Below are 56,645 nucleotides of genomic sequence, written 5' to 3' on the forward strand. Positions count from 1 at the left end.
GCCGGTCACCCGCAAGGTCGCCTACCGCAACCTCGGAGCCACCGACGTCACCCTCGACCTGTCGGTGTCCGCCCTGGGCCCGAACGGCGAGCCCGCGCCGGCCGGATTCTTCACGCTCGGCGCACCGAAGGTGACCGTGCCCGCCGGCGGCCGGGCCGAGGTCGACCTCGTCGCGGACACCAGGATCGGCGACGCCGACGGCGTCTACTCGGGTCACGTCACCGCCACCGGCGCGGGCCAGTCGGTCCGCCTGGCCGCGGTGGCCGAGCGGGAGGCGGAGTCGTACGACCTCACACTGAGGACCGTCGGCCGTGACGGCGCCGACGCCGCGACCTTCTCCACCACGCTGACCGGCGTCTCCGGCCCGGCCGCCGGGTTCTCGGCCCGCGTGGACAACGAACCGGGGAGCCACACGATCCGTGTCCCCAAGGGCTCGTACACCGTGAACACGGCCGTCTACCAGGACCCGTCGGACTTCACCAAGGGCACCGACTGGATCGCCCAGCCGCGGCTGGACGTCACCGGCGACACCACGGTCGTCGCCGACGCGCGCACCACGAAGCCGGTGGACCTCACCGTTCCCGGCCTCGACCGGGCGGACTACGGGGGCACGTACTACGAGATCGCCACCGAGGAGATGGGTCGCGTCGGCAACGGCTGGGTCCTCAGGGGCTTCACCGGCTTCCGCACCGCCCACATGGGTCCGACCGTCACCGACGGCTCGCTCCTGCAGACCTGGGACGCGCACTTCCTCAAGGACGCCACCACCCAGTACTCCGTGGCCTTCGGCGGCAGGACGGACAGGGTCACCACCGGTTACACCAAGCATGTGAAGGCCGACGAGCTGGCCACGCTCAAGGTCGGTCTCGGTGCCTCCGCGCCCGGGAAGACCGCTCTCGCCTCCCCGTTCGCCCACATCCCGGGCACGCCGGAGGGCAACGGCTTCTCCGCCCCGCAGGCGGCGCCGGGCACGCGCACCTTCCTCGTCTCCACCGCCGACGGCGTCGAGTGGCTCACCAGGTTCGACCAGCTCGGCAAGCCGGACGAATGGGGCTACCCGGCCTGGGAGGGGCGCTGGGAGATGGTCCGGCCGAAGCGCTACGAGGCGGGCGGGACGTACCGGGAGACGTTCGCGACGGGCGTCTTCGGTCCCCTCCTGGGCGAGCGGACCGGTGTCTTCCGTACCGCTCCCGACCCGGCGACCGGCGAGCAGCAGATCATCGGCGCCGTGCCCCTGTTCGCCGACGGCGCGGGCCACTCGGGGTCCACGCCGTACACCTCGGCCACGACGACGCTGTACCGCGACGGCGTCAGGGTCGGCGAGCACGACGACCCGCTGAGCGGTTCGCGGCCCTTCACGGTCGACGCCGCCGACGCCGAGTACCGGCTGGTGACCTCGGTGGAGCGGGCGGCGGAGACCGCCTCGGCATCGACCCGCGTCGACACCGGGTTCACGTTCCGCTCGAAGCAGGTGGCGGCCACCACAGCGCTGCCGGTGTCCACGGTCCGCTTCGCGGCACCCGTCGACCTCGCCTCTCGCGCCCCGCAGCACGCACGGGTCGTGGTCCCCGTGACCGTGCAGGGCTCGGCGGCCGGGAAGAACCTCGCGTCGCTTCAGGTGTCGGTGAGTTACGACGGCGGGAGCACCTGGCGGCCCGTGCGGGTCCACAACGGCGGGATCTCCGTGACGAACCCGGCGAAGGACAAGGGGATCTCGCTCTCCGCCGTGGTCACGGACAAGCAGGGCAACACGTCGACGCTGAGCATCCACAACGCGTGGTACGGCAAGTGACACCGCGCCGACGCCCGCTCTAGGGGGTCGACGGCGTCACCACCAGGGGGTGGTGGCGCCGTCGGCCCCGCCCGTCGTTCCGGGGCCACCGGAGCCGCCCCGGTCACCGTCTCCCCTCTCCCGATTCCCGCGGTCGACGTCCAGCGGTGCTTGACCAGTGGACCTGCGGCGTCGTAGCTTCGAGCGCACCCGGATCGTGAGCTCATGGAAGGAGGCGCATTCGGATGTCGACCCTCTCCGAAGCGCATCGCCTCGCTCACGAGACCGCCTGGGCCCCCGGCCGTGTGGCACACGGCTGCTGAACAGCCCCTGACCGGTGTGCCCGTTCGTGGCCCCGGCACCTTCCAGATCTCTTTCACCGGCTCCGGCATGCCCTCGCGTGCCGGTCTACCCGCCGGGTTCTCGAGCTGCGCCACCGAAACAGAAGGCTCCCGAAATGGCGACTTGGACAATTGGATCGACCGCGCTCCGAAATGAGGATGTGCCATGGTAGCGGCGCGGATCACGGTCAACGGGGAGGAAACCCCGCTCGCACCGGCCACACCCCACACCACCGTCCTGGACTTCCTGCGCGAGCGCGGGCTCACGGGCACCAAGGAGGGCTGCGCCGAGGGTGAGTGCGGCGCCTGTTCGGTCCTGGTGGCCCGACCCGGTGTGGACAAGCCCACGGACTGGGTCGCGGTCAACGCCTGTCTGGTGCCCGCCGCGGCTCTCGACGGCCAGGAGATCGTCACCTCCGAGGGTCTCGCCACCTCGTCCGGACCCGGCCTGGCGCCCGTACTGCACCCCGTCCAGGAGGAGATGGCCGTCCGCGGCGGATCCCAATGCGGTTACTGCACACCGGGGTTCGTCTGCAGCATGGCGGCCGAGTACTACCGGCCGGACCGCTGCGCGCACACCGGCTCCGCCGAGGACTCCGACTCCGAGCACGGTCCGAACGGCTTCGATCTGCATGCGCTGAGCGGGAACCTCTGCCGCTGCACCGGTTACCGCCCCATCCGCGACGCCGCCTTCGCCGTCGGTACGCCCGCCGAGGGCGACCCCTTGGCACAGCGGCGCGAGCAGTCCCCGCCGGAGCCGGTCGCCACCGCGTACGTCAAGGACGGCAGCTCCTTCCTGCGACCGAGCAGCCTGGCCGAGGTGCTGCGGCTGCTGCGCGAGCGGACCGACGCGGTGGTGGTCGCCGGCAGCACCGACTGGGGTGTGGAGGTGAACATCCGCTCCCGCAGGGCCGGTTGTGTGATCGCCGTCGACCGGCTGCCCGAGATGCGCGAGTTCAGGGTGGCATCGGACCACATCGAGATCGGGGCGGCGCAGACGCTCACCGAGATCGAACGGCGCCTCGACGGCAGGATTCCCCTGCTGGCGGAGCTGTTCCCGCAGTTCGCCTCACGGCTCATCCGCAACAGCGCCACGCTCGGCGGCAATCTGGGGACCGGCTCGCCCATCGGCGACAGTCCGCCGGTGCTGCTGGCGCTCGACGCGTCCGTGGTGCTGGCCGACGCCGACGGCGAACGGGAGGTCCCCCTGGCGGACTACTTCACCGGCTACCGGCAGAGCGTGCGCCGGCCCGGGGAACTGATCCGCGCGGTACGCATCCCGCTGCCGTTGTCGCCCGTCTCCGCCTTCCACAAGATCGCCAAGCGGCGCTTCGACGACATCTCCAGCGTGGCGGTCGCCTTCGCGCTCGACATCGAGGACGGCATCGTCCGCACGGCGCGCATCGGCCTGGGCGGCGTGGCGGCCACTCCGATCCGTGCCTTCGCCGCCGAGGCCGCGCTGGAGGGCCGGCCATGGACGGTGGAGACCGTCGAGGCGGCGGCCGGGGTGCTGCGAGCCCAGGGCACGCCCATGGACGATCACCGTGCCAGCGCCGGCTACCGCTCCGCGATGCTCGGCCAGAGCCTGTTGAAGCTGTACGCGAACTCCACCGAGGCGGTCTCGTCATGAGCCATCTGTCCGAGCGTCCCGAACGGCCCGTCGTCGGTTTGTCGATGCCGCACGAGAGCGCCGGTCTGCATGTCACCGGCACCGCGCTCTACACCGACGACCTGGTCCACCGGACCAAGGACGTCCTGCACGCCTACCCGGTGCAGGTCATGAAGGCCCACGGCAGGATCACGGCGCTGCGCACCGAGCCCGCGCTCGCCGTGCCCGGGGTGGTGCGCGTCCTGACCGGTGCCGACGTGCCGGGTGTCAACGACGCCGGCATGAAGCACGACGAGCCCCTCTTCCCCGACGAGGTCATGTTCCACGGCCACGCGGTCGCCTGGGTGCTCGGCGAGTCGCTGGAGGCCGCCAGGCTCGGCGCCGAGGCGGTCGAGGTCGAACTCGATGAGCTCCCCTCCCTGATCACCCTGGGGGACGCGATCGCGGCCGACAGCTTCCACGGCGCGCGGCCGGTGATGGCGACGGGCGACGTCGACGCGGGCTTCGCCGACTCCGCGCACGTGTTCACCGGCGAGTTCCACTTCTCCGACCAGGAGCACTTCTATCTGGAGACCCATGCGGCGCTCGCGCTGGTCGACGAGGGCGGGCAGGTGTTCGTGCAGAGCAGCACGCAACACCCGTCGGAGACCCAGGAGATCGTCGCGCACGTGCTGGGCCTGCACAGTCACGAGGTGACCGTGCAGTGCCTGCGGATGGGTGGCGGCTTCGGCGGCAAGGAGATGCAGCCGCACGGCTTCGCCGCCGTCGCCGCGCTCGGCGCCAGACTGACCGGCCGGCCCGTCCGGCTGCGGCTCAACCGGACCCAGGACCTGACGATGTCCGGCAAGCGCCACGGGTTCCACGCCGCCTGGCGGATCGGCTTCGACGCCGACGGCCGTATCCAGGCCCTGGACGCCACCCTGACCGCGGACGGCGGCTGGAGCCTGGACCTGTCCGAGCCGGTGGTGGCCCGCGCGCTGTGTCACATCGACAACACCTACTGGATTCCCCACGCGCGCGTCGTCGGACGCATCGCGAGGACCAACAAGGTCTCCAACACCGCCTTCCGCGGCTTCGGCGGCCCGCAGGGCATGCTGGTGATCGAGGACATCCTGGGTCGCTGCGCTCCCCTGCTCGGACTGGATCCCATGGAGCTGCGGGAGCGGAACTTCTACCGGCAGGGGCAGGGGCAGACGACGCCGTACGGACAGCCCGTCACCCACGCGGAACGGATCTCCGCCCTCTGGAAGCAGGTGCAGGACGACGGCGGCGTCGCCGATCGCCGCCGCGACATCGCGGCGTTCAACGCCACGCACCCGCACACCAAGCGGGCGCTGGCCGTCACCGGCATCAAGTTCGGGATCTCGTTCAACCTCACCGCCTTCAACCAGGGCGGCGCGCTGGTGCTGATCTACAAGGACGGCTCGGTCCTCATCAACCACGGCGGCACCGAGATGGGGCAGGGTCTGCACACCAAGATGCTGCAGGTCGCGGCGACCACCCTGGGCATCCCGCCGCACAAGGTGCGGCTGGCTCCGACGCGGACCGACAAGGTGCCCAACACCTCGGCCACCGCCGCCAGTTCGGGTGCGGATCTCAACGGCGCTGCGGTGAAGAACGCCTGCGAGCAGTTGCGCGACCGACTGCTGGGGGTCGCCGGCACCCGGCTGGGGGCGAACGCCTCGGACGTGCGCATCGTCGACGGTGTCGCGCGTGTCCTCGGCGGTGACGCGGAGCTGGCCTGGGACGATCTGGTGCGGACCGCGTACTTCCAGCGGGTTCAGCTGTCGGCGGCGGGGTTCTACCGGACCGAGGGACTGCACTGGGACGTGAAGTCGTTCAAGGGCTCGCCGTTCAAGTACTTCTCCTACGGCGCCGCCGCGACCGAGGTGGAGGTGGACGGCTTCACCGGCGCGTACCGCATCCGGCGCGTGGACATCGTGCACGATGTCGGCGACAGTCTGTCCCCGATGATCGACATCGGCCAGGTCGAGGGCGGTTTCGTGCAGGGCGCGGGCTGGCTGACGCTCGAGGACCTGCGCTGGGACACCGGTGAGGGGCCGAACCGCGGCCGGCTGCTGACCCAGGCCGCGAGTACGTACAAGCTGCCGAGCTTCTCGGAGATGCCCGAGGAGTTCCATGTGCGGCTGATGGAGAACGCGACCGAGGAGGGCGCGGTCTACGGCTCCAAGGCCGTGGGTGAGCCTCCGCTGATGCTGGCGTTCTCGGTGCGGGAGGCGCTGCGGCAGGCCGCCGCGGCGTTCGGACCGGCGGGTGTCAGCGTGGAACTCGCCTCCCCCGCGACACCGGAGGCGGTGTACTGGGCCGTCGAGGCGGCCCGCGGGAGCGCCGGGAACGGCCGCGTTCGCGGCGACGGCGAGGTCCCCACCGGCACGAGTGCTCTGAGTCATGCCTGACATGACCTGGGTCACCGCGGTCGCGCGGTTGCGGGCTCGCCGGGAACCCGGCGTGCTCGTGACCGTCGCGACAGTGCGCGGCCACGCGCCCCGTCGGGCCGGCGCCAAGCTCGTCGTGGGCCGGACCGAGACCTGGGGATCGATCGGCGGCGGCAACATCGAGGCCGTCGCGATCGACCGGGCGCGCGAGCTGATCGGTTCGCCCGGCCCGGAGTCCGAGCTGATCGAGTTCGCTCTGAACGACAAGGTCACCGGCCGGCACGGCGTGCAGTGCTGTGGCGGAGCGGTCGGCGTGCTGCTCGAACCGCTCCCGGTGGTCCAGGCGGTGGCGGTCTTCGGGGTCGGGCACGTGGGGCTGGAGCTGGCCCGCATCCTCGCCCGGCACGACCTCGACCTGCATCTGGTCGACACCCGCCCGGACGTGCTCACCGAGGAACGGCTCGCGGTGCTGGCGGACGCGGTGGCACGGGTCCACGTGCATCACGTACCGCTGCTGCCCGAGGAGGTGCTCGCGGAGCTGCCGCCGGGCACCCACGCCCTGATCATGACCCACGACCACGCCGAGGACGCCGCGTTGTGCGACGCCGCGCTGCGCACCCCCGGCCTGGGCTCGATCGGACTGATCGGTTCGGCGGCCAAGTGGGCGCGTTTCCGGCACCGCCTGGCCACCGAGGGCGGCCACGACGACGCCGTGATCGACCGGATCAAGACCCCGATCGGCATCGCCGGGATCACCGGCAAGGAACCGGCGACGATCGCGGTGAGCGTGGCGGCGGATCTGCTCCGAACCTTCGAGGAGGAGGCGCGGCGGGCGAGGCCGGACGCGGCCGATGCCGGGCCGACGCCGGTCGATGGCGGGCCGCATGCGGTCGATGCCGGGCCGGACGCGGCCGGCGCCGGCCCGGCATCGGCCGGTGCCGCGCCGACCGTCGTCGCCGCCGCCGGATAGCGGGCCGTCCGAGGCGGGACTCCGGCCCGGGAGGCCGGAGGCCGTACCTCCGGCCTCCCGGGCCCCCGGGGGTCACTCCGATGGCCGACCCGTGGTGCGCGTGGCCCCTCCCCTGCGAAGACTGGCGGCACCCGAGTCGCCCGTGCGGGAGGATCTATGAGTTCGATGGACGTACCGGCGGACACGCCCAGGCCGGTGGCCCGTGAGAGCACGAGGACCGCGACGGCTCCGACGATGACGTGGGTGACGCTGGCCCTGATGACGACGGCGTCCGTGGCGAGTCTGCGTGCCGCCCCCACCATGGCCGTGTACGGACTGGCCTGTGTCTTCCTCTACCTCGTCCCGGCCATCGTGTTCCTGCTGCCGACCGCCCTGGTCTCCGCCGAGCTCGCGTCCGGCTGGACCGGCGGCGTGTACCGCTGGGTGAGCGAGGGGCTGTCGAAGCCGCTCGGCTTCCTCGCGGTCTGGTGCCAGTTCGCGATGACGATCTTCTACTATCCGAGCCTGCTGGCCTTCGTCGCCTCCACGATCGCGTACATCATCGACCCCGCCCTCGCCTCCAACGGCGTCTACACCGCCATCGTCATCATGGTGCTGTACTGGACCGGCGTCTGGGTCTCCTCACGCGGCACGAAGGCCCTGGCGGGACTGGCCAGTTGGGGGCTGGTCATCGGGACGCTGATCCCCGGCACCATCCTCGTCGTCCTCGGCATGGTCTTCCTGGGCCAGGGCAACCCCTCGGCCGCGCCGATGAACGCCGACCACCTGCTCCCCCAGTGGACGGGCCTGGCCAGCCTCGTGCTCATCGTCAACAACTTCCTGTCGTACTCGGGCATGGAGATGAACGCGGTCCACGTCTCCTCGCTGAAGGACCCGGCGAAGGAGTACCCGAAGTCGATGTTCCTCGCGGTCATCCTGGTGTTGCTGATCTTCATCCTCCCGGCGCTCGCGATCAGCTGGGTGGTGCCGGCGGACCAGCTCAGCCTCACGGCCGGTGTGATGCAGGCGTTCGAGGCGTTCTTCTCCTACTTCGACGTCGGCTGGATGACCCCGATCGCCGCCGTCATGCTGATCTCCGCTTCCCTCGCGGGGATGCTCACCTGGCTGGCCGGACCGTCCAAGGGCCTGCTCGAGATCTCGCGCAGCGAGGGCTACCTGCCGCCGTTCCTGCAGAAGCTCAACAGGTACGGAGTCCAGCAGAACATCCTCGTCACCCAGGGCGTCGTCACCTCGGTGATCGCGCTGATGTACGCCCTCATCCCGAACGTGTCGAGCGTCTACTGGATCTTCTCGACGATCACCACGCAGGTCTATCTGATCGTCTACCTGCTGATGTTCGTCGCGGCGGTCCGGCTGCGGAAGACGCAGCCCGACCACCCCCGCGGATACCGCGCGCCCGCGCTCGGACTGATCTGCACCGTCGGCCTGCTGGCGTCGCTCGCGGCGCTCGCGATCGGGTTCATCCCGCCCTCGCAGTTCGGCGGCAGCAGCGTCTGGTCGTACGTCCTCTTCATCGGCTGCGGCCTGGGCGTCCTCGGGCTGCTCATCCCCTGGCTGTTCCTCAGGTTCCGCAAGCCCGAATGGCGCACGGACGCCGCGAAGGAGGAGGTGTCGTGAGCCCCACCCGGTTCGCCTCCGAGCACAAGTGGATCTACATCGGCGCGATCGTGGTCCTCGTCGGTCTCGTGATCGTCGGACTCGTCCAGTACAGCGCCGTCCGGAAGAACAACCAGACGGCGGAGAAGGCCAACGAGCTGAGCGAGAAGCTCGTCGCGGCGGGCTATCCCGCGCCGGACACGGACATCACCGAGAGCATCCTCGGGACGGACGGCGGTCCGGTCTGCGAGGACCCGGGCGCCGCTCTCAGGAACGCCCTGTGGAAGGTCCAGCAGCTCTCCAACGGCGCCACCGGCCCGGGCACGCGCCCGGTCATCGCCGACACCAAGGCGGTCGCGATCGAGCGGATCGTGCTGGAGGTGTACTGCCCCGACCAGCTCGACGACTTCGACGAGGGCCTGGACGACCTGAAGACCGACGACACCGTACGGAGAAGCTGAGCATGGCGGACGACGGCCTCGCGGCGCGGATCTCGGACCTCATGGCCCGGGCGAAGGCGGACCTCACCGAGCTGGTGGGCATCCCCTCGGTCGCCGACCCCCGCCAGTACCCGCCCGAGGAGTGCCGCAGGGCGGCCCGGTGGGTGGCGGACGCCTTCGCCGCGGCCGGGCTGAGCGACGTACGCCTGGTGGAGACCCCCGACGGGAGCCAGGCGGTCCTCGGGCACCGCCCACCGCCTCCCGGCGCGCCCACCGTGCTGCTCTACTGCCACTACGACGTCCAGCCCCCGCTCGACGACGCCGCGTGGACGACACCGCCCTTCACCCTCACCGAGCGCGACGGCCGCTGGTACGGGCGCGGCACGGCGGACTGCAAGGGCAACATCGTCATGCACCTCACCGCGCTGCGGGCGCTGGGCGACGACATCCCCGTCGGGCTGAGGTTCGTGGCCGAGGGCTCGGAGGAGCAGGGGACGGGTGGACTGGAACGGTACGTGACCGAGCACCCGGAGGAGTTCGCCGCGGACGCGCTCCTCGTCTGCGACACCGGCAACGCCGAGGTCGGCGTCGGCACCGCGACGACCACGCTGCGGGGCCTCGCCAACGTCGTCGTGACGGTGGAGACCCTGCGGGGCGAGGTGCACTCCGGGATGTTCGGCGGCCCGGCACCGGACGCGCTCGCCGCCCTCGTCCAGATGCTCTCGACGCTCCGGGACCCGCTGACCGGGGCCACCAGGATCGAGGGCCTCGACTGCGAAGGCGTCTGGGACGGAGTCGGCTACGACGAGCAGCGGTTCCGGGAGGACGCCGGCGTCCTCGACGGGGTCGGTCTGACCGGAACGGGCTCGGTGGCCGACCGGCTCTGGGCACGCCCCGCCGTCACCGTGCTCGGCATCGACTGCCCGCCCGTCGTCGGGTCGGCCGCCGCCGTCCCCGCCACCGCGCGGGCCCGCGTGAGCCTGCGGATCCCGCCCGGCATGTCCGCGCCCGTCGCATCCGCCGCGCTCGCCAGGCACCTCGACGACGCGGCGCCGTGGGGCGTCCAGGTGTCGATCGAGTCGGAGAGCTCGGGAGCCCCGTTCCGGGCCGCGACCGACGGGCCGGCCTACGCGGCCCTCGGCGAGGCGATGAGCGAGGTCTACGGCAAGCCCCTCGCCTTCCTCGGGCAGGGCGGCTCCATCCCGCTGTGCAACATCCTCGCCGAGCAGTACCCGCGGGCGGAGATCATTCTGATGGGGGTGGAGGAGCCGCGGTGCCTCATCCACGCGCCGAACGAGAGCGTCGACCCCTCGGAGATCGAGCACATGGCCCGGGTCGAGGCGCTCTTCCTCCGCAACTACGCCGCCGCTCACGGCGGCTGAGGCGGGCACGGCGCGGAGGCGTGCGTCTGACGATCCGGTGAAGGAAACGGTCGCGACAGGGCGCACGACGGCGTGAGTCCGGCGAGAATCGACCGGGGGCGCCCGGCACGGCCCGGCGCTCCCCCGTTTCGGCCGACCGACCGTGGAGCCGCTCATGACCACAGCACGGGACCTTGCCATCGTCGCTCTGGCGGTGACGCCCGACCGCCCCGTGGAGCGGGGCGACCTGTCACTGGCGTTGGCCGGAGCCGAGGTGGTGGACCTCGTCGAAGCCGAGGCCCTGGTCGTGGACGGCGACCGCATCCTGCCGGGGGCCCAGGCTCCCACCGGGGACGGGCTGCTGGACGAAGCCGTCGTGGCGCTCAGGCGCCAGGAGCCGTACGAGTCGGTCGAGGACTGGCTGTGGCGCAGGGGCCGCGGGCTCTGTTCGGCCTACGCGGACGACCTGGCGCGGGCGGGCCTGACGCCCCCGCCACGCCGCCGGAACCCGCTGAGGGCCGGGGCGGCGCAGCCGGTCGACGCGTCGGCACGGCGCCGGGCCGAGGAGCGCTGGTCGGCGGGCGAACCCGTGCTCGCCGCCCTGGCGGCCGTGCTCGGCATGCGCGACGCACCGGCTGAGGACACCCCGGAGCTCGCGGGTGACGCGGTCGCCACGGTGCTGGCCGCCGTCGGGGACGCGGTCCAGGAGCTGGGGGCCGTGCGACAGCGCAGGGCGATCGAGGACTCGGCGTTCGACAACATCTGGCGCGGCTACTGACGGCACGGTCGTACCGCTACATGTGCGGCTGGCCGTAGTACCGGGCGAACTGCTCGAGGTAGCCGGGATTCTCCGCGTGCTTCATCTCGTCGAACTCGGGGGCGTCCTTGATCTGTTCCTTCGTCCGGGCCACGTGGACCGTCTCGGTGGCGGTGTCGATCTGCTTGATCGTGCCGGCCGGCAGCAGAACGTGTCGTCCGAAGATCCACACACCCGTGTCGACCACGAGATGGGCCGAGCCCACCTCGTCCGCATGCTTGCTGACCTTCCCGATGCCGCCGTCGGTCGCCTCGACCTTGTAACCGACGAGGTCGATCCCTCGCTGGTGCCCCGAGGCGGGATGGTAGACCCAGATGTCGTTGTCGCTCACGGCCTTGCCTTTCAGGGTGTGTGGCGGAACGCCGACAATCGGCCGGGCCCACCTGCGGTGGAACGGATGAGCCGAAGTCCCGCTCGGCTGCCTCGCCGTGTCTCCGGGCGTCCCGGGGCCACGGCCGCTCGGTCGGTCCCTGGACGCGAGGGGCGCAGTCCCTGGGCAGGAGGGGCGACGCTCGCGGCTCTTCCACGGGCATGCGACGGGTGCCCGGCCGGTGAGCCGGTCACCTGCTTGCGACGCGGCTACCCACATCACGCTGCCGTATGTGTCGGAGCGTTCGACCCGGATGCCGCGGACGTGGCGGCGCATCAGGGCCTCGGCGCCATCGGCCCCCGCCGCCGCGGCCTACGCCCGCCGCCTCGGCTCAGCGGAAGCGACGGCCTCCCCCACTCGTCCCGCCGTGACCGCAGCCGTGGCAGGGCTTGGCCGGATCAGACCCGCGAGGCACCCGTGCGCGCCGCCGACCCTGCGTCGATAATGCGACCAGCCGGCTCAGTGGCTCGCCTGCCGATCTCGCCAGGAGGTACCCATGAGGATGCTGATCAATGTTCCGGAGACCGTCGTCGCCGACGCGCTGAGGGGGATGGCCGCCGCGCATCCCGAACTCACCGTCGACGTCGAGCATCGCGTCGTGCTCCGTCGTGACGTTCCCGTGGACGGCAAGGTGGGGCTGGTGTCCGGGGGCGGGTCCGGGCATGAGCCCCTGCACGGGGGGTTCGTGGGGCCGGGGATGCTGTCGGCCGCATGCGCCGGAGAGATCTTCACGTCGCCGGTGCCCGACCAGATGGTGCGTGCCGCCGCCGCGGTCGACAGCGGGGCCGGGGTGCTGTTCGTCGTCAAGAACTACACCGGGGACGTCCTCAACTTCGAGATGGCCGCCGAGCTCGCCGAGGACGAGGGCGTCCAGATCGCCAGGGTGCTCGTCGACGACGACGTGGCGGTGACCGACAGTCTGTACACGGCCGGGCGGCGCGGGACCGGGGCCACGCTCTTCGTGGAGAAGATCGCCGGGGCCGCCGCCGAGGAGGGCGCGCCGCTGGAGCGGGTGGAGGCGATCGCCCGGCGCGTGAACGAACGGTCGCGGAGTTTCGGGGTGGCCCTGAGCGCCTGCACCACCCCGGCCAAGGGCAGTCCGACCTTCGAACTACCGCCCGGTGAGTTGGAGTTGGGCATCGGGATCCATGGCGAGCCGGGGCGTGAGCGGCGGTCGATGATGACCTCTCGGGAGATCGCGGACGTCGCCGTCGATGCCGTACTGGAGGATCTGCGGCCGTCGGGACCCGTCCTCGCCCTGGTCAACGGCATGGGCGCCACTCCCCTGCTCGAACTCTACGGCTTCAACGCCGAGGTCCAGCGCGTCCTGACCGAGCGAGCGGTGCCGGTCGCCCGGACCCTGGTGGGGAACTACGTCACCTCGCTCGACATGGCCGGCTGTTCCGTCACGTTGTGCGAGGCCGACGAGGAGATCCTGCGGCTGTGGGACGCGCCCGTGCAGACGCCCGCGCTGCGTTGGGGCCGGTGAGCCGGGTGTCCGGGACGAACGAGCTCGACGCCGCGTTCTTCCTTCGCTGGCTGTCCGTCGCCGCGGCCGCCGTCGACCGCGAGGCCGACCGTCTCACCGAGCTCGACTCGGCGATCGGCGACGCCGACCACGGGGCCAATCTGAGGCGCGGTTTCGCCGCCGTGACGGACACGCTGGGGAAGGAGCCGCCCGCGACGCCGGGGGCCGTACTCGTCGCCGCCGGGCGGCAGTTGATCTCGACCGTGGGCGGCGCGTCCGGTCCGCTGTACGGGACGCTGCTGCGGCGGACGGGGAAGGCCCTCGGCGACGCGCCGAGCGTGACGCGGGAGGAGCTGGCCGCGGCGCTGACCGCGGGGGTCGCCGCCGTCGGACAGCTCGGCGGGGCGCGCGTCGGGGACAAGACGATGCTGGACGCGCTCGTTCCGGCGGCCGAGGGGCTCGGCGAGTCCTTCGCGGCCGCCCGGGAGGCGGCAGAGCGGGGGGCCCTCGCGACCGTGCCGCTCCGGGCGCGCAAGGGGAGGGCGAGCTATCTCGGCGAGCGTTCCGTCGGACACCAGGACCCGGGGGCCACCTCGTCCGCGCTGCTGGTCGACGCCCTCGCCGAGGCCGCCGCATGACCGCGCCGGTCGGGATCGTCCTCGTGTCGCACAGCGCGGAGGTGGCCGCCGCCGTCGCCTCGCTGGCCCGGGGTCTCGCGGGCGGCGGGGCGACCGCGCCGATCGCCCCCGCGGGCGGCACACCGGACGGCGCTCTCGGCACCAGCTCCGACCTGATCGCCGCGGCGGCGCACGAGGTCGACCGGGGCGCCGGTGTGGCGCTGCTCGTCGACCTCGGCAGCGCCGTGCTGACGGTCAAGGCTCTCCTCGCCGAGGAGGACGAGCTGCCGAAGGGCGCCCGGCTCGTGGACGCGCCGTTCGTCGAGGGCGCTGTCGCCGCCCTCGTGACGGCGAGCGCGGGCGGGGATCTGGCCGCCGTGACGGCCGCCGCGTCGGAGGCGTACACGTATCGAAAGGAGTGAGGGGGGCGCGCGCGAGATCTGTCACACACCGTCCCACGACGCCTCCGTGTTGTGATGCGCCTGGTCAACCCACTACTGTCACACCGCCTTGGTGTACGGGAAACCGGTGTGGAACCGGTGCGGCCCTCGCCACTGTGATCGGGAAGTCCGGCTCCATCCCTCCGGGGAAGCCACTGGACCACCGCGGGAGACCGCGGCGGTGTGGGAAGGCGGAGCCGCGACGGCATGACCCGTCAGCCAGGAGACCGGCCAAGGTGCGTTGTCCATCCACGAGGTGCTGGAGAGGGTCTCCCAACCATGCATATAGCCGAGGGGTATCTGCCCCCTGTGCACGCGGCCGCCTGGGGCGTCGCGTCCGCTCCGTTCGTCGTCCACGGCGTCCGTGCGCTGACCCGTGAGGTCAGGTCCAACCCCGAGTCCACCCTGCTGCTCGGTGCGTCCGGTGCGTTCACTTTCGTCCTTTCCGCGCTGAAGATCCCGTCGGTGACGGGAAGTTGCTCGCACCCGACGGGCACGGGGCTCGGCGCGATCCTGTTCCGGCCGCCCGTGATGGCGGTCCTGGGCACGATCACGCTGCTCTTCCAGGCGCTGCTGCTCGCCCACGGCGGGCTCACGACACTCGGCGCCAACGTCTTCTCGATGGCGATCGTCGGCCCCTGGGCCGGCTTCGGCACGTACTGGCTGCTCCGCCGGTCCAACGTGCCGCTGATGGTGAGCGTCTTCTTCGGCGCCTTCGTCGCCGACATCTCCACCTACTGCGTCACCAGCGTGCAGCTCGCGCTGGCCTTCCCCGACCCGGGCAGCGGCGTGCTCGGCGCGCTGGCCAAGTTCGGAGGCATCTTCGCCGTCACGCAGCTGCCGCTCGCCGTCAGCGAGGGGCTGCTCACGGTGCTCGTGATGCGCCTGCTGAAGCAGTCCAGCAAGGGGGACCTGACCCGGCTCGGGGTCCTGCTCCCGTCCCGGAAGAAGACCGAGAAGGCGGAGGCGAGCGCCTGATGAGCCGGAACGCGAAGATCAACACCCTGCTGCTGCTCGTCGTGGCGGCCCTGGCCGTCCTCCCGCTGGTGCTGGGGATGGGCGACCACAAGGAGGAGCCGTTCGCCGGCGCCGACGGCGAGGCGGAGGCGGCGATCACGGAGATCGCCCCCGACTACGAGCCGTGGTTCAGCCCGCTGTACGAGCCGCCGTCCGGCGAGATCGAGTCGGCGCTGTTCTCGCTCCAGGCGGCGCTCGGCGCCGGTGTGCTCGCGTACTACTTCGGCGTGCACCGGGGCCGCAAGCAGGGCGAGGCGCGCGCCGAGGCGAGGGCGCTGCGGGCGGCGTCCGGCGACGAGTAGGCGCCGTGCTGCCGATCGACGCGGCGGCGCACAGCAGTCGCTGGCGCCGCCGTCACCCCTGCGAGAAGGCCGTGCTCGGGTTCGGCCTGACGCTGTGCGCGATCTCCCTGCCGCCCTGGCCCGGCGCGGTGCTCGTCGCCGCGGCCACGCTCGCCGTGCTCCTCGGGCCCGCCGGGGTGCCGGGGCGCCAGCTGTGGAGGGCGTTCCGGATCCCCCTGGGGTTCTGTGTGACGGGCGCCGTCCCCCTGCTGTTCGAGGTCGGCGGCGCACGGGGGCTCGTCGCCCTCGCGTCGGACGGTCCCCTGCATGCGGGCGAGTTGCTGCTGCGGACCTCGGCCGCCTCCCTGGGCGTGCTGCTGTTCGCGTTCACCACACCGGTCTCGGACGTCCTGCCCCGTCTGGTGCGGGCCGGGGTGCCGGCGCCCGTGGTGGACGTGGCGCTGGTGATGTACCGGATCAGCTTCCTGCTGCTGGACGCGATCTCCAAGATCCGGCAGGCGCAGGCGGCCCGGCTCGGGCTCACCACCCGGGCGGCGACCTGGCGCTCGCTCGCGGGGCTCGGAGCGACCGCGTTCGTGCGCGCCTTCGACCGCGCGCAGCGCCTGCAGACCGGGCTCGCCGGGCGGGGGTACGACGGGACCCTGCGGGTCCTGGTCCCCCAGGCCGCGGTCTCGACCCGGTTCCTCGCGTCGACGGCCGGCCTCCTCGCCGGTCTCGTCGCCCTCACTCTCGTACTGGAAAGGTCCCTGCCGTGAGCCCTGCACCGCCGGTCGTGGAACTGGTGAAGGCCACGTTCGCCTACGAGGACGGGCCGGTCGTGCTCGACGACGTCAGCTTCGCCGTGCCGGAGGGAAGGGCGATGGCCCTCCTCGGCCGCAACGGCGGCGGCAAGACGACGCTGCTGCGGCTGCTCAGCGGGGGCCTGCGCGGCGACAGCGGCGTGCTCCGGCTGGACGGCGAGGAGGTGTCGTACGACCGGAAGGGGCTGACCCGGCTGCGGACCACCGTGCAGCTGGTCGTCCAGGACCCGGACGACCAGCTCTTCGCGGCCTCGGTCGGCCAGGACGTGTCGTTCGGGCCGATGAATCTGGGCCTTCCGGAGGAGGAGGTACGGCTCCGGGTGCGCGAGGCGCTGGAGGCGCTGGACATCGTGGCCCTGGAGGACCGGCCGACCCATCTGCTCTCGTACGGACAGCGGAAGCGGGCGGCGATCGCCGGCGCCGTGGCCATGCGGCCGCGGGTCCTCGTCATGGACGAGCCGACGGCCGGGCTCGACCCGCACGGCCAGGAGCGGCTGCTCGACGTGCTCGGCCGGCTGCGTGACACCGGCACGACGGTGGTCATGGCCACGCACGACGTCGATCTGGCGCTGCGCTGGGCGGACGACGCGGCGGTGCTCTCGCCCGAGGGCCTGCGGACGGGCCCGATCGAGGAGCTGCTGGCCGACGACGCGCTCCTGGACGCGGCGCGTCTGCGTCGCCCCTGGGGCATGGCGGTGACGCGACTGCTGCGCGCGCACGGACTGCTCGCCGACGACGGGGAGGGTCCGCGGACGGCGGAGGACCTGGACGCCTGGGTCGCGGCCCCGCGCGGAGCGTGAGCGGCGGGCGTCGACGTCTCGTGGGCGACGCCACGACGGCCCCCGGCGGGATGCCCGCCGGGGGCCGTCGTGCGCAACGTCGCGCAGATCACCCACCGCCACTTGTGCAACTTGTTGCATAACTACGGCCGGGTCGTCTACAACAGTCACGACGACACCGCGCGAGGAGGCGCCCCCATGACCACCCCGTACCCGCACCTGCTGAGCCCGCTCGACCTCGGGTTCACCACCCTGCCGAACCGGGTGCTCATGGGTTCCATGCACGTCGGCCTCGAGGAGACCGAGAACGGCTTCGAGCGCATGGCCGCCTTCTACGCCGAGCGTGCCCGTGGCGGCGTCGGCCTGATCGTGACCGGCGGCATCGCCCCGAACGAGGCCGGCCGCCCCTGGGACGGCGGCGCCAAGCTCAGCACCGACGACGAGGTGACCGAGCACAAGCTCATCACCGAGGCCGTCCACGCCGAGGGCGGCCGGATCGCGATGCAGATCCTGCACTTCGGCCGGTACGCCTACCACCCCGCGCTCGTCGCCCCCAGCGCCATCCAGGCCCCGATCAGCCCCTTCGTGCCCAACGAGCTCACCGACGCCGAGGTCGAGCAGACCGTCGAGGACTACGCCCGCTGCGCCGAGCTGGCCAAGGCCGCCGGGTACGACGGCGTCGAGGTCATGGGCTCCGAGGGCTACCTGATCAACGAGTTCATCGCGGCGGCGACCAACCAGCGCACCGACCGCTGGGGCGGCAGCTACGAGAACCGGGTCCGCTTCCCGCTGGAGATCGTCCGGCGCATCCGCGAGCGGGTCGGCGAGGACTTCATCGTCATCTACCGCCTCTCGATGCTCGACCTGGTCCCGGGCGGTTCCACGCTGGAGGAGGTCGTCGCGCTCGCCAAGGAGATCGAGGCCGCCGGCGCCACCATCATCAACACCGGTATCGGCTGGCACGAGGCCCGGATCCCCACCATCGCGACCTCGGTTCCGCGCGGCGCCTACACCTGGGTGACCAAGAAGCTGATGGGCGCGGTGAGCATCCCCCTCGTCACCAGCAACCGCATCAACACCCCCGAGGTCGCCGAGCAGATCCTCGCCGAGGGCCGCGCCGACATCGTCTCCATGGCCCGCCCCTTCCTGGCCGACCCGGAGTTCGTCGCCAAGGCCGCCGCGGACCGCGCCGACACCATCAACACCTGCATCGGCTGCAACCAGGCGTGCCTGGACCACACCTTCAGCCTGAAGATCACCTCCTGCCTGGTGAACCCGCGCGCCTGCCACGAGACGGAACTGATCCTCTCCCCCACCCGTCTCGCCAAGCGGATCGCGGTCGTCGGCGCGGGCCCGGCCGGCCTCGCGTTCTCCGTCTCCGCCGCCGAACGCGGCCACTCCGTCACGCTGTTCGACGCGGCGGGTGAGATCGGCGGCCAGCTGAACATCGCCAAGCGCGTGCCGGGCAAGGAGGAGTTCGACGAGACGCTCCGCTACTTCCGGACCCAGCTGGACGAGCGCGGCGTCGAGGTCCGTCTGAACACCCCCGTCTCCGCCGGCGATCTCGACGGCTACGACGAGGTCGTCGTCGCCACCGGAGTCACCCCGCGCACCCCCGAGATCGAGGGCGTCGACCACCCCAGCGTGGTCAGCTACCTCGACGTCCTGCGGGACGGCGCGGCCGTGGGCGAGCGGGTCGCGATCATCGGCGCGGGCGGCATCGGCTTCGACGTCGCCGAGTTCCTCACCGACGGCGGCGAGGGCGCCAGCCAGGACCCCGAGACCTACTTCCGACAGTGGGGCGTCGACACCGCGTACGAGACGCGGGGCGGACTGCGCGCCCCCGAGCGGCCGAAGCCGCCGCGCCAGGTGCACCTGCTCCAGCGCAAGACCACGAAGGTCGGCGCCGGACTCGGCAAGACCACCGGCTGGATCCACCGCGCGGAGATGAAGCACCGGGGCGTCACGATGGTGGCGGGCGCGTCGTACGACCGGATCGACGACGCGGGCCTGCACCTCACGATCGACGGCGAGTCGCAGACCGTCCCGGTCGACACCATCGTCCTGTGCACCGGCCAGGAGCCCCGCCGGGACCTCTACGAGGCGCTGATCGCCGCGGGCCGCAGCGCGCACCTGATCGGCGGCGCCGACGTCGCCGCGGAGCTGGACGCCAAGCGCGCCATCGACCAGGGCACGCGACTGGCGGCCGCCCTGTGATCGCCGTGGCCGGCCGCTTCTAGGATGCGTGCATGTCCCTCCCGCACGCGATCCTGACCGCACTGCTCGAGAAGCCGTCCTCCGGCCTCGAACTGACGCGTCGCTTCGACAAGTCGATCGGCTACTTCTGGTCGGCCACGCATCAGCAGATCTATCGCGAGCTGGGCAAGCTGGAGCAGGCGGGGCACATCCGTGCCCTGCCCGCCCCGGTGCCGGCGCGTGGACAGAAGAAGGAGTACGAGGTCCTGCCCGCGGGCCGCGAGGAGCTGGCCGAGTGGGTGGCGCGGAGCGAGGACCCCAAGCCGATGCGGGCCGCGCTGCTCCTGCGGATGCGGGCCGCGGCGGTCGTCGGCGCGCCGGGCATGCGGGAGGAGCTGAGCCGCCACCTCGACCTGCACCGCGCCCAGTTGGAGGAGTACCTGGCGATCGAGGCGCGGGACTTCCCGCCCGCTCGCCGGGCGAGCGAGCCGGACCGGCTGCGGCATCTGGTGCTGCGGGGCGGGATCGATCTGGAGCGGTTCTGGGTGGAGTGGCTGACGCACGCGCTCGCTGAACTGGACCGCTGAGGCAACCCCTCCTACGCGGCGTCGCCGGACAGCTGCGCCACCAGCTCCTTCTCGTCCTCCTCCGCGAGCGAGGTCTTGAGGACCGTCCCGCCGTAGCCCTGCATGGCGGCGGTGAACTTGTCCTCGTTCATCGTCGACGCCATGATCACCACGGCGGAGGACCCCGGCTCCAGAAGGGACTGGACCTTCTCCCGGAAGCCCTTGTCGATGCCCATCTGACTCAGCTTGCCGATCAGTCCTCCGATGGCGGCGCCCACCACGCCGAGCCCCGGAGTGAGGACGACGATGCCGAAGACCAGGCCCCAGAGCGCCCCGGCCGTGGCCGAGATCGCCGTCTTCTCGCTCTTCTTCGGCGTGTCGACATGGATCTCGCCCTCCAGGTCCACGGAGACGACCGCGAGTCCGCCGAGCTCGACCACGTGGGCCTTCTCCAGCTCCTGAACCTTCTTGAAGGCCTGGTTCGCGACCGAGCGCTCCTCGTAGCCGATGACGATGAGATCTGACATCTGTTCCTCCGTGGTCAGTAGCGCAGGACGCCGGCGATCCGGCCCGCGCCGGACAGCGTGTCGTCGGGGACGAAGCGCACTTCCGCCCCGGTCTGCAGGGCCTGCTCGACGATCTCGTCCACGATGTCGTCCCGCGAGTCGAGGTCGGCCGCCTCGGCCGGCTCCAGGTGGTCGCCGTAGTCGCGGACGATCGCCTGGAAGTGTTCCTCCACCGCGAGCAGCCGGATGCGGCCCTCCTTGGCGGCCTTCCACGCCTCGTCCAGACCGCCGGCGAACTCGCGTCGGCCCTGTGCCGCGTCCAGCTCGGACACGACCGCGGCCTTGTCCGCCGCCGCCTTGTCCGTACGCAGGGGTTCGAGCGCCTGCCACACCTGGGCGGCCGGACCGGCGGCGAGACCGCCGCGCTGGACGACCGTCGTGTCCTTGCCCAGCGGACCGATCTCCTCCAGGAGGGAGAGCGCCGCGGCCTCGCCGAGCACGTACAGCGGGCGGGGAGTGGAGCTGAGCACCCTGCGCAGCGCCTCGTGCGCCTGGCGCATGAACTGGCGCGTCTGCTCGTCACGGAAGGTGCTCGGCATGTCGCCGATCTGTTCCTTTCGCTCCGCGTCCGGGTCCTCGAGGCTCCGTGTCAGCGGAAAGCCGTCCTCCGTGTGCTCGGTGACGCCCTCGGCCTCGCCGCTCCACAGCGATACCCGGTCGGCGGCCACGGCGAGCGCCCAGAAGGGCTGCTCGGCCGCCTGAGCGGCGACGAGGTTGCGGGTGAGGAAGGTGTCGGCGATCACGACGCGCTCGGGCACGGAACGGGCGACGGACCAGACCTGGTGCTCTCCGGGCGCCGCGTAGATCACGAGACCGTCCTCGGCGTGGACGAGGTCCACCTCGGAGAGGGCCTGCTCCAACTGGCTCAGCACGTCCGTGCGCCGTTCGCGGGTCACCGCCGGGTCGGCCTGGAGCAGCTCACCGGCCTGGGCCAGGAGGTTGCGGAGCCGGACGGGGTCCTGGGTGTTGTCGGGCTCGCGGCGGTGTGTCGGCATGAGCAGGGACACGGCCGGATAGGGGCGGGGCTGACGCAGCTTCGCGAGCACGTCATTGCTGAGCGCGGGTTGCATGGGAGCCGACCTTTCGGAGTGCGTGGGCGCGAGCCGTGGCAGGTCACGGCGGTTCCGGAGGCCGGCCGGCCGGTCGGCCGGCCGCACGTCGGCGCGCGCCTGGGCCGTGGAGTCGTCGAAGACTCCTCCGTCCGGCCATCGTCGCCCGGCGCGCCGCGGACCGCGAGCGGAGCGTCTCCGCCGGGCCGCTCCCTGGCATCGCGGGGCGCCCAGGCGCTCGGCTCGGGCGCGGGCACCGGGCGGTTCCCCTCACGCCGCCCCGTTCACCTGCCCGTCGCCGCCTTGCGCCAGGCCGCGTCGCGCAGGAGGCGCAGGCCGTTGAGGCCCACCAGCACCGTGGAGCCCTCGTGGCCTGCCACGCCCAGGGGCAGCGGGAGGTGGCCGAACAGGTCCCAGATCACGAGGGCGCCGATGCAGGTGCCCGCGATCACGAGGTTCTGGACGACCAGGCGGCGGGCTCGGCGCGAGAGGGCGATGACCGCGGGCACCGTCGCGAGTTCGTCGCGGACGACGACCGCGTCGGCGGTCTCCAGGGCCAGGTCGGAACCTGCCCTTCCCATGGCGATGCCGCTGTGGGCGGCGGCGAGGGCGGGGGCGTCGTTGACGCCGTCGCCGACGACCAGCACCTTCGAGCCCGCCCGCTCCCATCCCCGTACGGCCTCGACCTTGTCCTGCGGCAGCAGACCCGCCCGTACGTCGGTGATCCCGGTCTGTTCGGCGATCCGGCCCGCCGCTCCCGCGTTGTCACCGGTCACCAGGGTGGGGGTGGTGCCGGTGAGGCGGGTGAGGGCGGCCACCGCCTCGGGGGCGCCGTCGCGGAGCCGGTCGGACAGTTCGAGGACCGCCACCCGCGTGCCGTCGACGACGACCTCGACGGTGGTGTCGGCGTGCTCGCCGTCGGCGCGCCGGACGCGTACCTCACGGCCCTCGACCACGGCCCGTACGCCCTCTCCGGGCACCGAGACGAAGTCGCCGGCTTCGGGGACGGCCAGACCTCGTGCGCGGGCCGCCGCGACGACCGCGCGGGCCACGGGGTGTTCGCTGGGAAGCTCGGCCGCGGCGGCGAGGGCGAGCGCCTCCGGGTCGCCCTCGAATCGGGTCACTCGTGGCGTGCCCTCCGTGAGGGTGCCGGTCTTGTCGAGTGCGACCCGGTCGACCGCACCGAGGCGTTCCATCACGACGGCGGACTTGACCAGGACGCCGTGGCGGCCGGCGGTGGCGATCGCGGAGAGCAGCGGCGGCATGGTGGCGAGAACGACCGCACACGGCGAGGCGACGATCATGAAGGTCATGGCGCGGAGCAGCGCGCTCGTGAGGTCGGCTCCGAACGCGAGCGGGATCGCGAAGAGGGCCAGGGTGGCGACGACGACGCCGACGGAGTAGCGCTGCTCGATCTTCTCGATGAAGAGCTGGGTGGGCGCCTTGGTGGCGCTCGCCTCCTCGACGAGGGCGACGATCCGCGCGATGACGGAGTCGGCCGCGTCCTTGTCCACGCGTACGCGCAGGGCGCCGGTTCCGTTGAGGGTGCCGGCGAAGACCTCGTCCCCCGGCGTCTTGGCGGCGGGCAGCGGCTCCCCCGTGATGGTCGCCTGGTCGACGTCGCTCGCCCCGTCGAGCACCGTGCCGTCGGCGGGCAGCCGCTCCCCGGGCCGTACGAGAACGGTGTCCCCGATCCGCAGGTCGGCCACGTCCACCGGCTCCTCGGCCCCGCCCGCGAGCCGCACCGCCTTCGCGGGCGCCAGGTCGAGCAGGCCGCGCACGGAGTCGGCGGTGCGGCGGGTGGCGAGCGCCTCCAGGGCGCCGGAGACGGCGAAGATGACGATGAGGAGGCCGCCGTCGAGGTACTGGCCGATGGCCGCCGCGCCGATCGCCGCGACCACCATGAGCAGGTCGACGTCGAGAGACCTCTCGCGCAGCGCCCGCAGCCCGGCCCAGCCCGGCTCCCAGCCTCCGGCGACATAACTGACCGCGTAGAGCGGCCCCCAGGCCCAGGCGGGGGCGCCCGTCAGGTCCAGCGGCAGGGCGAGGAGGAAGGCGAGGGCGGACAGCGCGGCCCAGCGGACCTCGGGCAGGGCGGACGCGCGCGTACGGCGGGAGGGCGGCGGGGCCTGGTCCGCGGGGACGGCGGTCCGGGCGTCGAGCACCGGGGAAGCCATGGGTGGGCACCTCTTCGATCGGGACGTCGGGGCGGGGCCACAATAGCGGAACACATGAAGAGGTCTTCATTCGTCAGCTTATCGCCGCGGCTACGATGAGCGCATGGGACACGGCGTGAACGGCGAGACGACCCCGGCGACCCACCTGGACGCGGAGTCCGCGGCCACCATCGCCGCCACCCTCCAGGCGCTCGCCACGCCCTCACGGCTGATGATCCTCACCAAGCTGCGCCAGGGTCCGTGCGGAGTGACCGAACTCGCCGACGCCGTCGACATGGAGCAGTCGGCCGTGTCCCACCAGTTGCGCCTGCTGCGCGCGTTGGGACTCGTCACCGGGGTCCGGCAGGGCAGGCGGATCGAGTACAGCCTCTACGACAACCATGTCGCCCAACTCCTCGACGAGGCCGTGTACCACATCGAGCACCTTCGCCTCGGCGCACGCGACGTGCCCCGCGAGACCGTGGATACTGCTGGGTAGGAGATCCACTTCGGGGAAGGGGCGGGGATGGCCGACGAGTTGGGGCACCGCGGGACACGTCACGCGGTGGTCATCGGGGGAAGTCTCGCGGGCCTGCTGGCGGCGCGGGTGCTCAGCGAGCACGCCGAACGGGTGACGATCGTCGAGCGCGACCGTTTCCCCGAGGGGCCCGACGCGCGGCCGGGCGTGCCGCAGTCCCGGCACGTGCACGTGCTTCTCGACGCCGGACAACAGGCACTTGACGAACTGCTCCCCGGATTCACCGGAGAGCTGCGCGAACTCGGCGCTCCCCTCGTGGGCATGCCCGAGGACATGGTGCAGTGGCAGAGCGGACGCTGGTTCAGCCGCCACCCGGCCACCACGCACCTGTACACCGGACCGCGCGCCCAGCTGGAGTGGCTGGTGCGCCGCCGGGTCCTGGCCGACCCCCGGGTCGAGACGGTGCAGGGCACCGAGACGGTCGGTCTGATCGGCGACTCCGCACGGGTGCGCGGCGTCCTCGTGCGCGAGCGCGGAGCCGGGAACCCGAGGGAGAGCCGGTCGCTGGAGGCCGATCTGGTGGTCGACGCCTCGGGCCGCGGCACGCATGCCTCGGACTGGCTGGCCGCGATCGGGGCGCAGCCCCCGCACGAGGAGACGATCGACACCGGCCTGGCCTACGCGACCCGGACGTACCGGGCCGGAGCGGACCTGGACATGGACGCGCTGGGCTTCAACGTCGTGCCCAACCCCCAGCAGGTGTACGGCGGCGTGATGCTGCCGATCGGGGACGGGCTCCATCTGGTGACCTTGTCAGGTCTCCGCGAGGACCGGCCCCCGACCGACGAGCACGGGTTCGAGGCGTTCGCCGCGAAGCTGCCCCACCCCCTGCTGAGCGAGTGGCTGGCGAAGGCCACGCCGGAGTCCCCGGTCCACGGCTTCCGGCAGACCGCCAACGTCCGTCGTCGGTACGACCGTCCGGGCCGCCGTCCGGCCGGCTTCCTCGCCACCGGCGACGCGCTGTGCGCCTTCAACCCGATCTACGGACAGGGCATGACCGTCGCGGCCCTGAACGCGGTCGCCCTGCGCCGGGCGCTGGCCGACCTCCGGAAGACGCCGACCACCCGTACCGTCCAGAAGGCGCTGCTCGACTCCTCGAAGCAGGCCTGGGACATCTCGGCCGGCGCGGACAAGAACATGCCGGGCGCCACCGGCAACGCGATCACCGCGCGCGCGGTGGACAAGCCGGTCGGCTGGTACCTGGGCCGGCTGCAGCAGCGGTACGGCGGGGATCCGGTCGTGGGCGCCGCGTTCCGTTCCGTCCTGACCCTGACCGCGCCGATGACCTCGCTGTTCGCCCCGACGGTGGCCCGCGCGGTGCTCTTCGGCCCGGTGCCGCGCACACCCGCCGAGCCGCCGATGCGACGCGAGGCGTAAGGCGCTCGCCCAGGGGCGCCCTGCGCCCTGCGCGCCGACGACCGCGGTCGTCGGCGCGCGGACTCCCGTGACGGGGCCTCCCGACGCCGGGAGGGGGAGCAGCCGTCGCGGGCGACTGTCAGACGCCCGGTGCCGCGGCGATCACGCCGGCGGCGATCGCCGCGCTCAGGGCCGCGTAGTCGTCGGCGTTCTGACCCGCGTACCGGATCGCGAAGTCGGCGATCGCGCGGTCGAAGACGTCCGAGGAGCCGAGGTAGGCGGCTATGGCGATGCGGTCGCCCGAGCGGGCGTGGGCGCGGGCCAGGGCGCGGCCGCAGAGGCCCGCGTACGCGCGGAGCATCGACGGGGACATCGTCTCCACCTCGGCCGAGCCCTTCATGTCGCGCAGCTGGCGCCAGTAGAAGTGACGCTTCTCGGGTCCGGTCATCCAGCCGAGGAAGATGTCGCTCGCGGCCTGTGTCAGACGCTGGCCGCAGACGACCCGCTGCCCCTGGTGCGCGTACGCGCTCGGTGAGAGGTACGGCTCCAGGACCGAACGGCCGGCCTCCTTGATCTGGAGGATCAACGGGTCGCCGTCGTCGCGGCCCTGGAGGAGGAGGACGAAGCAGCGCGTTCCGACACTGCCGACTCCGACGACCTTGCGGGCCGCCTCGACGTAGTGGAAGCGGTCCAGGAGTTGTCGGCGCTCCTCGGAGAGGGAGCTGCGGTAGTCGCTGAAGATCTTGCCGAGGGTGACGCGGTCCACGTCCGTGACGCGTTCCAGGAGCGGCGGGTCGTCCACGATGTGGCGGCCTCCGCCCTCGTCCTCCTCGGTGAGCTTGGTGAGCGCCTGCAGACTGGTGCGGCGCCGTGCGCGGGCGAGGCGGTCCTCGAGACGCGCACGGCGTTCGGGGCGCACCAGGGCCGTGAGGTCGTCGGCGTCGATCCTGGCGTACCAGACGGGGAGCTCGCCGAGCTCCGCGAGGCGCCGCATGGCGCTGCGGTACGACTCGGTGGCGACCAGGGCCGCCCGGTGGGCCTTGGCCTTGGTGGTGCCGTTCTGGAGCGCGGCCACGGCCACGCTGGCGGCGAGCCGCTTCACATCCCATTCGAAGGGCCCGGGGAGGGTCTCGTCGAAGTCGTTGACGTCGAAGAGAAGGGTCCGTTCGGGTGAGGCGTAGACGCCGAAGTTGAGGAGATGGGCGTCGCCGCAGAGCTGGACCGTCAGGCCGGTGTGGCGCTGGGCCGCGAGGTCGGCGGCCATGACGGCGGCGGCGCCGCGCAGGAAGGCGAAGGGCGAGACGACCATGCGGCCGTACCGGATGGGGACCAGTTCGGGCACGCGGTCGACGGCCTGCCGCTCCAGCACGCTCAGCGGATCAGGGCGCTGCGAGGAGGGGATCCAACGGCCGTGTGAGGACCGTGGGACGTTCTTGCGGGCCACTCTGCCGGTCTGGGCCCGCGCCGCCGGTGTCGTCATCCGGCCTCACCCGCCTCTTCCACCGCGCCTACCGGTCGAGTCTCATTACAAGGTCAGACGGCGCCGAGCGCACCCCGGGCCGGTCCGGGTTTCGGCCACACCCGCCACCCCCTCTTCCTTAATGGTTTAGACCAATGATAGGAATTGATCACCCACGCGGTTCAGACTGTCACGCTGAGCAGTCACATGGAACAGAGAGGCTTGGAACATGGCTGGACCCGAACCCGAGCAGGCGGCGGTTCCGCTGTACCTCCGGGTCGCCGCCGCGCTGCGGAGCGACCTCGACGACCGACAGATCTCCCCCGGCAGCCGCCTCCCCTCCGAGCGCTCCCTCGCGCACCGGTACCACGTGAACCGGCAGACCGTCCGCAGCGCGCTCCAACTGCTGCGCGAGGAGCGACTCGTCGTCACCGACCGCCGGGGGACCTTCGTCGCCGGCCCCGAACACGGTCCACGGGTACCGGCCCTGACGTCACGTCGGCACAGCTTCCCCGGTGGTACGGACGCGGCCGACGCCCTGGTCCGCGCCTCGCTCTCCTGGGAGGCGCCGCCGACCGCCACGGCCGGGCGGCTCGCCCTCGTCCCCGGCGAACCCACCCTGGTCCACCGGCATGTCGTCCTCTCCCCCGGCGGCACGCCCCTGCAGCGTTCGGTGTCCTGGTTCTCCCGGACCGCGCTCGCCGAGATACCGCAGCTCGCCCGCTACCGGCGCGGTGGCGGCACCGTGGGCCAGCCCGATCTGCGGCTGCTCTACCACTGGATGCACCAGGCCGGACTCCGGCTCACCCGCAGGGAGTCGATCGCCGTGCCGCCGGCGTCCGCCGCGGGAGTCGGGGACGGAGCGGCCCGGCTGGTCGTCCACCGCGTCGTGCGCGACCAGCACGGGCACGCACTGGAGATCACGGACATCGACTTCGCGGCGCACGGGGCGGCGTGGACCTATGAGTTCAGCGGCTGACGGCCCCGCCGCACGCGGCCGTTTCAGACCGGCCGCCCCATGAGCGGAGTCACACGATGCCCTCCGCGATCTCCGCCTCCTCACGGGCGCTGCCGTACGCGGAGGGAGTGCCGTACGACCGGCGGGCGACGTACCACCAGACGGTGGCGAGCAGCAGGACGACCGCGAGCGCGATGACCGCGTAGTTCATGGAGTCGACGGTCACCGGGGACTTCTGCGGAAGGCAGAACAGCACGGTGACCACGGCCACCCAGATCACGGCGGTCCACCCGATGGGGGCGCTCCAGCGGCCCAGGTTCCACGGCCCCGGAGTGAACCTCTTGCCCGCGCGCAGCCGCAGATAGATCGGGATGGCGTAGGCGGGGGTGATGCCGATGACGTTGATGGCGGTGACCGCTCCGTAGGCGGTGGCGGAGTACAGCGACGGCACCGCCAGGAGCGCGGCGAAGCCGACCGAGAGCCATACGGCGGGCACCGGGGTCTGCGTGCGGCTGCTGACCTTGCGCCAGAGAGCCGAGCCGGGCAGGGCGTTGTCCCGGCTGAACGCGAAGACCATCCGGCTGGCGGCGGCCACCTCCGCGTTGCCGCAGAAGAGTTGGGCCACGATCACCACGAGCAGCAGGGCGGTGGCGCCGCCGGTGCCGAGCGCGTCGAGCAGGATCTGGGCGGGCGGGACTCCGGTGGCGCTGTTCTGCGTGCCGGCGTAGTCCTGGATGGCGAAGGTGAGTCCGGCGAGCAGCGCGAACCCGGCGATCCACGAGACCCAGATGGCGCGGACGATCCCCTTGGCGGCGCTGACGGACGCGTTGGAGGTCTCCTCCGAGAGATGGGCGGAGGCGTCGTACCCGGAGAAGGTGTACTGGGCGAGGAGCAGGCCGACGGCTGCGACGTAGAAGGGGTTGGCCCAGCCCGTGTCGTTGACGAACTCCGTGAAGACGAACTCGGCGGACTGGTGCCGGTCGGGGACGAGGGCGAGCGCGCCGACGATCACCGCGACGCCCGTCAAGTGCCACCAGACGCTGATGGAGTTAAGCAGACTGACGAGGTGCACGCCGAAGAGGTTGAGCACCGCGTGCAGCAACAGGATGGCGAGGAAGATCAGGAAGGTGGAGCCCGCCGTGGGCACGATGCCCCACTGGAGGTTGAGGAAGGCTCCGGTGAAGAGGGCGGCACCGTAGTCGATGCCGGCGATCGCGCCGAGCAGTCCGAGCAGATTCAGCCAGCCGGTGTACCAGCCCCACCGCCGGCCGCCGAGCCGGTCGGCCATGTAGTAGAGGGCACCGGACGTCGGGTAGGCGCTGGTGACCTCGGCGAGCGCGAGGCCGACGCAGAGCACGAAGAGACCGACGCCGGCCCAGCCCCACATCATCACGGCGGGACCGCCGGTGCCGAGACCGAAGCCGTAGAGCGTCATACAGCCGGACAGGATGGAGATCACGGAGAAGCTGATGGCGAAGTTGCCGAAGCCGCCCATGCGGCGGGCGAGGACGGGCTGGTAGCCGAGCTCGCGGAGCCGTGCCTCCTCGTCCTGCGCGGCCGGTGGCCTGCCTGTCGCGTCGGCGGGGACGGTGCGGGACATGCCGGTACCTCCGGGGAAGCGGGAGCGGTCGGTGGGGGGTTCGGGGCGGGGACGTGCTCGGGCGCGCGCGAGGATGTCGCGGACGCGGGTCAGGGATCGAGACAGCGCGCGCGGGCGCGCACGAAGAACTCCTCGGCCGGCGCCCGGTCGTCGGGCCGTGCGGTGCGGTACGCCCAGGGCAGGACCGTCCAGTACGGCCCGAGGGCGTCGAACACGCGGGCCGCGTCCTCGAACCGGAGGGCGCCGAACAGGGCGTGGGCGAGGTGGTTGAGGTCGAGCAGGGACGCCTCGGCGGTGGCGCAGAAGAGGAACCAGGAGTCCAGCGCCCGGCGGGCGTCGCGGACGGCGTCCTCGGCGACCCAGTGCAGGTCGAGGGCGTGCTCCTGGCCGCCCTCGCGGCGGTAGCGCTCCACCCGGACGTAGAGCGGGAGCGCGTGCAGGGAGGATCCCCTGGGCGCCGACCCCGCGGCCCACTGGGCGTAGTTGACGGCCTCGGAGAGGGGTCCGGAACCGCGTCCGTGGAAGAACTGCAGCATCCGGTGGTGCGCCTCGCGGTTGTGCGGGTCGCGTCGGTCGGCCTCGGCGAGGAGTCCCCAGGGGCCGGGCGGCAGCATGGGCGCGGGCGGGCGCAGCCGGTGCTCCTCCATGCGCCGGCGCTCGTCGAGGGCGGCGAGGGCGAGGAGGCAGACCCAGGGGACGGGGTCCTCGGGTGCCCGTTCGGCGGCGTCGCGGCAGGCGGTCCACGCCTCCTGCCGGAGTGCCTGGGCACGGGGGTGTCCGCCGCGGTGGGCGCGCACGGCCCGTTCCACGGCGACCCGGGAGTGCATCACGGTGGCGGGGACGCTCTCCGGCTGCTCCGCCCGCCAGATCCGCACGACGTCGGTACCGGCGGCGACGGTCGCCAGCACCTGGGTGCGCCGGGTCCAGCCGTCCCAGTCCGGGGTCTCGTCGAGTAATCGGGCCATGGACACCCAGCGGCCCGTCCGCAGGTCCTGGACGGCGTGACGCAGGGCGTGGTCGTGGCCCGCCGGATGGTAGACGGGCCGGAAGCCGTGTCCTGCCTTCACTGAGCGGGGCGTGCGGTGGGAGTCATGGGTCCTCGGTGGGTCCTCGCGTGGCGGTGGGGGTGGTCAGTCCCCGGGGTGGGTGTCCCGGCCGTTGATCGGCGATCACTATAGAGGCGCCTGGACGAGCACGATCCACTTTCACTTCTGACCGTAACTATCCAGCCACTGAACGAAATTGAAGATCCCTCACATAAGCGTGACGAGCTGACGTCCCGGCCGGGAGCCGCTTGACGGGACGGCCCGCGTGCACCAGTCTTTCCGCTTCCGCGATCAAGGACCGAAGGCGCTTCGGGGACGGGAGTACGACGATGACGGGCCCGGTACTCGCCGTCGATCAGGGCACGTCCGGGACGAAGGCGCTCGTCGTCTGCCCCGAGCGGGGCGTGATCGGCTCGGGGACCGCGCCCGTACGGCCCCGTCACCTGCCGGGCGGCCTGGTCGAGGTCGATCCGGCCGAGCTGTACGACTCCGTCGTCGCCGCGGGGCGGGCCGCGCTCGCCGAGGCGGGCACCACGGTCCGGGCGATCGGCCTGGCCAACCAGGGCGAGACCGTTCTCGCCTGGGACCCGGCGACGGGTGAGCCGCTCACCGACGCGCTCGTCTGGCAGGACCGCAGGGCCGAGGGCCTGTGCCAGGAACTCGCCTCCCACGCGGAGGAGTTGAGGCATCGGACCGGCCTGCCGCTCGATCCCTATTTCGCCGCTCCCAAGATGGCCTGGATCCGTCGGCACCTCACGGGCGCGGGGGTCGTCACGACGAGCGACGTCTGGCTCGTGCACCGGCTGACGGGCGCGTTCGTGACGGACGCGGCGACGGCGGGACGCACCGGCCTGCTCGATCTGGACAGCGTCTCGTGGTCCGCCCCCGCCCTCGACGTCTTCGGCCTCGGTGCCGAACGCCTGCCCCGTGTCGTCGACGCCGACACCCGGGTGGGCGTCACCACCGCGTTCGGCCCGCCCCTTCCCGTGACCGGACTCCTCGTCGACCAGCAGGCGGCCCTCCTCGCCCAGAGCGTCACCGAACCGGGCGCGGCCAAGTGCACCTACGGGACGGGGGCGTTCCTGCTGGCGCAGACCGGCCCGACCCCGCGCCGGGGCGACTCGGGACTCGTGAGCTGTGTCGCCTGGCGGCTCCGCGGACGGACCAGCTACTGCCTGGACGGCCAGGTGTACACAGCCGCCTCCGCCGTGCGCTGGCTGTCCGACCTCGGGATCGTCTCCGGCGCCGAGGACCTGGACGCCGTGGGCGGCGCGGTGCAGGACTCCGGAGGCGCCACCTTCGTACCGGCCCTCGCCGGACTCGCCGCCCCGTGGTGGCGCGGGGATGTCCGCGGTTCGCTGACCGGTCTCGGCCTGGACACGACCGGCGGGCACCTGGTGCGCGCCCTGTGCGAGGGAATCGCCGCCCAGGTCGTCGAACTGGCCGGTGCGGCAGGCTCCGACCTCGGCACCCCGCTCACCGCGCTGCGCGTGGACGGCGGGCTGACCCGATCCTCGCTCCTGATGCAGACCCAGGCGGATCTCCTCCAACTCCCGGTCGAGGTGTCCGCGTTGCCGGATGCCACGGCCCTGGGGGTCGGCGCGGTGGCGCGGCTGGGGCTCGATCCCGGCCTCGCGGTCGAGGAGGCCGTTCCGGCGTGGAAGCCGTCGGCCGTGTACGAGCCCGCGATCACGAGCGCGGAGGCCGGCGAACGCCTGGACAGGTTCCGTACGGCCGTGGCGGCGCTCCTCGACGACGGCCCCGGAGCGGCACGGTGACGGCGACGGGTCGCCCGGGCGTCGACGGCTCGGAGCTCGCGCCGCCGCGAGCCGCGGGCCGGGCTCGCGGCGCGGTGGGGGGTCGGCAGGCAGCCGGCGCTCGCGGCGCGGATCGGGCTCGCGCGGTGGCCGGCGCTCGCGGCGCGGATCGGGCTCGCGCGGTGGCCGGCGCTCGCGGCGCGGCTCGGGCTCGCGCGGTGGCTCGCCGATGAGCGAGCCGTCCTTCCGCAGCGGCGTCGTCACCCGGAGAGGAGCGCTGCCGGACACCTCCGCACCTGGCTCGGAGTACGACGTCGTAGTGGTCGGCGCCGGGGTGGTGGGCTGTGCGATCGCCCGCGAACTGGCCCGCCGCCCCCTGCGGGTCGCGCTGGTCGACGCGTCGGGCGATGTCGGCGAGGGCACCTCCAAGGCCAACACCGCGATCCTGCACACCGGCTTCGACGCCGTGCCCGGATCGCTGGAGGCCCGGCTCGTACGGGACGGGCAGCGGCTGCTCGCCGACTACGCCCACGAGACGGGCATCCCGGTCGAGCCGCTCGGCGCCCTCCTCATCGCCTGGGACGAGGACCAGCTCGCCGCGCTCCCCCGCCTCGCGGACAAGGCGGCACGCAACGGCCACCGCACCACACGGCTGCTGACGGCCGGAGAACTCGGAGCCAGGGAGGCGCATCTGGGGCCCGGCGCCCTCGGGGCGCTCGACGTCCCGGGCGAGTCGATCATCTGCCCCTGGACGACCACGCTCGCGTACGCCACCCAGGCCGTCCGGTCCGGCGTCGATCTGCATCTCGACTGCCCTGTGGAGAGGGCCGATCCCGGCGAACCCCACCGCCTGGCCACCCCGCGCGGGGTGCTGCGCGCCCGCTACGTCGTCAACGCCTGCGGGCTGTACGCGGACCGGTTCGACGCGCTGTTCGGCCGGCACGACTTCACCGTGACCCCGAGACGCGGTCAGCTGATCGTCTTCGACGCGTTCGCGCGCTCGCTGGTCCGGCACGTCCTCCTCCCGGTGCCGGGCGCACTCGGCAAGGGCGTGCTGGTCGCGCCGACCGTCCACGGGAAGGTGCTCCTCGGCCCGACGGCCGAGGACCTGGACGACAGGTCGGCCACCGGATCCACCGCCGAGGGCCTGGCGGCGCTGCGCGCCCAGGGCCGCCGGATCCTGCCGGAGCTCCTCGACGAGGAGGTCACGGCCGTCTACGCCGGGCTGCGGGCGGCGACCGAGCACGACGACTACCGGATCGCCGCTCATCCGGCTCTGCGCTACGTCACGGTGGGCGGCATCCGGTCCACCGGCCTCACCGCCTCCCTGGGCATCGCCGCGCACGTGGTGGACCTCCTCGCCGACAGCGGGCTGACCCTGGGGTCCGCGCGCCCGCTCGCCCCGGTGCGGATGCCGAACCTGGGCGAGGCGTTCCCGCGCCCGTACCGTGACGCGGAACTCATCGCGTCGGAACCGGAGTTCGGGTCGATCGTCTGCCACTGCGAGCGGGTCACCCGGGGCGAGATCCGCTCGGCGATGGTGTCGACGATCCCGCCGGACTCGCTCGACGGACTGCGGCGGCGGACGCGTGCGAGGGGCGGCAGGTGTCAGGGGTTCTTCTGCGGCGCGCCGGTCCGGGCGATGTTCGCGGAGGAGGGGTCCCCTTGGCCGGTCCGGTGAACCGCGCCGTGGACGTGCTCGTCGTCGGCGCGGGGCCCGCCGGGCTCGCGGCGGCCGCCCGGATCGCCGCGTCGACGGCTCCCGGCGCGGCGGGCCGGTACCGGGTCGAGGTCCTGGAGCGGGAGCCGGAGGCCGGTGGGGTGCCGCGCCACTGCGCCCACGGTGGCTTCGGGCCCATGGGGGCAGGGCGCCGCACCGACGGGCCGGTGTACGCGCGCCGGATGGCGCGGGCGGCGGTCGTGGCCGGGGCCACGGTCCGTACGGGGGTCTCCGTGACCGGCTGGGCGGGCCCGCTGACCATGGAGGTCACGGCCCCGACCGGACTGGAGCGGATCGCCGCCCGGGCGGTGATCCTGGCGACCGGTGCCCGCGAACGGCCGCGCGGCGCCCGCCTGGTGCCCGGTACCCGACCGGCCGGTGTGCTGACGACCGGCGAACTCCAGCGGTTGGCGCGGCAGTACGGGGGAGGACGGCTCGGGCGACGGGCCGTCGTCGTCGGCGCGGAACCGGTGGCCCATCACGCGGTGCGGGAGCTGCGCCGGGGCGGGGCGGACGTGGTGGCCATGGTCACCGGGCAGCCGCGCGTGGCGGGGCGGTTCACCACCGGCGCGCCGCCTCCCCCGCTGCTGACGGGCGCCGTGGTGACGGAGTTGCTGGGCCGGCGGACCCTCACCGGCGTCCGCCTCCTCCGGCCCGGCGGCCGGATCGTCACCCTCGCCTGCGACACGGTGGTCTTCACCGGGGACTGGATCCCCGACCACGAACTGGCCCGCGCCGGTGCGGTCCCGCTGAACACCGGTACGCGGGGGCCCGCGGTGGACGCCTGCTTCCGCACCGGATCTGCAGGCGTCTTCGCCGCGGGCAACGCCCTGCGCGGGATCGAATCGGCGGGCGCCGCGGCGGAGGAGGGACGTGGGGCGGCGGACGCCGTGCTCCGGTACCTGTCGGGGGATGCCTGGCCGCTGTCGGCGGTTCCGGTGGTCGTGGAGGACCCGGTGGGGTGGGTGGCGCCGAACCGGATCACCGGAGCGGAGACCGGTCTCCCGTTCCTGCTGCGTGTGAGGAAGCCGCGGGTGCGTCCGGTCGTGGAGATCGCGCAGGGCGACCGGGTCCTCCACCGCGTGGGGCTCCGGGGCACCGCGTGGCCGCACCGTTCCGTACGGCTGCCCGCGGGATGGGCGCGCGAGGTGGACCCGACGGGCGGCCCGGTGACGGTCCGGGTCGTCCCGTAGACGCCACTGGCCTGGGCCAATGGCGACCGTTCCGCCCCGTTGACCAGGACTCCCGGCATGGTCATGCTCATGGCGGAATCGGCGGAGGTCCCGTCCGCTTCCGACACGGAGGTGTCATGGCCCGGCGCATGGTCAGATCCCTGCTCTCGATGGTGCTGCTGGTGGTGGCCGCGCTGGCGGGCACCGTCGCCACATCCGGTACGGCACATGCCGACGAGTGCTACACCTGGGGCCGCACGCTGTCCTCGGGCATGTCCGGCGCGGACGTGACGCAGCTGCAGATCCGGGTCGCCGGATATCCCGGCTACGGCGCCGTGCTGACGGTCGACGGCGACTACGGCCCGGCGACCAAGGCCGCGGTGACCCGCTTCCAGCAGGCGTACGGACTCGCCGCGGACGGCGTCGCCGGTCCGGCGACCTTCTCCAAGCTGTACGCGCTCCAGGACGCCGACTGCACGCCGATCCACTTCACCTACGCCGAACTCAACAAGTGCAACGGCGACTTCTCCGGCGGCGCCGTCCCGGCGGCCACCGCGAGGTCGAACGCCCTGCGCGCGATGTGGAAGCTGGAGGCGCTGCGCCACGCGCTCGGGGACGTGCCGATCTCGGTGAGCAGCGGATTCCGTTCGTACGCCTGCAACGCGGCGGTCGGCGGGGCGTCGGACAGCCGGCACCTGTACGGCGACGGCATCGACCTCACGGGCTCGCCCTCGCTGTGCACGCTGGCCAAGCAGGCCCGCAACCACGGCTTCAACGGGATCCTCGGCCCCGGATACCCGGGCCACGGCGACCACGCGCATGTGGACACCCGTGCCTCCCGGTTCTGGTCGGCGAGCAGCTGCGGCATCTGACGCCTTCCGCCACACTGGGCGCCATGTCGGACAAGCGCAGTGCCGGGCTCCTTCTCTTCCGCCGGACGCCGGACGGTGGCTTCGAGGTGCTGATCGGCCACATGGGCGGGCCCTTCTGGTCCTCGAAGGACGTCTCGGCCTGGTCGATCCCCAAGGGCGAGTACGGCCCCGAGGAGACACCGGAGGCCGCCGCGCGCCGCGAGTTCGAGGAGGAGCTCGGGCTGCCGGCTCCGGACGGCGAGCGGCTCCCGCTCGGCGAGGCCCGGCAGGCGAACGGCAAGACGGTCACAATCTGGGCGGTCGAGTCCGACCTCGACCCGACCCGGATCGTGCCGGGCACCTTCACGATGGAGTGGCCCCGCGGCTCGGGCACCCGGCGGGAGTTCCCCGAGATCGACCGGGTCGGCTGGTTCGCGCCCGAGGCGGCCGCTCCCCTGCTCGTCTCGGGCCAGCGGGTCTTCCTCGAACGGCTCGCCGCGAGGCTCGACGGCCGGGACGGGCCCTGAGCCCGCCCCGGCCGACCCGTCACACGGCGACGTCGGCGAGCGGCTCGTCGGGCTCCGGCTCCGGCTCCGGCTCCGACAGGGGTTCGGACAGCTGCTCGCGCAGGTAGTTCCAGATCACGGAGATCAACGCGGCCACGGGTACGGCGAGCAGGCTGCCCACGATGCCGGCCAGACTGCCGCCGAGGGTCACCGCGAGCAGGACCACCGCCGCGTGGAGACCGAGCCCACGGCTCTGGATCATGGGCTGGAAGACGTTCCCCTCCAGCTGCTGCACGACGACGATGATCCCCAGCACGATCAGGGCGTCCGTCGGGCCGTTGGACACCAGGGCGATCAGCACCGCGACCAGACCGGCGAAGAGCGCGCCGACGATCGGCACGAACGCGGACACGAACGTCAGGACGGCCAGCGGGAGCACCAGCGGCACGTCGAGGATCCACAGCCCGAGACCGATGAAGACGGCGTCGAGCAGGCCCACGAACGCCTGCGACCGCACGAACGTGCCCAGGGTGTCCCAGCCCCGCTCGGCGACGACCGGCACGTCGACCGCGAGGCGACCGGGGAGCTGACGGGTCAGCCACGGCAGGAACCGCGGGCCGTCCTTGAGGAAGAAGAACATCAGGAAGAGCGCCAGGACGGCGGTGACGATGCCGTTGAACACGGTGCCGACGCCCGTGGCGACGGTGGTCACCACACTGCCGACGCTGTCCTGGACACGGGCCATCGTGGAGTCGAACGCGCCCGAGATCTGGTCGTCGCCGATGTTCAGCGGCGGACCCGCGGCCCACTCCCGCAGCTTCTGGATGCCTTCGACCACGCCGTCGGCCAACTCGCCGGACTGGGACGCCACCGGCACCGCGATCAGCGCCAGGACGCCCGTGACGACCAGGAGGAAGAGCACGGTCACGGCAGCCGCGGCCGCCGCCGGGCGCCACCCGTGCCGGCGCAGGAAGCGCGTGAGGGGCCAGGTGAGGGTGGTGAGGAACAGGCCCACTATGAGCGGCCAGACGACCGGCCACATGCGGCCCACGATCCAAAGGCTCACGGCGGCCATCACAAGGACCAGCAGCGACTCCGCGGAGACTCGTGCCGCGGTGCGGAGCGCGGCGGCGGCTTTGGTGGAACTCAACGTGGCAGACATGAGGGTCACCCTATTGATGCCGCGGGCACGTTCCGGACCGCGCCCGCTTTCCGAGGGCGCCGCGGGCGGGCGACGGAGCCGCCGGGACGTCAGGGCGGCGGATCCTCCGGCGGGAGGTCGAACGATCCGGGCCGCGGCTCCAACTGGGTCACCATCTCCGCGAACCGCATGCAGACCCGTTTGATCTCGTCGTGGGTGTTGTTGCGTTCGGTGATCACGACCGCGAGGAGGAGAGCCGTCAGCGCCGTCGTTCCGTTGAACGCCTGGAGGGTGACCATGCTCGAGAAGAGATCCTCGCCCTCGAACGGGCCCCTCTCCCCCGTGGCCGCCAGGACGGCCAGGGTCGAGACGACGAGCGCGCAGGGCGCGGCCCCGGCCAGCTGGAAGCGGAACGCCGCCCAGATCAGGACGGGGAAGACGAGGAAGAGCCGTGGAGAGTCCGTCTCCCCGGTGGCCAGGAGCATGACCAGGACCGTGGCGAGGGTCAGCGCCCCCGCCTCCAGCCAGCGTGCGGGCCGCGCTCGGACCGGCCACCGGGCCCTGCGCAGCACGAGCAGGAAGGGTGTGACGACGAGGATCCCCATCGCGTCACCCGTCCACCACACCGACCATGTCGGCCAGAAGTCGGCCGCGTCCACGGCTCCGGACAGCACCAGTGCGCCGCTGCCGATGGTCGAACTGATCAGCATGCCGCCGAGAGCGCCGAAGAAGATCAGTGCCAACACGTCCCGCAGACGGTCCAGCTCCGTTCTGAATCCGGCTCTGCGCAGCATCAGGAAGGCACAGACCGGCGCCAGGGTGTTGCCCACCGTGATGGCCAGGACGGCTACCGCCGAGGGCCCGAGGAACACGTTGGCCAGGAACGCGCCGAGGGCGATGCCCGGCCAGACGCGCAGGCCCATGAGGAGCAGCGCGGCCAGCGCGACACCGGTCGGCGGCCACAGGGGGGTGACCTGGTCGCGTACGAGCTGCTGGAGGAGCCCGAGCCTGGCGGCTCCGTAGTAGACGGCGGCGACGGCAAGCACGCGCAGGGCAGCAGACCCGTAGCGACTCATCTCCGCACCGCGCACGACAGCAGTCTGCACGCGCGTCGCGGTCCCGGCGACTCAGGCGGCGCACCCCGTGGTCAGACCGGCTCCTCGGGCGGGAGCGGCTCCGCGGGGCCGTCGTACCGGACGACGAGGACGGCCGCGTCGTCCCGGTGTCCGGTCAGATCGGCCACCTTGACGACGGCGGAGGCCAGGATGTCGGGGTCGGCGTCGTAGCCCGCTCGTACCAGCCTGGCCACTTCGGCCAGCCCGTCCTCGATCGGATAGGTCGGTCCCTCCACCACCCCGTCGGTGAGCAGCACCAGGACTCCCGCCTCTCTCAGGCGTCGGTGGGTCACGGGATACCGCTCGCCGTGCAGGATGCCGAGCGGCGGGCCGCCGCTGTCGAGCGCGATGCCGCACTGGCCGGCGGCCGTGGCCCAGACCATGGGGACATGGCCGGCCCGGGAGACCGTCAGATCGCGGCTGACGGGGTCGAAACGCAGGAAGCAGCAGGTGGCGAAGCGGCCGCATCCCATGGAGATCAGCAGGTCGTTGGTCCGCCCCAGCACCTCCCGGGTGTCGCTCGTCGCCTCGGCGATGGCGCGCAGGCTGGTGCGCACCTGCCCCATGAAGGCGATCGCCTCGACGTCGTGGCCCTGTACGTCGCCGATCGTGAGGCCCAGGGAGCCGTCGCTCATCACGAAGGCGTCGTACCAGTCGCCGCCCACGTCGAGGCCGTCGCGCGAGGGCGTGTACCTGGCGGCGAAGCTCAGACCGGGGACCTCGGGCAGGCCCGGTGGGAGCATGTGGCGCTGCAGGGCCATGGCCAGCTCGACCCTGGCCCGCTGGAACTTGATCCGCTCCAGGGCCTGATCGACGAGCTGCCCGAGTGCGACCAGCAGCTGCTGCGCATTGTCGGGCGGCCCGGGACGGTGTCCGCGCATCACGGCTCCGGGTGTTCCGCCGACTCCCACGTTCACCCTAGCCTCCGGTGCCGCACGGCTCCACAGGGAGCAGGGCTCCGGGCACGCCCGTCGGAGTGACCGAGGGTGACCGGAGGGGGTGTGGCGCGCGCTGCCGCACCGGGCGTTCGACGGCCCCTTGGCGGTATCCGGCAGGGAGCGCGGTGTGGCCGTCGCCCGCGTTGTCAGACCCGTACGAGAGGGTGGAAGGGTCCAACCTGTCGAGAGGGAGCCCGACATGACCACGTTCTCCGTCCGTGAGCGCGCCGCCGCTCAGGCGTACCTCCGTCTGCTGGAGTCCACCCAGGCGGTCCTGACGGACCCGCGATTGGAGCCGTACGCGGCGGCGATGCTCACCCACCCGATGGCCGAGGCCGACGAAGCCCTGCGCGCCGCGGGCCTCTCGGGCAACGAGGCGCATCTCATGCGCCTGGTCTCGGCCCTGCGCGCCTCCCCCGCCGGCGACCTCGGCCGGGCGGGTTGAGCGGGCGAAGGGCGCGCCCGTCAGCGTGCGGCCGGGCCCTGTCCGGATCGGGCTCCGGCCGCCGAGCGGGACCGTTTCGTGCCCCTCATCGAGCACTAGGCGACGTCGTCCCGCCCGCGCGATGCTCCGAACGGCTCAACCGGCGATACGGAACGCCAAGACGGTCAGGGCGACACCGGCCGCCGCGCCGAGCAGCAGGGCGGCGATGGCAGCCGGCCGGCCGACACCGTGCTCGAAGGGAATGCTCGGCATCACTTTGTGCAGGGTGGGGGCCACGACCACGATGAGACCGATGCCGACCCCGAGGCGCCAGTACGTCTCTCCTGAGCACGAAGCCCGGAATCGCCCCCCGCAGCCGCTCGGGTCCACGGCGAAGCCCGTCACCACGAGAAACAGCGCGCCGGCGTACAACGCGCCGAACAACGCGGTCGTGCCGAAGTCGATGCGTCGCGCTCTGGCGGAAGGTCCCTCGTCACTCACCGTGTCGCCCCTCGGTCCGCGTCTTTCCGTCTGCATGCCGGTCATCATGCGGGAGCCGGACGGGGCCGCACGGGGCGAGGCGTACGGGAAGGGCGCGGACGCTGTTGCCGACGAAGCCGGCGTGGCGCGGGAGGTCCTCTTCGGCGACGGCGAGGTCCAGGGTCGGGAAGCGGGTGAAGAGCGCCTTCAGGGCGATCGTCGCCTCCAGGCGGGCGAGCGGGGCGCCCAGACAGTAGTGGGGGCCGTGCCCCAGGGAGAGGTGCTTGGCGGCGGGGACTCGGGTGATGTCGAACCGCGCCGCGTCGGGACCGTGCGCGTCGGTGTCGCGCCCGGCGGCCGAGTACGCCGCGAGAACGGGGGTGCCCCTCGGGATCAGGGTGCCGTCGACGGTGAGGTCACGGGTGGGGTAGCGGAACGGGAAGTAGCTCACCGGGCTGTCCCAGCGCAGGGTCTCCTCGACGACGTCGGACCAGTCGGCGCGCCCCTCGGTGACGTGGGCGAGTTGGTCGCGGTGCGCGCACAGCGCGCGGACGGCGTTGGTCACGAGGTTCAGTGTGGTCTCGTGGCCGGCGATGATCATCAGGACCAGGGTGCCGATGAGCTCGGGGTGGCTGAGCCGGTCGCCGTCCTCGTCGCGGGCCGCGATCAGGGCGCTGGTGAGGTCGTCGCCGGGGCGGCGGGCGCGGTCCGCGACGATGGCGGTGAGGACCTCCAGGAGTTCGCGGTTGGCGGCCATCGCCTCCTCGGGACCGATGTCGGTGGCGACGACCTGGTTGGAGAGGTGGTGCAGCCGGTCCTGGTACTCCTCGTCCACGCCGAGGAGTTCGCAGATGACGCCGAGGGGCAGCGGAAGCGCGAAGTGCCGGCGGAGGTCGGCGACGCCGTCCTCCGCGGCGGCCTCGCCGAGCCGGTCGAGGAGTCCTGCGGCGACGGACTCGACCCGGGGGCGCAGCGCCTCGACGCGGCGGGCGGTGAACGCCCTGCTCACCAGGGAGCGCAGCCGGCGGTGGTCGGCGTCGTCGGCGGTGCTCATGCCCTGGACGGTGGCGAACGTCCGCAGGGGCCAGCCGTCGGGTATGCGGCCCTCGGTGAGCGCGGTGAAGTGCGCGGCGCTCTTGGCGACTTCGGGGTGGGAGAGGAAGTCGCGCAGGGCCTCGTGGCCGAGCACGGCCATGCCCTCCACGCCTCCGGGCAGCAGGACGGGAGCCACCGAACCCTGGGCGAGCAGCCGGGCGTTGGCCGCGTGGGGGCAGCCGCCGGCGGGGTCGAGTCGGTACGGCGAGGCGTTCACACGGACTCCTGACGGCGAGGACGGATCGATGCGGCGCACGAGCGGTCAGATCCTACGGTCAACGCGTCTCGGAGCAGGCGGAGTCGGTCATCCCTTGGCGCGGCGCCGGTGGGCCGCGACCCTCTCACGGGACGCGCAGGTGGGCGAGCAGTACCGCTGTGCGCTGCCCGGCCCGGTGCCCGGGTAGAGCGTGGCGCACCGGGCGGAGGCGCACGCGCCCCAGGTGATCCGGCCGTGCTCGGTGAGGAGTTGGGCGAGCGCGAGGGCGCCGGCCGCGAGGAACCAGTCCGCCCAGCCGGTGTCGTCGCCCCGGTCGACATGGAGGTGCCAGGGGTGTCCGTCGTGGCGGGAGAGCCGGGGCGGCCCCGCGTGCGCGGAGAGCAGGGAGTTGAGGTCTTCGGCGGCACGGTCGGGGTCGGTCTCGGTGAGGACGCCGGAGATCCGGACGACGGCGGTGCGGAGTTCGTCCGCGTCGCCCTCCGTGAACGCGGTCTCGGTGAGGTCCCGCGGGTCTTCCCCGTGCTGTGCGAGCAGCTCGGCGAGGGCCTCTCGGGGCAGGTCCGGTGTGGCGCGTACGGCGTTGGCGAGGTCGAACAGTCGCTGGACGGGCCGGAACCCCTTGCCGGATGCGTTCACGGAGCCACCGCGCCTTTCGTGTAACGTCTTGAACAACTAAGACGTTACACGGGGGTGGACTCGATGGCGAGAGCGGTACGGCTCTATCTGGGGACGGCGTTCTGTGCCCGGCTCGCGGAGGAGGGCTTTCCGGTCGCTCTGGTGCTGCTGGCGCTGGCCAGGACCGGCGACGCGGCGCTGGGGGCCCTGGTGCTCACCGCGTGGATGGCTCCGCACGTCGCCGCGGCCCCGGTGACGGGCGCGCTCGCCGGTCGCGTGCGCAGACCGGTGCTGTTCTACGCGGGCGCCCTGACCTGCTTCGCGGCCGCGGTCGCCTGCCTCGGGGCCATGACGGGGCGTGCGCCGACCCTCGTCACGCTCACCGTCGCGGCGCTCGGCGGGAGTTGCGGTCCGGTGGTCTCGGGCGGACTGTCCGGCCTGGTCGCGTCGCTCGTCGACGAGGGACCGGCCCGGGACCGCGCGTACGCCTGGGACGCCACGACCTACAACGCCGCCGCGATCGCGGGCCCGGCCCTGGCGGGGGTGACGGCGGCGCTCGCCGGACCGGGCACCGCCGTCGCCGTACTCGCCGCGTCCGCGGCGCTCGCGGCCCTGCCGGCGGCCGCCCTGCTCGCCGGTCGGCCGGGCGCACTGCGGGGCCATGAGGCGTCGGGTACCCGTGGCACGACGCCGGTACCGGGCAGGCACGCCGCCGACGGGGACGGCCGCGCGCGGCGATCGTGGCGCGGCGACCTCGTGGCCGGTCTCGTGGCCGTGTGGGGCGTTCGGGAGCTGCGCGCCGTCACCGCCGCCACCTGCCTCGGCTTTCTCGGTCTCGGCGGGCTCACCACCACCGCCGTGCTGCTCGCGGGCGAACGCGGGCGCCCGGGGGACGGCGGGCTGTTGATGACCGCGTTCGCCGTCGGCGCGCTCGTCGGATCGCTCGTCGTGGACCGTGTGTGGCCGCGGGTGCCCGCCGGGCGGCTGGTCGGCGTCACCCTCCTGGGGACCGGGGCGGCCTTGGGGGCCGCCGCCCTCGCTCCCTCGCCGCTGCTCTGCGCGGCCCTGTTCGCGGCCGCCGGGCTGTGCGACGGTCCGCTGCTGACGGCGACGCTGCGGATCCGGGCGGATCACGCCCCGGCCGACGTACGGACCCAGGTGTTCACCCTGGGCGCCGGGCTCAAGATGTCGGCCGCCGCGTGCGGCGCCGCGCTGACCGGGCTGGCCGCGGGGGCGCCGCCCGCGATCCTTCTGCTGGGGGCCGCCGCCCTGCAGGTCGCCGCCGCCGCGCTCCACCATCTCCTGCGCCGCGCACCGGGCAGGACACCGGCCGTCACGTAGTCCCCCGCGGCCGGCCCCCCATCAGCTCCGCCAGCCCTCGGCGTGTGGCCGCCAGGACCAGCCGGTCGCCCGCGGCCAGGACCCGGTCCGGCTCCAGTTGCCAGACCAGGCCCGCCGCGTGGCGTCCGATCGGCGCCGAGCCCGTCGCCAGGGCGATCACCCGCCAGGCCCCCGGACGGAACGCCTCCGCCACCGTGCGGCCCTCCAGCAGCGGGTTGCCCGCGGCCTCCACCGCCGCGAACAGCAGCACCCGGCGCTCCACCGGGATCGCGCCCAGGATCTGGCGGCCCATCATGGCGCCGGCGAAGGCGGGTGCGGCCAGGTGGGAGACGCTGCGGCTGCGGGTGAGGGCGTCGGGGTGGGCCGCGCGCAGGGTGCGGTACACGGCGGTCGCGAAGTCGTCGTCGTACAGCCGCAGGGCGACCCGGAGGTCGGGCTTGACGGAGCGCGCGGAGAGCGCGGCCTCCAGGTTGGTGATGTCGACGCTGGTCAGGGCGAGCAGGGCGTGCGCCCGGTGGATGCGGGCGGCCTCCAGCACGCCCTCCTCGGTGACGTCCCCGATCACGGTGGGCACGCGCAGGCGACGCGCCAGCGCGATGCCGCGCGCCTCCGGGTCGGACTCGACGCAGACCACGGGGATGTCCAGCCTCCGCAGACGTCCGAGGACGCGCGTGCCGACCTTGCCGAGGCCGAGGAGCACCACGTGTCCGGACAGTCCGCGCGGCGGCCGGCGGAGCGTCGTCGCCGAGCGGAAGGTGCCGAGGGCCTCCAGGATGCCCGCGATCAGGACGGGCATCAGAAGAAGACCGACGAAGCCCGCGAGGATCTGCAGCACCTGACGGCTGGTCGCCTCCTCGACGGCGGGGTCCCCGATGGCGAAGAGGTCCAGGAGCGTCAGATAGGCGGCGTGCAGGGGGTGGTCGCCCGTGGTGAGCCAGGTGGCGAGGGCGATGGCGCCGACGGCGGCCGCCACGCCCGCGAGCGACCAGCGCAGGCGCCGGGAGAAGAACGAGCCGACGGGCAGGGCCGAGGTGCCGAACCTGTTCGAGGAGAGCGTCGGACCGGCGTACGTGATCGCTTCGAGCGCGACCGTGCCCCGCCCGGTCGCGGCCGCGACCGCACGGTCGTCGGGCAGCAGCAGCGGGCCCTGGTCGCCGCTGCGCTCCGAGCCCTCGCAGCCGGCGGGGTCGTTGGTGGTCGCCGACAGCAGGGCGAGCGTGCACAGACCGGGGTCGACCACCTCGCCACGAGCGGGCGGGGTCCGCTCGACGGCGTGGAGCAGCAGGCCACCGGCCTGCACCACCTTGCTCGTGCCGGCGACGGCGGTGGCCGCGAGGGCCGGGGCGGCGGTGTCGGCGTCGGAGAGGACGGTCGTCGAGCCGTCGAGCAGCTTGGGGTCGAGGCAGGGCTCGGCGATGGCGGCGGCCTGGTCGAGAAGGGTCTCCAGGTGCTGGCCGAGCTTGCGGTTGTAGAGCCGGATGACCAGGCGCAGCCGGGGGTTCAGCCGACGCGCGGCGAGCGCGGCCCGGATGTTCGCCTCGTCGTCGTCATGGACGAGAGCGAGGGCCGCCGCCTGATCCGCCCCCGCGTCGAGGAGTACCGCGTCGTCGACCTCGGCCGTCTCCACGACGCGGACGGACCGCCCCGCGGGCCCGCCCCGCTGCTCTCCGACGGTGGTACGCGTCACGGCCGCCGTCACCCGCCCGAAGAGGGCGGAGGCGCGCCCGGCGCGGCCCGCGGGCCGCGGCTGGGCATCGGTCCCCGCCGGTACGACGAGGGTGACCCGCTCCCCGTACACGTCGTTGAGCTCGCCCGCGAGCCGGTGCGCGAGGACGTCGTCCCCACAGACGATCATGTGGCCGACCGGGGTGTCCCGTGAGGGGCGCTCTCCACGGGACGCCGGCGCGCCGAACGGTCCGCCCCGCGGGTCGGCGGAGGACGGCGGCGTGGGCGGACGCCGCACGGGATCCGGCGGAACGGGCGGGCTCTGGTACGGAAGTGAGGACACGTCACCAGGATGCCCTGCCCCACCGACAGCCCGGACGGCGGTCGCCGGTCACCGCGCGGGAGCCGTCGAGCCACCGGTGACCGGGGCGCGAGGGAGGACGTTCGCCCGTACGGCACCCGTCGTACACCGGTCGGCGCATCACGATCTGCGGGGTCCGCGGAGGCTTCTTACCGTGACTGAATGATCGTCACGTCAGCTGTTCGTCACGTTGCCGCCGGTACCGCGGCGTTGCTGCTCGTGCTGCCCGTCCCGGCGGCCACGGCATCCTCCGTCACCGAGCCCTCACCTCCCGCCGCCCGTTACATCGATTCCGCCCGGCTCCACCGCTCGGGAACCCAGGTCCAGCCGTTGTCCGACTCGGTGGACCGGCCGTCCTCCGTCTCCGCGCTGTCGTGGCTGGTGGCGGACGCCTCGACCGGCGAGGTCCTGGCGGCGCGCAACGCCCATCGGCGGCTGCCGCCGGCGAGCACGCTCAAGGCGCTGTTCGCCGTGACCGCGCTCCCCCGTTTCGACCAGGACCTGCGGCACACCGTCACCGAGTCGGAGCTGTCGGGGATCGGCGAAGGCAGCAGCATGGTCGGGGTGCAGGCGGGCTACACCTACAAGGTGTCGGATCTGTGGAACGGGGTCTTCCTGAACTCGGGCAACGACGCGGTCCGGGTGCTCGCCTCGATGAACGGCGGCTGGAAGTCCATGGCCCGTCAGATGCAGGAGAAGGCCCGCGCGCTGGGGGCACGGGACACGAGAGTGGTGTCGCCGGACGGGTACGACGCGCCGGGGCAGGTGTCGTCGGCCTTCGACCTGGCGGTCTTCGGCCGAGCGGGGCTGCAGGATCCGGCGTTCGTCACGTACGCCTCCACGCGGTACGCCGAGTTCCCGTCCGGGGACTGGTCGTACGGCATCCGCAACACCAACAGGCTGCTGACCGGCGCGGACGGCGTGGAGCGTTACCCGGGACTCCTCGGGGTCAAGAACGGCTACACGAGCAATGCCGGGAACACACTGATCGCGGCGGCGCGGCGGGGTTCGCGGACGCTTGTGGTGTCGGTGATGAACCCGCAGTCGGGCGGTGGACTCGCGGTGTACGAGGAGGCCCGTACGCTCCTCGACTGGGGCTTCGACGCGGCGGGCCGGGTGCAGCCGGTGGGTTCCCTCGCTCCGCTACGGGAGAAGGCGAAGGAGAAGGCGAAGGGGACGGTCAAGGAGGCCAAGGCGGCGAGCGGCCGGTCGGCGGACGCGTCGGCGCCCAAGGCGGGGCAGGCCGGTCCGCACTCGGGGACCGCCGCGGCGGTGGGACCGGGGGACGTGGCCGCTCTCGCCGCGCCGGGGAGGGCCGTCTCCCGTGAGGACGTGCCCTCGCGTCCCTGGGCCGGGCTGCCGCTGGCCCTGGTGGGAGCGTCGCTGGGCGCCGCGATCTCCGTCTGGCTGTGGCGCCGCCGCTCGACCCGACGCAGCGACGAGGGCGTCTGAGGGCGCCACGTCTCGACGTGAGTCTCGTTCGCCAGGCGCGTTCGACGTGCGCCTCGCTCGCGACGCGCGTTCGACGGACGCCTCGTTCCGCGAACGCCTCGTTCGAGACGCGCGTTCGACGGGCGCCTCGCTCGACGGACGCCACCTTCGACGGACGCCTCGGCGGGCCGGGTTCCCCGGCCCGCCGAGGCGTCTCGCGGGTCTCCTTCCGGTCAGGCCGGAAGGAAGTCGCCGAGGAGGGTGGCGAACTCGTCCGGGTCCACCAGGCGGATGCCCAGCTCCTCGGCCTTCGCGCGCTTGGACCCCGCCTTCTCTCCCGCGACGACCAGGCCGGTGCGCCGGGAGACGCTGGAGGAGGACTTGCCGCCGGCGCGCTCGATCAGTTCGTTCATCTGATTGCGGCTCAGTGCCTCCAGCGGGCCGGTCATGGCACCGGTGACGACCACCGACAGGCCCGCGAGCGGCCCGGCCGCGACGGGCGCCTCCGCAGGCGTCTCGGCGCCCGGCGGGGGCGGCGGCGTGGCTCCCGGCTCGGACATGTTCACCCCTGCGGCGACGAGCTTGTCGACGACCGCGGCGAGCTCGGCCAGCTCCGCGACGATGACCGGCGCCTTCTCCGCCCCGATCCCCTCGACCCGCTGCATGGCCTCCGCGTCCGCCGCGCGGACGGCGTCCATGGTGGCGAAGTGGCGGGCGATGCGACGGGACATGGAGCGTCCCGTCCCCCGTATGCCGAGGGCGCACAGCACGCGGGCGAGCGGTCGGGTGCGCGCGGTGGCGATCGCCGCGAGGAGGTTGTCCGTGCTGGTCTCCCCCATGCGGTCCAGGCCGAGCAGCTGCTCGCGGGTGAGGGTGAAGAGGTCCGCCAGGTCCGCGACCAGGGCGGCGTCCACGAGCTGGACGATCCGGCTGGCGCCGAGCCCCTCGATGTCGAGCTGGTCGCGGCCCACGGCGTACGACAGGGAGGCCACCAGGTGGCAGTCGCGGCCACGGGCGCACCGCCAGCGCTGCTCGCTGCGGTCGATGTCCGAGCCGCACTGCGGGCAGGTCTCCGGGAAGGCGATCGGCTGCTCCTCGCCGGTCCGCAGGTGGGCGACGGGCGCCTCGACGCGCGGAATGATGTCGCCGGCCTTGTAGACCATCACGTGATCACCCACGCGCAGATCGCGGCGGGTGATGTCCGAGGGGTTGTGCAGCGTGGCGTAGGTGACCGTGCTGCCGTCGATCTCCACCGGCTCCAGCACGGCGCGGGGCGCGATGATGCCGGTGCGGCCCACGTTCCACTCGACCCCGATCAGCCGGGTCACCTTCTCCACGGCGGGAAGCTTGTACGCGATGGCCCAGCGGGGCGCGCGAGAGCCCGAACCGGCCTCGTGCCGGTCGGCCGCGAGGTCGGCCTTGATCACGATGCCGTCGATGCCGAACGGCAGCTCCGCTCGCAGCGCCGCGATCTCGGCGACGCGGGCCAGCACCTGCTCCGTGCCCGTGACCGCGCGGCCGGGCACGGCGGTGGCGCCCGAGGTGTGCAGCCCGAGGGCGACCGCACGGGCGATCAGCTCGCTGTGGGCGAGTCCGTCCAGGCCGTCCGGGTCCGCGACCGGGTCCTGCTCGCCGCTCTCGGCCGACGGCAGCATGTCGTAGGCGAAGAAGGTCATCTCCACCCGGTACGGCCGGTCCTTGGCGCGCAGGGTCCCGGCCGCCGCGTTGCGCGGGTTGGCGAAGGGCTCGCCGCCGTGCGCGACCCGGATCGGGTTGGCCGTCTCGAACTGCTCGGTGGTCATCAGCACTTCGCCGCGCACCTCGACCGTGACCGGCTCCGCGAGCCGCTCCGGGAGGCCCACGATCGTGCCCCGCGCATGCGACACGTCCTCCCCCGCCGTGCCGTCGCCCCGCGTGACGAGCCGGGTCAGCCGCCCCCGCTCATAGCGGGCGGCGATCGCCAGTCCGTCGAGCTTCGGCTCCACGCTCCACCGCGCGACCGGGCGGCCGATCCTGCGCTCCAGGGACGCGACCCAGGTCGTGAACTGCTCGGCCGAGAAGACGTTGTCGAGCGAGAGCATCGGCCGGGAGTGCGGTACGTCGCCCTCCACGGCGCCTCCGGCGACCTTGCCGGTCGGGGAGTCCGCGCGCACCTGGTCGGGGTGGGCGGACTCCCATGCGGCTATCGCCCGGCCGAGGCGGTCGTAGGCGTCGTCGTCGAGCGGGGAGGTGCCCCCCGCGTAGTAGGCGGCGGCCGCCTGCCTGGCGTCCTCGACCGCCTGCGCGTACGCGGCGGCATCGGCAAGAACCGGAGTCGTTGTCATGGGTCCATCGTGCCGGGCACCACTGACAACGGACCCCGCCCGGTCAGTCGCCGAGCGCCCGCTTCAGTTCCGCCTTGTCCATGGACGACCGGCCGTGGATGCCGCGTCGGCGCGCCTCGGCGTAGAGCTGGTCGTACGTCGGGCCCTGGGCGCCGCTGTGCGAGCGCAGCCCGCCGCGCCGGGAGGAGGAGATGTCCTCCGTGGAGCTCCTGCTCGCGGTCCTCGACTCGCCGGCACGGGCCCGTTCCTTGTTCACGGTGCGCGCCGCGATCTCCTTGGCCCGCTCCTCGCTCTCACCTCGGTCCTTCGCGCTCTCCTTGATGTGCTCGTACTGTCGCTCCCTCTTGGGGCTCGATCCACGGGGCATGGCGCGCTCCTCCTCTGTGGTCGCGTGACGCGGTGGCGCGTGGCGGCGTGGTTCCGCCGTCCACGCGGCCCGAGGGGTCCGCGCCGGGATCCCGGTCGGCCCCGCGGGAGCGGGTACCCCGACGGCTCGGATTCAGGCGCCCGGACGGGCCCGAACGGTAGAATCCGGAGCGAACGCGGCCATTCCGGACAACCGCTCGGTGCAGGGACGGGAGGAGTCGTGACGACGTCTGCGGCGGACGCTCCGGAGCCCGGCATCAGCGGTCTCACGGCCGAGAACAGGCGCCTGCGCGCCGAGCTCACCCGCCGCCGTCTCGTCGATCTGGCCACGGGTGTCCTCGCTGCCCAGCTCGGCGCCGCCCCGGCCGACGCGGCGGAGCACCTGGACTCCCTCTCCCACGCCACGGGCCTCGGCATCGAGGATCTCGCCGCCGACATCGTCAACGCCGTCGGCGGCACGACGGCGGAGAGGCTCCCACACGCCGGCCAGGGACCCGCGGAGAACCGGGCGGAGCCCTCCGTCACCGCGTCCGAGGGGCCGGCGGCCCCGCCCGTCGTGTTCAGCACACCGGACGAGCGTCGTGCCCGGCGCGCGGCGACGGCCGCCGAGACGCAGGACACCGTCGGCGAGGCGGCACGGGCGCTCCTGGAAGGTGGTCTCGTGCCGCTCGGCGCGGGGAGCCTGTGGCTGTGGCGGCGCGACGCGTGGGGCTGTCTGCGGCTGGCGGGACACGCCGGTGTCGGGGCCGCGGAGGCCGCCGCCTGGCAGTGGATCCCGCCCGCGGCGCCCCCGGCGTTCCGCTCGGTGCTCTCCGACGGCGCGCCGGTCTGGCTTGACTCAGGGCCCGAGAACGGCGAGGTGCTGCCCGGTCCCGCGCCGCACGCGGCGCGGGCGCTGCTCCCCCTGCGCCTGCGCGGCACGACGGTGGGTCTGGCGCTGGTCGCGTGGCCGGGCCCCCACCCCTTCGACGACCCGCTGCGCAGGGCGCTGGTGGGCCTGACGGACGTGGCCGGCACCGTCCTCGACGCGGCCGACTCGCCCCCTTCCGCCGCACCGGTCCTGGTGGACGTCCTGGACGCCCTCGCCCATCCCGCGATGCTCCTCAAGGCCGCCCCGTCCGCCGTGGCGCCGACCGTCGAGCACCTCAACGAGTACGCGGTGGCCTCGCTGGGCGGCGCCCCTCCGGCCGAGGACCGCTCCCTGGCGCTCGCCCTTCCCCGGGTCCACGCGGACCTCGCCCATCTCGCCCGGCGCGCGCACCGCACGAGGCGCGCCCAGCGGGTGGCCCGGCTGCCCGCGTCCACCGTGCCGGAGCCGGGAGACCCCGCGCCGCTGCTCGACGTCCGTGTGCTGCCGGCGGGCGACGAGCGGGCCGTGGTGCTGTGGCACGACACCACCGATCCGGGTCTCGCCTCGGAGCGGGCCGTGTCCCGGCTGCAGAGCGTCGCCCTCTTCCAGGACAGTCTGACGGGCGGCGACACGGTGTGGTCGGAGCAGGCGTACGCCGTCTTCGGCAGGGGCCGCGACGAGCCTCCGGTACCCCTGCTGGGGCTGCGGGGGCTGGTGCATCCGGAGGACGGCGAGGCGCTGACCGAGCTGCTCAGGACGCTGGTGGAGCGGCGCACGGGCGCCCAGACCGTCCTGCGGATCGTGCTGGAGGACCGGGCCGTGCGCCACGTCCGGGTGGCGGCGGAGCCCCTGCTCGACGCCGGGGCGGTGATCGGGATCGCCGGGGTGTACCAGGACGTGTCGGCGAGCCGGCGCACCGAGGCGGCGCTGACGGCGACGTTCGACCAGCTCACCGCCGTCCGGACACAGGCCGAACTCCGGCATCAGCTGGCCCTGCAGCTGCAGCAGGCGATCGTGCCCGAGGTCCCCGATCTGCAGCAGCTGCCGGATCTGGTGGTGGCGGCCCGTTACCGGCCCGCGGCCGAGGAGTACCGGGTCGGCGGCGACTGGTACGACGTCCAGCCGCTGCCGAGCGGCAAGGTCCTCGTGACGGTCGGCGACGTGGCGGGCCACGGCATCGACTCGGTGACCGGCATGGTCGCGCTGCGCAACGCCCAGCGCGGCCTGGCGTGCACCGGCGACTCGCCGCGGCGGCTGATGGCGTGGCTCAACGAGATGACGCTGCGCACCAGTGGGCACCCCACGGCGACGGCGGTGTGCGCGCTGTACGACCCCGAGGACCGCGGGCTGGTCTGGTCGAGCGCCGGGCATCTGCCGATGCTGCTCGTGCGCGACGGCACGGCACGGCTCCTCGACCCGCCGCAGGACATCCTGCTGGGCGCGGTGCCCTCGTACGCGTATCAGGAGCGCCGCACCCCCCTGCGGCCGGGGGACACGCTGCTGCTCTACACGGACGGGCTGGTGGAACGGCGCCACGACGGCCTCGACGACGGGCTGGCGCAGCTCGCCGCGGCGGCCGAGCGGCTCAGCGGCTACCCGCCGGACGAGCAGGTGGAACGGTTGCTGGGGGCCGCCACCGGCGACACGGACGACGACACCAGCATCGTCGTGGTGCGCGTACGGTGACGGTGCGCGGGGCTCGGCGCACCGGCCGGCCGTACGGCGCGGGGGCTTCACGCGGAGAGCCACTGCCGGACCTTGGCCATCAGCTCCTCGGCGTCGACGGGCTTCGCCACGTAGTCGCTGGCACCGGCCGCCAGGGCCCTCGCCCGGTCGCCGGGCATGGCCTTCGCGGTGACGGCGATGACCGGGAGACGCGCGCGGCCGGGGAGGTTGCGGATGGCGTCGGTGGTGGCGTACCCGTCCATGCCTGCCATCATGACGTCCATCAGGACGAGTTCCACCTCGGGACGGGATGCGAGCAGGTCGAGGCCGGCCCGGCCGCTGTCGGCCTGGAGCACCCGGACGCCGTGACCCACCAGGACCTCCGTGAGCGCGTACACGTTGCGCACGTCGTCGTCGACGACGAGGACGGTGTGGCCCGCCGTCCGGGGGTCGTGGCCGCCGCCGGCGGGGGCGGAGTCCGTCCCCGTGGTCTCGTCCGCCTCGGCGTCGGCGTCCGTCGCCCCGGCGCCTGTCGGCGCTCCCGGCGGCGACGTGCGCGGAGCCGGCAGGTAGAAGGTGAAGCGGCTGCCCTGACCGGGGGCGGAGCGGACGTCGATGGCGCCGCCGAGGAGGCCGGCGACCTCGCGGCTGATGGAGAGTCCGAGCCCGGTGCCTCCATAGCGGCGGGCGGTGGTGCCGTCGCCCTGTTGGAAGGCGCCGAAGATGCCTTCCAGGCGTTCGGCCGGGATGCCGACGCCGCTGTCCGTGACGTGGAAGGCGAGCACGGGTCCGTCCCCGCGCATCGTGGCGGGCGGCTCGTCCCCGCCGGCGTACTCGATCGTCAGGTCCACGCCGCCCTCGTCGGTGAACTTCAGCGCGTTGGACAGCAGGTTGCGCAGGATCTGCCGCAGCCGGGACTCGTCGGTGGTGAGCTGCTCGGGCACGTCCGAGGAGACGGTGACCGAGAAGCTCAGGCCGCGCTCGTCCGCCACCGGCCCGAACGTGGCCTCCAGATACTCCAGGAGCTGGTGGAGCGGGAAGCGTTCGGGGCGGATGTCCATCTTGCCCGCCTCGACCTTGGACAGGTCCAGGATGTCGTTGATCAGCTGGAGCAGGTCGGAGCCCGCGGAGTGGATGACCTCCGCGTAGTCGACCTGCTTCTCCGTCAGATTCCCCTGCGGGTTCTGGGCGAGCAACCGCGCGAGGATCAGCAGGCTGTTGAGCGGGGTGCGCAGTTCGTGGCTCATGTTCGCCAGGAACTCGGACTTGTACATCGAGGTCCGGGAGAGCTGCTGGGCCCGTGCCTCCAGCTCCTGACGGGCCTGCTCGATGACGAGGTTCTTGGACTCGATGTCCTTGTTGCGTTCGGCGAGCAGCGCCGCCTTCTCCTTCAGTTCCGCGTTGGAGCGCTGCAGTTCCTGCTGGCGCGCCTGCAACTCCTGTGATCGGGAGCGCAGTTCGTCCGTCAGCCGCTGGGACTGGGCGAGGAGCTCGTCGGTACGGAGGTTGGCGACGAGCGAGCTGACGACGGCTCCCGCGGTGTCCACGAACTGTTCGAGGAAGTCGCGGTGGATGGCGGTGAAGGGCTGGACGGAGGCGAGTTCGACGGCTCCGAGGACCTGGTCCTCGACGACGATCGGCAGGATGATCAGCATGGCCGGCTCGGCGGAGCCCGCCGCGGAGGAGACGGTGGCGTAACCGGCCGGCAGATGCTCCACGACGACCGTGCGCCGGTCCTGGGCGGCCTGGCCGACGAGGGACTGGCCGAGGCGGAAGCGGCGCGCCGGGCTCGCCGGCTCCTCGGGGGCTCCGTACGAGGCGGTCACGACGAGTTCGGTGCCGCGGGCGTCGTGCCGGGCGAGGAAGAAGGCTCCGTACTGCGCGCGGACCAGCGGCGGCACCTCGGTCATGAGGAGTTCGGCGATGTCGTCCGGGGTGCGGGTGCCCTGCATGAGCGCGGCGATCCGGGCGATGTTGGTCTTGAGCCAGTCCTGCTCCTCGTTGGCCCGGGTGGTGGCCCGCAGCGATTCGACCATCGCGTTGATGTTGTCCCGGAGCTCGCCGACCTCACCGGGGGCGTCGACCGTGATGGAGCGGGTGAGGTCGCCCTCGGCGACGGCCCCGGTGACCTCGGCGATCGCCCGGACCTGGCGGGTGAGGTTCCCGGCGAGTTCGTTGACGTTCTCGGTGAGCCGCTTCCACGTACCGGATACGCCCTCGACCTCGGCCTGGCCGCCGAGCTTGCCCTCCGTGCCGACCTCGCGGGCGACTCGCGTGACCTCGGCGGCGAAGGAGGAGAGCTGGTCGACCATGGTGTTGATGGTGGTCTTGAGCTCCAGGATCTCGCCGCGCGCGGAGACGTCGATCCGGCTCGTCAGATCGCCCTGGGCGACGGACGTGGTCACCTGGGCGATGTTGCGAACCTGGTTGGTGAGGTTGTCCGCCATGGAATTGACGTTGTCCGTCAGGTCCTTCCAGGTGCCGGAGACGCCGAGCACCGTGGCCTGGCCGCCGAGTTTGCCCTCCGTACCGACCTCGCGGGCGACCCTGGTGACCTCCTCGGCGAAGGAGGAGAGCCGGTCGACCATCGTGTTGATGGTCTCCTTCAGCTCCAGGATCTCGCCGCGCGCGTCGACCCGGATCTTCCGCGTGAGGTCGCCGCGGGCGACGGCGGTCGCGACCTGGGCGATGGACCTGACCTGGGACGTCAGATTGTCGGCCATGGTGTTCACACCGGAGGTCAGCTCGCGCCAGACACCGCTCACCCGCGGCTCGCGCGCCCGGCCGCCCAGGAGGCCCTGACCGCCGACCTCGCTGGCGACGCGGGTGACCTCGGAGGTGACCAGCGAGAGCTGGTCGACCATGTCGTTGTAGACGGCCGCGATCTCGCCGAGGATGCCTCCGGCGGAGTCCGGGAGACGGGCGGAGAGCTCACCGTCGCGTACGGCGGTGAGCCCGGCGAGGAGCTGCCTCAGCCCGTCCTCGCCGAGCGGTTCCGGCGACACGCGCGGCCCGGACGCGGGCGGTCGGGGGGAATTCTCCATCGCGGACCTCGCGCGGCACGGAGACGACAGGAACACGGATCCGGGTCCCGCCACGGTCCGGACGACGCGCCCGCGACGGCCCCCGCTCCGTTTCCACTCTAGGCACGGAGGGACGAGGAGGCAGCGGCTGCCGCACCCGTGGGGGCCGCGGCACCCAGGGCGGGCGGGTCGCCCACGGCGGGGGTCAGGTCCACCTCGAACCAGACCGCCTTGCCCTCACCGCGCCGACGCGAGCCCCACGCCGAGGACAGTCGTTCGAGCAGGTACAGGCCGTGCCCCGACGACCGGCTCGCGAGGTGCGGGCCGTGGGGCCTCGGCCGTACGGGACTGGTGTCGCTGACCTGGACCCACAGCCGCCCGTCGGCGCGGTCGATACGGAGTTCGTACGGGGTGCCACCGTGCGTGTACGCGTTGGTGACGACCTCCGAGACGAGGAGCAGGATGTCCTCGACGAGGACCTCCCGGGCGCCCTCGACCGGGCCGATCCAGTCGCGCAGCGCCCGGCGGGTGAGGTCGCGGCACTCGCCCACCACGCCCGGGCCGTCGGGGAGGGCGTACCGGATGGCCGTCGTCGTCATAGGAGACCACTGCCCGAGCAGGCAGTGTCAAACCTCCACCAAAGGGAATGTTTCTGTACAAGACGCTCGAACGACGGACCCCCGCCGCCCGCACGGCGGCGAAGGCCCACGCCACCCGTCGAGGGAGCCTTCATGTCCCCCCGTAGCAAGCCCCGCAGCACGCTGTCGTCCACGGACCCCGCCACTGTGCGCCGCCGTGCGCTGGACGGTCTGCCCGAGATCGACCGGCCCACCGAGGTGAGCACGACGGACGCCCAGAACCTGTCCACGGCGCTCTTCGCCCGTCTGGAGAGCCTGGAGGAGGGCACTCCCGAGCGCGCGTATGTCCGCAACACGCTGGTGGAGCTCAACCTCAGCCTCGTGAAGTTCGCGGCGCGCCGGTTCCGGAACAGGGCCGAGCCGACG

The 56,645-nt window shown here is 72.9% G+C and carries 48 protein-coding genes and 1 riboswitch (2 of these 49 running past the window's edge); of the genes, 30 read left to right on the forward strand and 18 right to left on the reverse strand.

The genetic code is table 11. The features are described from left to right. From AB0D99_RS03575 to AB0D99_RS03610, 8 genes are all read left to right on the forward strand, one after another. Window positions 1–1,792 carry the 3' portion of a S8 family serine peptidase gene (locus AB0D99_RS03575; RefSeq protein ID WP_362356663.1) on the forward strand. 1,511 nt of this gene lie to the left of the window's left edge, so only the last 1,792 of its 3,303 coding nucleotides appear in the window; the start codon falls outside the window, past its left edge; it ends in the stop codon at window positions 1,790–1,792. 486 nt (window positions 1,793–2,278) lie between these two features. Beyond that, window positions 2,279–3,742: an FAD binding domain-containing protein gene (locus tag AB0D99_RS03580; protein ID WP_362356443.1), complete on the forward strand. Its 1,464-nt coding sequence runs from the start codon at window positions 2,279–2,281 to the stop codon at window positions 3,740–3,742. Beyond that, window positions 3,739–6,138, forward strand: coding sequence for a xanthine dehydrogenase molybdopterin binding subunit (gene xdhB / locus AB0D99_RS03585; protein WP_362356445.1), 2,400 nt, complete (start codon window positions 3,739–3,741; stop codon window positions 6,136–6,138). The genes AB0D99_RS03580 and xdhB overlap by 4 nt, the downstream gene beginning before the upstream one ends. Before the next feature lies 1 nt (window position 6,139). Beyond that, window positions 6,140–7,087 (forward strand): xanthine dehydrogenase accessory protein XdhC, encoded by a 948-nt coding sequence (gene xdhC, locus AB0D99_RS03590; protein WP_362356665.1) that lies wholly within the window; start codon window positions 6,140–6,142, stop codon window positions 7,085–7,087. 156 nt (window positions 7,088–7,243) lie between these two features. Further along, window positions 7,244–8,704 carry an APC family permease gene (locus AB0D99_RS03595; RefSeq protein WP_362356447.1) on the forward strand — a complete coding sequence of 487 codons (1,461 nt, stop codon included), beginning with the start codon at window positions 7,244–7,246 and terminating at the stop codon, window positions 8,702–8,704. Then, window positions 8,701–9,144: a hypothetical protein gene (locus AB0D99_RS03600; RefSeq protein WP_362356449.1), complete on the forward strand. Its 444-nt coding sequence runs from the start codon at window positions 8,701–8,703 to the stop codon at window positions 9,142–9,144. Before AB0D99_RS03595 ends, AB0D99_RS03600 begins: the two co-directional genes overlap by 4 nt. 2 nt (window positions 9,145–9,146) lie before the next feature. Continuing rightward, window positions 9,147–10,505 carry a dipeptidase gene (locus AB0D99_RS03605; RefSeq protein WP_362356451.1) on the forward strand — a complete coding sequence of 453 codons (1,359 nt, stop codon included), beginning with the start codon at window positions 9,147–9,149 and terminating at the stop codon, window positions 10,503–10,505. Window positions 10,506–10,659: 154 nt separating this feature from the next. Further along, window positions 10,660–11,262: a GPP34 family phosphoprotein gene (locus tag AB0D99_RS03610; RefSeq protein ID WP_362356453.1), complete on the forward strand. Its 603-nt coding sequence runs from the start codon at window positions 10,660–10,662 to the stop codon at window positions 11,260–11,262. A gap of 16 nt (window positions 11,263–11,278) precedes the next feature. Here AB0D99_RS03610 and AB0D99_RS03615 read toward each other — a convergent pair whose 3' ends face one another. Beyond that, window positions 11,279–11,632, reverse strand: a complete 354-nt coding sequence (locus tag AB0D99_RS03615) for a PRC-barrel domain containing protein (protein ID WP_362356455.1) — start codon at window positions 11,630–11,632, stop codon at window positions 11,279–11,281. Window positions 11,633–12,167: 535 nt separating this feature from the next. Here AB0D99_RS03615 and dhaK point away from each other — a divergent pair. From dhaK to AB0D99_RS03660, 9 genes are all read left to right on the forward strand, one after another. Further along, window positions 12,168–13,160 (forward strand): dihydroxyacetone kinase subunit DhaK, encoded by a 993-nt coding sequence (gene dhaK, locus AB0D99_RS03620; RefSeq protein WP_362356457.1) that lies wholly within the window; start codon window positions 12,168–12,170, stop codon window positions 13,158–13,160. Between the two features lie 5 nt (window positions 13,161–13,165). Further along, window positions 13,166–13,777, forward strand: coding sequence for a dihydroxyacetone kinase subunit DhaL (gene dhaL / locus AB0D99_RS03625; protein ID WP_362356459.1), 612 nt, complete (start codon window positions 13,166–13,168; stop codon window positions 13,775–13,777). Continuing rightward, entirely contained in the window at window positions 13,774–14,178 is a 405-nt protein-coding gene (locus AB0D99_RS03630; RefSeq protein ID WP_362356461.1) for a PTS fructose transporter subunit IIA, read from the forward strand. The genes dhaL and AB0D99_RS03630 overlap by 4 nt, the downstream gene beginning before the upstream one ends. A 72-nt stretch (window positions 14,179–14,250) precedes the next feature. Continuing rightward, window positions 14,251–14,447: riboswitch (cobalamin riboswitch) on the forward strand. A 28-nt stretch (window positions 14,448–14,475) separates the two neighbouring features. Beyond that, on the forward strand, window positions 14,476–15,174 hold the full coding sequence (locus tag AB0D99_RS03635) for an energy-coupling factor ABC transporter permease (protein WP_362356463.1): 699 nt from the start codon (window positions 14,476–14,478) through the stop codon (window positions 15,172–15,174). Further along, entirely contained in the window at window positions 15,174–15,515 is a 342-nt protein-coding gene (locus AB0D99_RS03640) for an energy-coupling factor ABC transporter substrate-binding protein (RefSeq protein ID WP_362356465.1), read from the forward strand. The genes AB0D99_RS03635 and AB0D99_RS03640 overlap by 1 nt, the downstream gene beginning before the upstream one ends. Window positions 15,516–15,520: 5 nt before the next feature. After that, entirely contained in the window at window positions 15,521–16,270 is a 750-nt protein-coding gene (gene cbiQ, locus AB0D99_RS03645) for a cobalt ECF transporter T component CbiQ (RefSeq protein WP_362356467.1), read from the forward strand. Continuing rightward, the gene (locus tag AB0D99_RS03650; RefSeq protein WP_362356469.1) at window positions 16,267–17,115 is read left to right on the forward strand and encodes an ATP-binding cassette domain-containing protein; all 849 of its coding nucleotides are present in this window, start codon (window positions 16,267–16,269) and stop codon (window positions 17,113–17,115) included. Before cbiQ ends, AB0D99_RS03650 begins: the two co-directional genes overlap by 4 nt. 177 nt (window positions 17,116–17,292) lie before the next feature. Next, complete coding sequence (locus tag AB0D99_RS03655; protein WP_362356471.1) at window positions 17,293–19,311, forward strand: NADPH-dependent 2,4-dienoyl-CoA reductase; 2,019 nt, start codon at window positions 17,293–17,295, stop codon at window positions 19,309–19,311. A gap of 32 nt (window positions 19,312–19,343) precedes the next feature. Further along, window positions 19,344–19,877, forward strand: a complete 534-nt coding sequence (locus AB0D99_RS03660) for a helix-turn-helix transcriptional regulator (protein ID WP_362356473.1) — start codon at window positions 19,344–19,346, stop codon at window positions 19,875–19,877. 11 nt (window positions 19,878–19,888) lie between these two features. Here the strand turns inward: AB0D99_RS03660 and AB0D99_RS03665 are convergent, their stop codons facing one another. From AB0D99_RS03665 to AB0D99_RS03675, 3 genes are all read right to left on the reverse strand, one after another. Next, a complete protein-coding gene (locus AB0D99_RS03665; protein WP_362356475.1) occupies window positions 19,889–20,383 on the reverse strand; it encodes a DUF1269 domain-containing protein in 495 nt (164 codons plus the stop codon). A gap of 14 nt (window positions 20,384–20,397) precedes the next feature. Continuing rightward, window positions 20,398–21,492 carry a chemotaxis protein gene (locus tag AB0D99_RS03670; RefSeq protein WP_362356477.1) on the reverse strand — a complete coding sequence of 365 codons (1,095 nt, stop codon included), beginning with the start codon at window positions 21,490–21,492 and terminating at the stop codon, window positions 20,398–20,400. A gap of 263 nt (window positions 21,493–21,755) precedes the next feature. Beyond that, window positions 21,756–23,648: a heavy metal translocating P-type ATPase gene (locus AB0D99_RS03675; RefSeq protein WP_362356479.1), complete on the reverse strand. Its 1,893-nt coding sequence runs from the start codon at window positions 23,646–23,648 to the stop codon at window positions 21,756–21,758. Between the two features lie 103 nt (window positions 23,649–23,751). Between AB0D99_RS03675 and AB0D99_RS03680 the strand changes: the two genes are divergently transcribed. Together AB0D99_RS03680 and AB0D99_RS03685 are read left to right on the forward strand one after the other, a co-directional pair. Continuing rightward, window positions 23,752–24,126, forward strand: coding sequence for a metalloregulator ArsR/SmtB family transcription factor (locus AB0D99_RS03680; RefSeq protein ID WP_362356481.1), 375 nt, complete (start codon window positions 23,752–23,754; stop codon window positions 24,124–24,126). A gap of 27 nt (window positions 24,127–24,153) precedes the next feature. Further along, on the forward strand, window positions 24,154–25,542 hold the full coding sequence (locus tag AB0D99_RS03685; protein ID WP_362356483.1) for an FAD-dependent monooxygenase: 1,389 nt from the start codon (window positions 24,154–24,156) through the stop codon (window positions 25,540–25,542). 118 nt (window positions 25,543–25,660) lie between these two features. On the opposite strand, the gene AB0D99_RS03690 is transcribed toward AB0D99_RS03685, so the two are convergent. Next, complete coding sequence (locus AB0D99_RS03690) at window positions 25,661–27,001, reverse strand: DUF2252 domain-containing protein (protein WP_362356485.1); 1,341 nt, start codon at window positions 26,999–27,001, stop codon at window positions 25,661–25,663. Window positions 27,002–27,209: 208 nt separating this feature from the next. On the opposite strand from AB0D99_RS03690, the gene AB0D99_RS03695 reads away from it, so the two are divergent. Further along, on the forward strand, window positions 27,210–27,959 hold the full coding sequence (locus tag AB0D99_RS03695) for a GntR family transcriptional regulator (protein WP_362356487.1): 750 nt from the start codon (window positions 27,210–27,212) through the stop codon (window positions 27,957–27,959). A 49-nt stretch (window positions 27,960–28,008) separates the two neighbouring features. Here AB0D99_RS03695 and AB0D99_RS03700 read toward each other — a convergent pair whose 3' ends face one another. Together AB0D99_RS03700 and AB0D99_RS03705 are read right to left on the reverse strand one after the other, a co-directional pair. Beyond that, window positions 28,009–29,538, reverse strand: a complete 1,530-nt coding sequence (locus AB0D99_RS03700) for an amino acid permease (RefSeq protein ID WP_362356489.1) — start codon at window positions 29,536–29,538, stop codon at window positions 28,009–28,011. Window positions 29,539–29,627: 89 nt separating this feature from the next. Further along, window positions 29,628–30,605 (reverse strand): hypothetical protein, encoded by a 978-nt coding sequence (locus AB0D99_RS03705; RefSeq protein WP_362356491.1) that lies wholly within the window; start codon window positions 30,603–30,605, stop codon window positions 29,628–29,630. A gap of 308 nt (window positions 30,606–30,913) precedes the next feature. On the opposite strand from AB0D99_RS03705, the gene AB0D99_RS03710 reads away from it, so the two are divergent. The 5 genes from AB0D99_RS03710 to AB0D99_RS03730 all read left to right on the forward strand — a co-directional run bounded on the left by AB0D99_RS03710 (window position 30,914) and on the right by AB0D99_RS03730 (window position 36,611). Then, complete coding sequence (locus AB0D99_RS03710; RefSeq protein ID WP_362356493.1) at window positions 30,914–32,362, forward strand: FGGY family carbohydrate kinase; 1,449 nt, start codon at window positions 30,914–30,916, stop codon at window positions 32,360–32,362. A gap of 208 nt (window positions 32,363–32,570) precedes the next feature. Beyond that, window positions 32,571–34,022: an FAD-dependent oxidoreductase gene (locus AB0D99_RS03715; RefSeq protein WP_362356495.1), complete on the forward strand. Its 1,452-nt coding sequence runs from the start codon at window positions 32,571–32,573 to the stop codon at window positions 34,020–34,022. Further along, window positions 34,007–35,254 carry an FAD-dependent oxidoreductase gene (locus tag AB0D99_RS03720; RefSeq protein WP_362356497.1) on the forward strand — a complete coding sequence of 416 codons (1,248 nt, stop codon included), beginning with the start codon at window positions 34,007–34,009 and terminating at the stop codon, window positions 35,252–35,254. Before AB0D99_RS03715 ends, AB0D99_RS03720 begins: the two co-directional genes overlap by 16 nt. A 116-nt stretch (window positions 35,255–35,370) precedes the next feature. Further along, a complete protein-coding gene (locus AB0D99_RS03725; protein WP_362356499.1) occupies window positions 35,371–36,105 on the forward strand; it encodes a D-Ala-D-Ala carboxypeptidase family metallohydrolase in 735 nt (244 codons plus the stop codon). A 23-nt stretch (window positions 36,106–36,128) separates the two neighbouring features. After that, window positions 36,129–36,611: an NUDIX domain-containing protein gene (locus tag AB0D99_RS03730; protein WP_362356501.1), complete on the forward strand. Its 483-nt coding sequence runs from the start codon at window positions 36,129–36,131 to the stop codon at window positions 36,609–36,611. Window positions 36,612–36,630: 19 nt separating this feature from the next. Here the strand turns inward: AB0D99_RS03730 and AB0D99_RS03735 are convergent, their stop codons facing one another. The 3 genes from AB0D99_RS03735 to AB0D99_RS03745 form a co-directional block, all read right to left on the reverse strand. Further along, the gene (locus AB0D99_RS03735) at window positions 36,631–37,752 is read right to left on the reverse strand and encodes an AI-2E family transporter (protein ID WP_362356503.1); all 1,122 of its coding nucleotides are present in this window, start codon (window positions 37,750–37,752) and stop codon (window positions 36,631–36,633) included. 89 nt (window positions 37,753–37,841) lie between these two features. Then, window positions 37,842–38,822, reverse strand: coding sequence for an MASE1 domain-containing protein (locus AB0D99_RS03740; RefSeq protein ID WP_362356667.1), 981 nt, complete (start codon window positions 38,820–38,822; stop codon window positions 37,842–37,844). Between the two features lie 56 nt (window positions 38,823–38,878). Beyond that, the gene (locus tag AB0D99_RS03745) at window positions 38,879–39,727 is read right to left on the reverse strand and encodes a PP2C family protein-serine/threonine phosphatase (RefSeq protein ID WP_362356505.1); all 849 of its coding nucleotides are present in this window, start codon (window positions 39,725–39,727) and stop codon (window positions 38,879–38,881) included. A gap of 256 nt (window positions 39,728–39,983) precedes the next feature. Here AB0D99_RS03745 and AB0D99_RS03750 point away from each other — a divergent pair, with 256 nt between their 5' ends. Continuing rightward, window positions 39,984–40,229, forward strand: a complete 246-nt coding sequence (locus AB0D99_RS03750) for a hypothetical protein (protein ID WP_362356507.1) — start codon at window positions 39,984–39,986, stop codon at window positions 40,227–40,229. Window positions 40,230–40,364: 135 nt separating this feature from the next. Here AB0D99_RS03750 and AB0D99_RS03755 read toward each other — a convergent pair whose 3' ends face one another. The 3 genes from AB0D99_RS03755 to AB0D99_RS03765 all read right to left on the reverse strand — a co-directional run bounded on the left by AB0D99_RS03755 (window position 40,365) and on the right by AB0D99_RS03765 (window position 42,636). Further along, window positions 40,365–40,709: a hypothetical protein gene (locus tag AB0D99_RS03755; RefSeq protein WP_362356509.1), complete on the reverse strand. Its 345-nt coding sequence runs from the start codon at window positions 40,707–40,709 to the stop codon at window positions 40,365–40,367. Further along, window positions 40,702–42,000 carry a cytochrome P450 gene (locus tag AB0D99_RS03760; protein WP_362356511.1) on the reverse strand — a complete coding sequence of 433 codons (1,299 nt, stop codon included), beginning with the start codon at window positions 41,998–42,000 and terminating at the stop codon, window positions 40,702–40,704. The genes AB0D99_RS03755 and AB0D99_RS03760 overlap by 8 nt, the downstream gene beginning before the upstream one ends. A gap of 87 nt (window positions 42,001–42,087) precedes the next feature. Beyond that, window positions 42,088–42,636, reverse strand: coding sequence for a CGNR zinc finger domain-containing protein (locus tag AB0D99_RS03765; RefSeq protein ID WP_362356513.1), 549 nt, complete (start codon window positions 42,634–42,636; stop codon window positions 42,088–42,090). Window positions 42,637–42,699: 63 nt separating this feature from the next. Here AB0D99_RS03765 and AB0D99_RS03770 point away from each other — a divergent pair, with 63 nt between their 5' ends. Beyond that, complete coding sequence (locus AB0D99_RS03770) at window positions 42,700–43,956, forward strand: MFS transporter (protein ID WP_362356515.1); 1,257 nt, start codon at window positions 42,700–42,702, stop codon at window positions 43,954–43,956. Here the strand turns inward: AB0D99_RS03770 and AB0D99_RS03775 are convergent. Next, the gene (locus AB0D99_RS03775; RefSeq protein ID WP_362356669.1) at window positions 43,949–45,811 is read right to left on the reverse strand and encodes an NAD-binding protein; all 1,863 of its coding nucleotides are present in this window, start codon (window positions 45,809–45,811) and stop codon (window positions 43,949–43,951) included. The two genes, AB0D99_RS03770 and AB0D99_RS03775, sit on opposite strands and share 8 nt — an antisense overlap. Window positions 45,812–46,144: 333 nt before the next feature. Between AB0D99_RS03775 and AB0D99_RS03780 the strand changes: the two genes are divergently transcribed. Continuing rightward, window positions 46,145–47,434 carry a serine hydrolase gene (locus AB0D99_RS03780; RefSeq protein ID WP_362356517.1) on the forward strand — a complete coding sequence of 430 codons (1,290 nt, stop codon included), beginning with the start codon at window positions 46,145–46,147 and terminating at the stop codon, window positions 47,432–47,434. Between the two features lie 212 nt (window positions 47,435–47,646). Here AB0D99_RS03780 and ligA read toward each other — a convergent pair whose 3' ends face one another. Then, entirely contained in the window at window positions 47,647–49,737 is a 2,091-nt protein-coding gene (gene ligA / locus AB0D99_RS03785) for an NAD-dependent DNA ligase LigA (protein WP_362356519.1), read from the reverse strand. Between the two features lie 43 nt (window positions 49,738–49,780). Then, a complete protein-coding gene (locus tag AB0D99_RS03790; RefSeq protein ID WP_362356521.1) occupies window positions 49,781–50,104 on the reverse strand; it encodes a plasmid stabilization protein in 324 nt (107 codons plus the stop codon). 219 nt (window positions 50,105–50,323) lie between these two features. Here AB0D99_RS03790 and AB0D99_RS03795 point away from each other — a divergent pair, with 219 nt between their 5' ends. Continuing rightward, a complete protein-coding gene (locus AB0D99_RS03795) occupies window positions 50,324–52,639 on the forward strand; it encodes a SpoIIE family protein phosphatase (protein ID WP_362356523.1) in 2,316 nt (771 codons plus the stop codon). Between the two features lie 47 nt (window positions 52,640–52,686). Here the strand turns inward: AB0D99_RS03795 and AB0D99_RS03800 are convergent, their stop codons facing one another. Both AB0D99_RS03800 and AB0D99_RS03805 read right to left on the reverse strand, forming a co-directional pair. Continuing rightward, window positions 52,687–55,662: a HAMP domain-containing protein gene (locus AB0D99_RS03800; RefSeq protein ID WP_362356525.1), complete on the reverse strand. Its 2,976-nt coding sequence runs from the start codon at window positions 55,660–55,662 to the stop codon at window positions 52,687–52,689. 98 nt (window positions 55,663–55,760) lie between these two features. After that, entirely contained in the window at window positions 55,761–56,240 is a 480-nt protein-coding gene (locus tag AB0D99_RS03805) for an ATP-binding protein (protein ID WP_362356527.1), read from the reverse strand. A gap of 132 nt (window positions 56,241–56,372) precedes the next feature. On the opposite strand from AB0D99_RS03805, the gene AB0D99_RS03810 reads away from it, so the two are divergent. Then, window positions 56,373–56,645: the 5' portion of a SigB/SigF/SigG family RNA polymerase sigma factor gene (locus tag AB0D99_RS03810; protein WP_362356529.1), read on the forward strand. It continues 609 nt past the right edge of the window; the window shows 273 of its 882 coding nt (coding positions 1–273); the start codon lies at window positions 56,373–56,375; the stop codon falls past the right edge of the window.

Origin of the sequence: Streptomyces sp. NPDC047971, assembly GCF_040653355.1 — a bacterium.
Classification (GTDB): domain Bacteria; phylum Actinomycetota; class Actinomycetes; order Streptomycetales; family Streptomycetaceae; genus Streptomyces.

Bases quoted from the DNA above. Each gene is read 5' to 3' on its own strand.
- AB0D99_RS03715 (WP_362356495.1), top strand. From the start codon at position 32,571: ATGAGCGAGCCGTCCTTCCGCAGCGGCGTCGTCACCCGGAGAGGAGCG.
- AB0D99_RS03750 (WP_362356507.1), top strand. From the start codon at position 39,984: ATGACCACGTTCTCCGTCCGTGAGCGCGCCGCCGCTCAGGCGTACCTC.
- AB0D99_RS03690 (WP_362356485.1), bottom strand. From the start codon at position 27,001: ATGACGACACCGGCGGCGCGGGCCCAGACCGGCAGAGTGGCCCGCAAG.
- xdhB (WP_362356445.1), top strand. From the start codon at position 3,739: ATGAGCCATCTGTCCGAGCGTCCCGAACGGCCCGTCGTCGGTTTGTCG.
- AB0D99_RS03640 (WP_362356465.1), top strand. From the start codon at position 15,174: ATGAGCCGGAACGCGAAGATCAACACCCTGCTGCTGCTCGTCGTGGCG.
- AB0D99_RS03595 (WP_362356447.1), top strand. From the start codon at position 7,244: ATGAGTTCGATGGACGTACCGGCGGACACGCCCAGGCCGGTGGCCCGT.
- AB0D99_RS03805 (WP_362356527.1), bottom strand. From the start codon at position 56,240: ATGACGACGACGGCCATCCGGTACGCCCTCCCCGACGGCCCGGGCGTG.
- AB0D99_RS03700 (WP_362356489.1), bottom strand. From the start codon at position 29,538: ATGTCCCGCACCGTCCCCGCCGACGCGACAGGCAGGCCACCGGCCGCG.
- AB0D99_RS03675 (WP_362356479.1), bottom strand. From the start codon at position 23,648: ATGGCTTCCCCGGTGCTCGACGCCCGGACCGCCGTCCCCGCGGACCAG.
- AB0D99_RS03735 (WP_362356503.1), bottom strand. From the start codon at position 37,752: ATGTCTGCCACGTTGAGTTCCACCAAAGCCGCCGCCGCGCTCCGCACC.
- AB0D99_RS03770 (WP_362356515.1), top strand. From the start codon at position 42,700: ATGGCGAGAGCGGTACGGCTCTATCTGGGGACGGCGTTCTGTGCCCGG.
- AB0D99_RS03665 (WP_362356475.1), bottom strand. From the start codon at position 20,383: ATGTCAGATCTCATCGTCATCGGCTACGAGGAGCGCTCGGTCGCGAAC.
- dhaK (WP_362356457.1), top strand. From the start codon at position 12,168: ATGAGGATGCTGATCAATGTTCCGGAGACCGTCGTCGCCGACGCGCTG.
- AB0D99_RS03630 (WP_362356461.1), top strand. From the start codon at position 13,774: ATGACCGCGCCGGTCGGGATCGTCCTCGTGTCGCACAGCGCGGAGGTG.
- AB0D99_RS03605 (WP_362356451.1), top strand. From the start codon at position 9,147: ATGGCGGACGACGGCCTCGCGGCGCGGATCTCGGACCTCATGGCCCGG.
- AB0D99_RS03790 (WP_362356521.1), bottom strand. From the start codon at position 50,104: ATGCCCCGTGGATCGAGCCCCAAGAGGGAGCGACAGTACGAGCACATC.
- AB0D99_RS03745 (WP_362356505.1), bottom strand. From the start codon at position 39,727: ATGCGCGGACACCGTCCCGGGCCGCCCGACAATGCGCAGCAGCTGCTG.
- AB0D99_RS03655 (WP_362356471.1), top strand. From the start codon at position 17,293: ATGACCACCCCGTACCCGCACCTGCTGAGCCCGCTCGACCTCGGGTTC.
- AB0D99_RS03635 (WP_362356463.1), top strand. From the start codon at position 14,476: ATGCATATAGCCGAGGGGTATCTGCCCCCTGTGCACGCGGCCGCCTGG.
- xdhC (WP_362356665.1), top strand. From the start codon at position 6,140: ATGACCTGGGTCACCGCGGTCGCGCGGTTGCGGGCTCGCCGGGAACCC.
- AB0D99_RS03710 (WP_362356493.1), top strand. From the start codon at position 30,914: ATGACGGGCCCGGTACTCGCCGTCGATCAGGGCACGTCCGGGACGAAG.
- AB0D99_RS03800 (WP_362356525.1), bottom strand. From the start codon at position 55,662: ATGGAGAATTCCCCCCGACCGCCCGCGTCCGGGCCGCGCGTGTCGCCG.
- AB0D99_RS03685 (WP_362356483.1), top strand. From the start codon at position 24,154: ATGGCCGACGAGTTGGGGCACCGCGGGACACGTCACGCGGTGGTCATC.
- AB0D99_RS03680 (WP_362356481.1), top strand. From the start codon at position 23,752: ATGGGACACGGCGTGAACGGCGAGACGACCCCGGCGACCCACCTGGAC.
- AB0D99_RS03610 (WP_362356453.1), top strand. From the start codon at position 10,660: ATGACCACAGCACGGGACCTTGCCATCGTCGCTCTGGCGGTGACGCCC.
- AB0D99_RS03695 (WP_362356487.1), top strand. From the start codon at position 27,210: ATGGCTGGACCCGAACCCGAGCAGGCGGCGGTTCCGCTGTACCTCCGG.
- AB0D99_RS03775 (WP_362356669.1), bottom strand. From the start codon at position 45,811: ATGATCGTCTGTGGGGACGACGTCCTCGCGCACCGGCTCGCGGGCGAG.
- AB0D99_RS03730 (WP_362356501.1), top strand. From the start codon at position 36,129: ATGTCGGACAAGCGCAGTGCCGGGCTCCTTCTCTTCCGCCGGACGCCG.
- AB0D99_RS03580 (WP_362356443.1), top strand. From the start codon at position 2,279: ATGGTAGCGGCGCGGATCACGGTCAACGGGGAGGAAACCCCGCTCGCA.
- AB0D99_RS03725 (WP_362356499.1), top strand. From the start codon at position 35,371: ATGGCCCGGCGCATGGTCAGATCCCTGCTCTCGATGGTGCTGCTGGTG.
- AB0D99_RS03670 (WP_362356477.1), bottom strand. From the start codon at position 21,492: ATGCAACCCGCGCTCAGCAATGACGTGCTCGCGAAGCTGCGTCAGCCC.
- ligA (WP_362356519.1), bottom strand. From the start codon at position 49,737: ATGACAACGACTCCGGTTCTTGCCGATGCCGCCGCGTACGCGCAGGCG.
- AB0D99_RS03660 (WP_362356473.1), top strand. From the start codon at position 19,344: ATGTCCCTCCCGCACGCGATCCTGACCGCACTGCTCGAGAAGCCGTCC.
- AB0D99_RS03780 (WP_362356517.1), top strand. From the start codon at position 46,145: ATGATCGTCACGTCAGCTGTTCGTCACGTTGCCGCCGGTACCGCGGCG.